Source organism: Streptomyces cellostaticus (assembly GCF_023630175.1).
GTDB lineage: Bacteria > Actinomycetota > Actinomycetes > Streptomycetales > Streptomycetaceae > Streptomyces > Streptomyces cellostaticus_A.
In genome coordinates, this window is record NZ_JALLIN010000041.1 from 1 (window position 1) to 56,192 (window position 56,192).

Genomic DNA, 56,192 nt, shown 5'->3' on the forward strand with positions numbered 1-56,192 from the left:
GGTCGAACCGGCCCTGACCGAGGGCGCGGAGGTCCCCGGCCTGGACGCCTCCACCCGGGCGCTCGTGGCCAAGTACCGGGAGCTGCGCGGCCGTAGCTGACGCGGGCGGCCCGCCGGGTCCGGAGGCGGGTGCTTCGGGGCCCGGCGCTCAGGCCACCGCGCTCAGCGTGTCAGCCTGCCGCCGCCGGGCCGCCCGGGTGGCGGGCAGCGCCGTCAGGGCGGCGGCACCCAGCACGGCGCCCGCGCCCAGCGCGAGCAGCGCACCGGGCGGGGGCGACTGGGCGATGCCGGCGCCGATACCGCTGGAGTCGCCCTGGGCGTCGATCAGCCGGTGTGCCAGGGGCAGCCCCAGCCCCGTGGCGGCGACCGCCGCCGCCAGCGCCGTACAGGTCGTCGCCGTGACCGTGATCGCGCCGATCTGCCGCGGTGACATGCCGATGGCCCGCAGGGCCAGCACGTCCCGCTCGCCCTCCCGGACGCTGCCGCCGATCGCGGTGAGCAGCTCGACGAGACCGATGAGGGCGAGCACCGCGACCAGCCCGGCGACGACCGCGCGCAGCGGTGACAGCCCGTCGGCCGGGTTCGGCACGGCATGCACGTCCAGGTGCCCGTGCCCGGCCGCGGCGAGCGCGGCCGCGACCCGCCGCGGATCGGCGCCGGGACGCAGCCGGAGCTGGTAGAACGCGGGGGACAGGGCGGGGTCGTTCTCGCGCAGGGTGTCCACGGAGGTCGTCACGACCCGGCCTGCGTTCTGCGGTTCGAGGCTGCGGCCCACGATGTGCAGGATCTGCGGTCGCTCGCCCACCGTCATCCGCACCCAGTCACCGACGTGTACGTGCAGCAGGTCGAGCAGGCCCTGTCCGGCCACCGCCTCGTCCGGCCCGCGCGCGGCCCGGCCCTCGGCGAGCGCGTACGGGTAGGGCCGGTCGCGGGTGCCGAGGCCGCGCAGCGCGATCGTCCCGGTCTGGCCGGGCACCAGCGCGGCCACCTCGACCCCGGGATAGGCGGCGTCGACCCGGCGGTCGGCCGCCAGCACCGCCCGCAGGCCCGCGTCGTCCAGGGCGCCGTCCGGACGGACCGCCAGCGCGGCGGGCAGACCCACCCGCTCCGGGCTGCTGTGGAAGCGGTCGATGGTCGTCCAGGCGCTGAGTGCCACCACGATCAGGGTCAGCGGCAGCGTCAGCCGGGCCACGCCGGCCAGCGACCGGCCGCGGCCCGCGAACGCCTTGTGGCAGCCGAGGACGAGCGCGGCCGGCAGCCGCAGCCCCAGGGCGCGGCGCGCCGGGCCGGTCAGCCGGCCGCCCGCCGGAGCGGACGGACGCGGTACCGGTACCGGCGGCACCCGGCCCGCCCGCCAGGCCGCGAGCCCCGTCGTCAGAGCGATGAACAGCACCGCGCCCACGGGTACGGCGGACAGCGCGACGGTGTGCCCGGGCAGTGTCTGCCACAGGCCCACCGCGTCGCCGAGCCGCCCCGGGACCCGGCGGCCGCATCCCTCGGTGAGTGCCGCCGCGGCCACCGCGCCGAACGCCGCGTACGCCAGGTGCTGCAGCAGGAAGACCCGCACCACCTGCCCGGGCGTGAAGCCGATCGCCTTGAGCACCGAGATGTCCCGCAGATGGCCGCGGATGCGGGTGCCGATCGCGCCGTGCACGGCGAATCCCGCGGCCACCAGGGCGCCCAGCCCGAACAGGCCGAGCACCTGGCCGAGCAGCCGGTTCTCGCCCTGCGCCGCGGCCCGGGCCTGCCGCCAGGTGGAGACCTCGCCGACCGCGCCCGCGCCCAGCACGGTGACGGCGCGCTGCACCGCGTAGTCCGTGTCGGCCGGGTCGCCCAGGCGCAGCCCGGTCACCTGGCCGCCGGGGGCGCGCACGGCGGACGGCAGGGCCCAGACCAGGCCGGGCCGGGATCCGGGGCTGTAGCCGGGTTCGGCGCTGTCCGCGATGCCGGCCACGGTGAGCGTCCGGGCGGTGCCGGGCAGTGTGAGGACGTCGCCGGGCTCGGCGAGCAGCGCCCGGGCCAGCCGGCTCTCCAGGACCACGCCGTCCGGCCGCCCCGGGGCCAGCCAGTGGCCCGCGGTGAGCACCGGGCGCCCGACCGAGGGCAGCCGCGGTGTGCCGCGCAGTTCCACGGCGGCCCGGGCACCGCGGTCGGCGACGGTGGCGGACTCGGTGGGGTAGGGGCCGGCGACGGACTCGACACCGTCCAGCCGGGCGAGCTCGCGGGCGTCCGCCGAGGCGGCGGTGTGGATCCACACATGGGCCCCGCGGGCCTGGGTGAAGGTCCGCTGCCAGGGGTTGGTGGCGTAGCCGAACAGGGCGGCGGCCAGCAGCAGGGAGGCCACGATGCCGGCGGTGGCGAGCGTGATGAACAGCGCCTCGCCGCGGTGCGTGCGCAGATCGGAGTGGGCCCAGCGCAGGGTGGCTCGCACGGCTCAGTCCCCGGTCCCGCGGCCGTGCGGCCGGTGGGCGGTCGGTCGGTGCGCCGCCGGGCCGTGAACCGTCGGTTCCCGCGTCATCGGTCCGTGCCCCGTCGGCCGGTGCGCCATCAGTCCCTCAGCTCCAGCACACCCGCGGTCCCCTGCTTCCGGGGCGGGGCACCGTCCAGGACCGCGTCGTCGGCGATCCGGCCGTCGAAGAAGCTGATCACGCGGTCGGCGGCGCTGGCCAGCCGGGCGTCGTGGGTGACCAGGACGATGCTCTGCCCGCGTCCGTGGAAGCGGGACAGCAGCCGCATCACCTCGCGGGTGCCCTTGCTGTCCAGGCTGCCGGCGGGCTCGTCGGCCAGCAGCAGCGGCGGATGGTTGACCAGGGCGCGGGCCAGCGCGACGCGCTGCTGCTCGCCGCCGGACAGCTCGCCCGGCATGCTGCGCTCCTTGCCCGCGAGGCCCAGCTCGGCGAGGAGTTCCTCGCGCTCGGCCCGGGCGCGCTTCGGGGGCACGCCGGCGAGCAGGGCGGGCAGCTCGACGTTGTCCGCGACCGACAGGTTCGAGACCAGGTTGAAGAACTGGAAGACGATCCCGATGGCCTTGCGGCGCTCCACCGCCCAGCGCGCCTCGCTGAAGGAGTCCGTGCACCGGCCGTCGAGCCGGATGCTCCCCCGGTCCGGCCGCTGCAGTCCGCCGAGCAGGTGCAGCAGCGTGGACTTGCCGGCTCCGGACGGCCCGGTGATCGCCACGAACTCGCCGCGCGCCACGCTCAGGTCGACCCCGCGCACGGCGTGCGCGGGCGCGCCCCCGCCGTGGTGGGTCTTCACCAGTCCCTCGGCGCGCAGCAGCGGAACGGAGCCGTCGTTCACTCCGGTTCCTCCAGTTCCTCCTGGCACCGCTCCAGCCAGTCGAGGTCGGCCTGCAGGTGCAGCATGGCGCCCTCGATGAGCAGCTGGGCGATTCGGTTGTCCCGGCTCTCGGCCGCGGCCAGTTTCGACAGATCGCGCATGGTGTTGAGGTACTGGCGCCGCTGTCTGTTGATGAGTGCGATCTGGTCGGCGAGACCGGTCTGCGGGGCCAGTGCGAGCTTCATGAAGAACTCGTCCCGTACCCGCGGCTCGTCCTCGGTCTCCTCGAACCAGGCGTGCAGCGCCTCCCGCCCGGCGTCGGTGAGGTGGTAGACCTTCTTGTTGGGCCGGCTCGACTGCTCGACGTCCTCGCCCTCGATCAGTCCCGACTTCTCGAGGCGGCCGAGGGTCACGTAGATCTGGCCGACGTTCGGCTGAGGGTACGCGGAGCCCAGCAGTTGCTCAAGGTCCTGTTTCAGCTCGTAACCGTGCGCCGGGCCACGCGCGAGGAGTGCCAGGAGAGGCAGCCGCACTCGTGCTCTCCTCCTGTCTCCGGCGATGTGCTCCAGGCCCACGGGGCCCGGTGTCGGCCTCACGCCTGCCCGGCGGCGACCGGCACGCACGCTCGCCGCGTCGCCGAACCGCCCGCGCGGCTTTCGCCACGAGGACGCTGCGGTACCTTGCGATCCTACGCGCCGGTCGCCGCCGGGCCCGCCAGCGGGCGGACGACGTGAGATTGACGCCAGGCCCTAGTATCGCCCATACCTAACAGGTATACATGGCCTCTGACTCCCGGGCGAGGGTGCCCGGAGCCTGGTGTACGTGTTCAGGGAGGAACCTATGCGGTGGATGCGCGCCGCCGGTAGGGGGCTCCTGGTTCTCGCCGTGGTCCTGTCCGGGTACGTGGCCTCCGGCGCCCGGGCCGGGGAAGCCGGCGACGGCGGGCGCGGACCGCTCACCCTGGCCACCGCCGGCGACCTGACCAGCTACCTGGGGCCGCTGCTGCAGGGCTGGAACCGCACCCATCCCGGCGAGGAGGTGACCCTGGTCGAGCTGCCGGACTCCGCCGACGAGACGTACGCGCAGATGACCACGGACCTGCGCGGCGGCGACCGGGGCCGGTTCGACGTCCTCAACATCGACGTGAACTGGACCGCAGAGTTCGCCGCGGCCGGCTGGATCCGCCCGCTGCCCGGTGACCGGTTCCCGCTCGGCGGTTTCCTGAAGCCGGTGGTGAGGACCGCCAGGTACGACGGGCGGCTGTACGCCGTCCCGTACGTCACCAACGCGGGGCTGCTGCTGTACCGCAAGGACGTCCTGGCCAGGGCCGGCGTGCCGGCGCCGCGCACCTGGGCCGAACTGGAGCGCGACGCGAAGACCATCGCGCCCCGATACGGGCTGGACGGATACGCGGGCCAGTTCCTGCCCTACGAGGGCCTCACGGTCAACGCGGCCGAGGCGGTCTACTCGGCGGGCGGCACCATCCTCGGTGACGAGGGAGCCCGCGTCACCGTGGACTCCGACGCGGCCCGCGAGGGCATCGGCTTCCTCGCCCGGGGCCTGCGCGAGGGCTGGATACCCAGGGCGGCGCTGACGTACAAGGAGGAGGAGTCCAAGGAGGCGTTCCTGGCCGGCCGGCTGCTCTTCCTGCGCAACTGGCCCTACGCCTACGCGGCCGCCTCGGCCCGGGGCTCCAGGGTCGCCGGCCGGATCGGCGCGGTACCGCTGCCCGGACCCGACGGGCCGGGCAAGAGCGTCCTCGGCGGATCCAACCTGGCCGTCAACACCCATGCCCGGCATCCGGACTCCGCCGCGCGTCTGATCGCCTACCTCACGAGCGAGCGCGTCCAGCGCCAGGTACTGACCCGGGGCGCGCTGCCTCCCGTGCGGGCCTCCCTCTACGACGACCCGGCCCTGATCGCGCGGTTCCCCTATCTGCCGACCCTGCGCGCCGCCGTCATGTCGGCCGAGCCGCGCCCCACGAGCCCGCGCTACGACCAGGTCAGCCTGGTCGTCCAGGCTGTCGTGCACGACGCGCTGACCGGGCGGCAGACGCCCTCGGCCGCGGTGCGCCGGCTGGCGCGGGAGCTCGACGCCGTCACCGGTCGCTGACTCCTCTGCTAGTTACTTGTTAAGTAACGCGGACATCTCAACTGCATTCGGAATGCCCGAATAGATCCGGATTTGCGAACCCAACTCTTCAGTAGTGTTCGTTCTCTTCATTGACACCTCTGCGACACGCCTACCTAACATGCATGCATAACTGCTGCCCTCCACAGAGACAGGCCACAGGGTTGAACAGGCATCATTGGTGGCGTGACGCGGTGATCTACCAGGTCTACGTCCGCAGCTTCCTCGACAGCACCGGCGACGGTGTCGGCGATCTGGCCGGCGTCCGCGCCGGACTGCCGTACCTCAAGAAGCTCGGCGTCGACGGGATCTGGCTGAGCCCGTTCTACCCCTCGCCCCAGCACGACCACGGCTACGACGTCGCCGACTACCGCGACGTCGACCCGCTCTTCGGCGACCTCGCCGAGTTCGACCTGCTGATGGCGGCCGCCCGCCGGCTGGGGATCAGGGTGCTGCTGGACATCGTCCCCAACCACTGCTCCAGCGAGCACCCGTGGTTCCGCGAGGCGCTGGCCTCCGCGCCCGGCAGCCCGGCCCGCGCCCGCTTCCACTTCGCCGACGGGCGCGGCCCCGCCGGCGGTGAACCCCCCAACAACTGGCACGCCATGTTCGGCGGCCCGGCCTGGACCCGGGTCACCGAGGCGGACGGCCGGCCCGGGCAGTGGTACCTGCACATGTTCACGCCCGAACAGCCCGACTGGAACTGGCGCGACCCCGAGATCCCCGAGGAGTTCGACCGCGTCCTGCGCTTCTGGCTGGACCGCGGCGTGGACGGCTTCCGCATCGACGTCGCCGCCGGACTGTTCAAGCACCCCGAACTGCCCGACTCGCCCGACCCGGAGGCCGATGCCCGCACCCGCGACTCGGTCAACCCGCTGGCCTGGAACCAGCCGGAGGTGCACGACGTGTGGCGGCGGTGGCGGGCCACCTGCGAGGAGTACACCGCCCGCGACGGCCGCGAGCGCCTGCTGGTCGGCGAGGTCTCCGTGCCCACCGCCCGTGAACACGCCCGGTACGTCCGCCCCGACGAACTCCACCAGGCCTTCTTCTTCGACCTGCTCGGCGCCCCCTGGGACGCCGACGCCTTCCGCAAGGTCGTCTCCGAGGCCATGCAGGACATCGCCGGCACCGGCTCGACCGTCACCTGGGTCCTCAACAACCACGACCAGGTGCGCACCGTCACCCGCTACGGCGAGCCCGCCACCGGGGGCAGCGGCCTCGGGCCCGCCCGCGCCCGCGCCGCCGCACTGCTGATGCTGGCCCTGCCCGGCGCCGCGTACATCTACCAGGGCGAGGAACTGGGCCTGCCCGAGGTCGTCGACCTGCCCGACGACGTGCTCACCGACCCCATCTTCCACCGCACCGGAAGCCGGGCCCGCATCCGTGACGGCTGCCGGGTGCCCCTGCCGTGGTCCGGACAGGCCTCCCCGTTCGGCTTCACCTCCGGCGCGGAGAGCGCCAAACCCTGGCTGCCGCAGCCGGAGTACTTCGCCGAGTACGCCACCGACCGGGCCCTCGCCGACACCCGCTCCTTCTGGCACCTGTACCGCGACGGGCTGCAACTGCGCTCCTCACTGCCCCAGTTGGGCGAGGGGACGCTGCGCTGGCTGGACACCCCGCCCGGCGTCCTCGGTTTCGTCCGCGGCGACGGCCTGGTCTGCGCCGTCAACTTCACCACCTCGCCGACCCCGGCACCGGCGTCCGGCACGCCCCTGCTGTCCAGCGGGCCCTGCCCGGCCGGGGTGCTGCCCGGCTCGACGGCCGCCTGGTGGCTCACCGACCTCTGACCTGCCCCCGCTCCACGTCAACTCCCACCCTCCCGAAGGGACATCAACGATGATGCGACGTACCACCCTGCTCACCGGCTGCACCGCCCTCGCCCTGGCGCTCGGCGCGACCGCCTGCGACGGCGACCCCGTCTCCGCCGGCGGCGGCGACAAGGCGCTCAGCGGCCAGACCGTCACCGTGGCCGGTGTCTGGTCCGGCAGCGAACAGAAGAACTTCCAGAAGGTGCTGGACGCCTTCACCGCGAAGACCGGCGCCAGGACCCGGTTCGTCTCCACCGGCGACAACGTCTCCACGGTCGTCGGCAGCAAGATCGAGGGCGGCAACGCACCCGACGTGGTGATGGTCCCCCAGGTCGGCGTGCTCCAGCAGTTCGCGAAGAAGGGCTGGCTCCAGCCGCTGTCCGCCACCACGGGCAAGTCCGTGGACGCGGGCTACGCGCCCGTGTGGAAGAAGTACGGCAGCGTCGACGGCACCCTCTACGGCCTCTACTTCAAGGCCGCCCACAAGTCGACCGTCTGGTACAGCCCCGACGCGCTCGCCCAGGCGGGGGTCGAGCCGCCGAAGACCTACGACGAGATGCTCAAGGCCGGGCACACCGTCTCCGACTCCGGGCTCGCCGCCTTCGCCGTCGCCGGGCAGGACGGCTGGACCCTCACCGACTGGTTCGAGAACATCTACCTCTCCCAGGCCGGTCCCGAGAAGTACGACGCCCTCGCCGCGCACAGGCTGAAGTGGACGGACGCCTCCGTCGTCCGGTCGCTCGGCACCCTGGGCAAGCTGTTCAAGGACAAGCAGCTGGTCGCGGGCGGCCGGAAGGGCGCCCTCAACACCGACTTCCCGGGCTCGGTGGAGAAGGTGTTCGGGCCGAAGCCGCAGGCCGGCCTGGTCTACGAGGGCGACTTCGTCGCCGGTGTCGCCCACGACCAGTTCCAGCGGAGCATCGGCGAGGACGCGGACTTCTTCCCGTTCCCGGCCGTGGGCGGCGGCAAGGCCCCGGTGGTCAGCGGCGGCGACGCGGCCGTCGTCCTCAAGGACGGCAAGAACGCGAAGGCGGGCATGAAGCTCCTGGAGTACCTGGCGACCCCCGAGGCCGCGGCCGTCTGGGCGAAGGCGGGCGGCTTCCTGTCCCCGAACAGGAAGCTCGACCTCTCCTCCTACGGCGACGACGTCACCCGCGCCACCGCCAAGTCCCTCGTCGGCGCCGGTGACTCGGTCCGCTTCGACATGTCCGACCAGGCACCGGCCGCCTTCGGCGGCACCAAGGGCGCCGGCGAGTGGAAGCTCCTGCAGGACTTCCTGCGCGACCCGTCCGACCCGGCGGGGACCGCGGCGAAGCTCGAGGCCGCCGCGACCAAGGCCTACCAGGACTGACCGGACCGATGACCGCCACCACACTCGTGTCCAAGGAGGCGGCCCCGCGCGCCGCCGGCACGGCCCGGGGGCGCCGCGGCCGGCGGCGCGCCCGGACCGTCGCCCTGCTCTTCGTCCTCCCCGCCCTGCTCCTGCTCGGCGCGCTCGTCGTCTACCCGGTGCTGTTCTCGGTCGGACGCAGCTTCTTCGACGCCTCCGGCACCCGGTTCGTGGGCGGCGGCAACTACGCCGAGATGTTCCGCGACCCGGCGACGCTGAAGGCCATCCGCAACACCACCATCTGGGTGGTCGTGGCCCCGGCCCTGCTCACCGGCCTCGGCCTGATCCTGGCCGTCCTGGTGGAGAAGGTCCGCTGGGCCACGGCCTTCAAACTGCTGCTGTTCATGCCGATGGCGGTCTCCTTCCTCGCCGCCGGCATCATCTTCCGCCTCGCCTACGACGAGGACCCGGACAAGGGCGTCCTCGACGCCGCCGTGGTCGGCGTCCACGACGTGTTCAAGGGCACCTCGTCGTACCCGACGGCACGGGGCCGCGAGGGGCTGCTGGACCGGGGCGGCGACGGGTCCTACCTCAGCCACGCCGCCGCGTCCCCGGGCGAGTCGGTCACCCTGCCCATGGTCGGCGTGCTGCCGGGCGACCTGCCGCGGGACGCCTCGCCCGCCCGTCCGGCGGCGCGGCGCGCCGCCGCCGCCGGAGAACTGCGCGGTGTCGTCTACCTCGACTTCACCCCCGGCGGGGGAGGCGAGCAGGGCCGGGTCGACCCGAAGGAGAGCGGCCTGCCCGGCATGAAGGTCGAGGCGCTGCGCGACGGGAGGACCATCGCCGGCACCACGTCCTCCTCCGACGGCTCCTTCCGCTTCACCGGACTCCAGGAGGGCTCGTACACGGTGAAGCTGCCCGCGTCCAACTTCGCGCCGCCCTACCAGGGCGTCTCCTGGCTCGGCCCGACGCTGGTCACCCCGGCGATCATCGGCGCCTACCTGTGGATCTGGACGGGCTTCGCGATGGTGCTGATCGGCGCCGGTCTGTCGAGCCTGCCCCGGGACGCGCTGGAGGCGGCGCGGATGGACGGCGCGAACGAGTGGCAGATCTTCCGCCGCATCACCGTGCCGCTGCTCGCCCCCGTGCTGACGGTCGTCTTCGTCACCCTCGTGATCAACGTGATGAAGGTGTTCGACCTCGTCTACATCATCGCGCCGGGACCGGTGCAGGAGGACGCCACCGTGCTCGCGACCCAGATGTGGCTGGTGTCGTTCGGCGGCGGCAACAACCAGGGGCTCGGCAGCGCCCTCGGCGTGCTGCTGCTCCTGCTGGTCATCCCCGCGATGGTCTTCAACGTCCGCCGCTTCCGAAGGAGTCAGCGATGAACGTGGTCAGGCGCGGCCTGGGCAACGGCCTGGTCCAGGCGTTCCTCGTGGTGATCGGCCTGGTCTGGGCGACCCCGCTCGCGGGACTGTTCGTGTCCTCCCTGCGCTCGGCCCATGACACGGCGAAGGGCGGCTGGTGGACGGCGCTGTCCAGTCCGGGGCAGCTCTCCTTCGACAACTACTCGGCGCTGCTGAAGAACGCCGGCATCACCCAGGCCTTCTGGAACACCGTGCTGATCTCGGTGCCGACGACCGTCCTGGTCGTCGTCATCGCGGCCCTCGCCGGATACGCCTTCGCCTGGCTGGACTTCCCGCTGCGCGAACCGCTGTTCCTGCTGGTGGTGGCCCTGCTGGTGGTACCGGTGCAGATCGGTCTGCTGCCGGTGGCCAAACTCTTCGGCCAGTTGGGCCTGTTCGGCACGATCCCCGGCGTGGTCCTCTTCCACGTCGCCTACGGCCTGCCCTTCGCCGTGTTCCTCCTGCGCAACTACTTCGCGGAGATGCCCAAGGAGATGCTGGAGGCGGCGCGGATGGACGGCGGCGGCGAGTGGCGCATCTTCACCCGCCTGGTCCTTCCGGTGGGGCGTCCCGCCATCGCCTCGCTCGCCATCTTCCAGTTCCTCTGGGTCTGGAACGACATGCTGGTCGCGCTCCTCTTCGCGGACAGCTCCTCCCAGCCGCTGACCGTGCAGCTCCAGTCCCAGATACGCCAGTTCGGCAGCAACATCGACGTGCTGGCCCCGGGTGCCTTCATCTCCCTGACGGTCCCCGTGGTCGTCTTCTTCGCCTTCCAGCGCCACTTCGTGCAGGGCGTGATGGCCGGCTCGGTCAAGTGACCCCACCCTGACGGGGACGACGGAGGCGGCCGGTTCACCGGCCGCCTCCGTCGTCCTACGTCCGGCGCCGGGCGCTCCCGCCGCGGGAGCACCCGATCCGCGCAGCCGGTCGCCCGTCCTCGTGCGACGCGCCCTCAGCCGTGGAAGGTGATGTAGCCGTTGCCGTCGCGGTCGTTGGCGGACCTGGTGTAGGCGTGGGTGTCAGCGTGGGCGCCGGAGGGCTTGTAGAGGCGGATGGTGTCCTTGTCGTTGTTCCAGATGAAGTTGCAGTTCTGGCGGTACACGACGTTGCCGGCGTCCGAGTCGGTGCCGTGGCCCCCGCGCAGCTTCACGTAGTCGCCGGGCTGCAGGTAGTGGTTCTTGGTGAAGACGAACCGGTTGGTGCTGGTGGCGTCCCTGACCACGTAGCCCCTGAGGTTCACGGTCGCGGTGCGCGAGTAGTTCTTGATCGTCACGTACTCGCCCCTGGTGTTGCCGGAGGAGCAGCTGTTGGAGTCCCGCCCCGGAGCGTCGTACTGGACGCCCCTGACCTTCAGGGCGGAGGAGTACTCGGCGGCCTGGGCCGGGGCCGCGACGGTGACGGCGAGCGCTCCGGCCGAGACGGCCGCGGCCAGCGCGAAGCGTATACGCATGAGGTCCCCCCTCAATGGTGCGAGTGATACGGCCAGGAGCTTATCCAAAGGATGAAGGCGGCATGGACGTTTGGTGCGGGAAGTGTGAAGAGCCCGGCTGGGGGTGGCGGCGCGCAACGCGAAGGGGGCGGCAGGGAGTTGGATCCCTGCCGCCCCCGTCCGTCACGGAAGGGCGGGCCTCACGGTGACGCCGGTGGGTACAGCGACCGCGGCAACCGCGAGGCCGCCGCGGAGTCCAGGAGCCACAGGGTCCGCGAGCGTCCGCGGGCGCCCGCCGCCGGTGCCTGCACCTCGCCCGCGCCCGAGAGGGCGATGGCCACGGCCTGGGCCTTGTCCTCGCCGGCCGCGAGCAGCCAGACCTCGCGGGCCGAGCGGATCGCGGGGAGGGTCAGCGAGACCCGGGTCGGCGGCGGCTTCGGCGCCCCGTGCACGCCGACCACCGTGCGCTCCGTCTCGCGGACCGCGGGCAACTCCGGGAACAGCGACGCCACGTGGGTGTCCGGGCCGACGCCCAGCATCAGCACGTCGAAGGACGGCACCGGGCCGTGGTTCTCCGGCCCGGCCGCCTTGGCCAGTTCCGCCGCGTAGGCCTCCGCCGCCGCCTCCACGTCCGTACCGTGCGGACCGTCGGACGCGGGCATGGCGTGCACGCGCTCCGGGTCCAGCGGCACCGCGTCCAGCAGCGCCTCGCGGGCCTGCGTGACATTGCGCTCCGGATCGCCCTCGGGCAGGTAGCGCTCGTCGCCCCACCACAGGTCGAGGCGGCCCCAGTCGACGGCGTCCCGGGCGGGTGCCGCCGCCAGCGCGGCCAGCAGGCCGTTGCCGTTGCGGCCACCGGTCAGGACCACCGACGCGGTGCCCCGGGAGGCCTGCGCGTCCACGATCCGGGTGATCAGGCGGGCCGCGGCGGCCCGCGCCATCAGTTCCTTGTCGTGATGCACGACGAGCTGCGGGGTGCTCACTTCGCGGCCGCCTTCCTCACCGGGGCCTTCTTGGCGGCCGCCTTCTTCGCGGGAGCCTTCGCGGACTCCTCCTCCACCGGTTCGGCGACCGCGGCCGGCTCCGCCGCCGCGGGCTCCGGCACGGTGTTCAGCCGCTCCACGCCGAAGGCCAGCGCGGAGGCGTAGGTGTCGTCCGGGTCGAGCCGCCGCAGCTCCTCCGCGATCAGCTCGGCGGTTTCCCGCCGCTTCAGCGCCACCGCGCGGGCCGGCTGGCCCTCGATGGCCAGGGTGGCGAGCGAGCCGTCCGCCCGGTCCAGGGTGATGGGGCCCTCGCTGGTGTCCATCCGCACGGCCGTCAGCCCCGGCCCCGCGGACAGCGAACGCCGGACGGGGACGTCCAGCCGGTCCGCGAGCCACATCGCCAGCAGCTCACAGCTCGGGTTGAACTCCTCGCCCTCCACCTCGACGGCCTTCACCTCGCACACCACCTGGTCCAGGGCCGCCGCGAGCATCGAGCGCCACGGCGTGATCCGGGTCCAGGACAGATCGGTGTCGCCGGGTGCGTAGGTCTCGGCGCGGGCGGACAGCTCCCGCACCGGCTGCTCGGCGGCATAGGTGTCGGTCACCCGGCGCTGGGCCAGGGCGCCCAGCGGGTCGTTGGCCGGGTCCAGCGGCGCGTTCACCGGCCACCAGACGACCACCGGGGCGTCGGGCAGCAGCAGCGGCAGCACCACCGACTCGGCCTGCTCGGACACCTCGCCGTACAGCCGCAGGACGACCGTCTCGCCGGTGCCCGCCTCCGCGCCCACCCGCACCTCGGCGTCGAGCCGGGACGACGTGCGGTCGCGCGGGGAGCGGGAGACCCGCTTGATGACCACGAGCGTGCGCGAGGGGTGCTCGCGCGAGGCGTCGTTGGCGGCCTTGAGGGCGTCGTAGGCGTTCTCCTCGTCGGTGACGATGACGAGGGTCAGGACCATGCCGACGGCAGGGGTGCCGATCGCACGGCGGCCCCGGACGAGCGCCTTGTTGATCGCGCCGGCGGTGGTGCCGGTCAGGTCTATCTTCATGGCCGGCGCCAGCTCCGTCCGTCTCGTGCCAGCATCTCGTCCGCCTCGACGGGGCCCCAGGTGCCCGACTTGTACTGTGCGGGCCTGCCGTGCCGGTCCCAGTACTCCTCGATCGGGTCGAGGATCTTCCAGGACAGCTCGACCTCCTCCGTGCGCGGGAAGAGGTTGGCGTCGCCGAGCAGCACGTCCAGGATGAGCCGCTCGTACGCCTCCGGGCTGGACTCCGTGAACGACTCGCCGTAGGCGAAGTCCATGGACACGTCCCGGATCTCCATGGAGGTGCCCGGCACCTTGGAGCCGAAGCGGACCGTGATGCCCTCGTCCGGCTGGACGCGGATGACGACCGCGTTCGAGCCCAGCTCCTCCGTCGCCGTGTGGTCGAAGGGGGAGTGCGGGGCCCGCTGGAAGACCACCGCGATCTCGGTGACCCGGCGGCCCAGACGCTTGCCGGTGCGCAGGTAGAAGGGGACGCCCGCCCAGCGGCGGTTGTCGATGCCCAGCTTGATCGCGGCGAAGGTGTCGGTCTTCGACTTGGCGTCGATGCCGTCCTCGTCGAGGTACCCGATGACCTTCTCGCCGCCCTGCCAGCCCGCCGCGTACTGCCCGCGCACGGTGCTGCGGCCCAGGTCCTTCGGCAGCCGCACGGCACCGAGCACCTTGGTCTTCTCCGCCGCGAGCGCGTCCGCGTCGAAGGAGGCGGGCTCCTCCATGGCGGTGAGGGCCATGAGCTGCAGCAGGTGGTTCTGGATGACGTCGCGGGCGGCGCCGATGCCGTCGTAGTAGCCGGCGCGGCCGCCGACGCCGATGTCCTCGGCCATGGTGATCTGCACGTGGTCCACGAAGGACCGGTTCCAGATCGGCTCGAACATCGTGTTGGCGAAGCGCAGCGCCAGGATGTTCTGGACCGTCTCCTTGCCGAGGTAGTGGTCGATCCGGAACACCTGGTCCGGCTCGAACACCTCGTGCACGACCTGGTTCAGCTCCTCGGCGGACTCGAGGTCGTGGCCGAACGGCTTCTCGATGACCGCGCGCCGCCAGGAACCCGAGGACTGGTCGGTCAGGCCGTGCTTCTTGAGCTGCTGGATGACCACCGGGAAGGAACGCGGAGGCACCGAGAGGTAGAAGGCGAAGTTGCCGCCCGTCCCCTGGGCCTTGTCCAGCTCCTCGATGGTGCCGCGCAACCGCTCGAACGCGTCGTCGTCGTCGAAGGTGCCCTGGACGAAACGCATCCCCTGGATGAGCTGCTGCCAGACCTCCTCGCGGAAGGGGGTCCGGGAGTGCTCCTTGACGGCGTCGTGGACCTCGGCGGCGAAGTCCTCGTGCGCCCACTCGCGCCGGGCGAAGCCGACCAGCGAGAAGCCCGGCGGCAGCAGACCCCGGTTGGCGAGGTCGTACACCGCGGGCATCAGCTTCTTCCGGGACAGGTCGCCCGTGACGCCGAAGATCACCAGGCCCGACGGCCCCGCGATGCGCGGGAGCCGTCGGTCGGCGGGGTCACGAAGCGGGTTCGCTCCGGAACCGGTGAGGCGTGACAACTCAGCCCTCCGAAGGGGCGAGGCGCTCGAGCTCCGCCTGGGTCGACTTCAGCAGGTCGTTCCAGGACGCCTCGAACTTCTCGACGCCCTCGTCCTCCAGCACCCGGACGACGTCGTCGTACGAGATCCCGAGCCGCTCCAGCGCGTCCAGGTCGGCGCGTGCCTGCTCGTAGGTGCCGGTGACGGCGTCGCCACTGATCTCGCCGTGGTCCTCGACGGCCTCCAGCGTGGCCTCCGGCATGGTGTTGACCGTGTTCGGCGCGACCAGGTCGACGACGTACATCGTGTCCCGGTACGCCGGGTCCTTGACGCCGGTCGACGCCCACAGCGGACGCTGCCGGTTGGCGCCGGCGCGCTCCAGGGCGTTCCAGCGCTCGGAGCCGAAGACCTCCTCGTACGCCTCGTAGGCGAGCCGGGCGTTGGCGACGGCGGCCTTGCCGCGCAGCGCCTTCGCCTCGTCGGTGCCCAGGGCGTCCAGGCGCTTGTCGATCTCGGTGTCCACACGGGACACGAAGAACGACGCCACGGAGTGGATCTTCGACAGGTCCAGGCCGCGCTCCCGCGCCGTCTCCAGGCCGGAGAGGTACGCGTCCATGACCTTGCGGTAGCGCTCCAGCGAGAAGATCAGCGTGACGTTGACGCTGATGCCGTTGCCGATCGTCTCGGCGATCGCCGGCAGACCCGCCTCGGTGGCCGGGATCTTGATCAGTGTGTTGGGGCGGTCCACCAGCCAGGCGAGCTGCTTGGCCTCGGCGACGGTCGCCCTGGTCCTGTGCGCCAGGCGCGGGTCGACCTCGATGGAGACCCGGCCGTCCTGGCCGTTCGTGGCCTCGAAGACCGGGTGCAGGATGTCGGCGGCGTCGCGGACGTCCGCCGTGGTGATCATGCGGATGGCCTCTTCGACGGTGACCTTGCGGGCGGCGAGGTCCGAGAGCTGCTGGTCGTAGCCGTCGCCCTGCGAGATCGCCTTCTGGAAGATCGTCGGGTTGGTGGTGACGCCCACGACGTGCTGCTGGTCGATCAGCTCGGCGAGGTTGCCGGACGTGATCCGCTTGCGCGACAGGTCGTCCAGCCAGATCGCCACGCCCTCCTCGGAGAGGCGCTTCAGTGCGTCTGTCATGGAATTACATCTCCTACGTGTCGTATATGAGCGTCAGCGCTGGGCGGCGGCCAGGGATTCCCGGGCCTCGGCCGCCACGTTCTCGGCGGTGAAGCCGAACTCGCGGAAGAGCACCTTGCCGTCGGCGGAGGCACCGAAGTGCTCCAGTGAGACGATGCGGCCGGCGTCCCCGACGTACTTGTGCCAGGTCAGCCCGATGCCCGCCTCCACGGCGACACGGGCCTTCACGGACGGCGGCAGCACGGAGTCCCGGTACCCCTGGTCCTGCTCCTCGAACCACTCCACGCAGGGCATGGACACGACCCGCGTGGGCACGCCCTCGGCCTGCAGCCGCTCCCGGGCCTCGACGGCCACGTGCACCTCGGAACCGGTGGCGATCAGGACGACCTGCGGCTCGCCGCCCTCGGCCTCCGCCAGGACGTAACCGCCGCGCGCCGCGGCGTCGTCGGGCTCGTAGATCGGCACGCCCTGCCGGGTCAGCACCAGACCGTGCGGCTGTCCCTTGCCGAACTCCTTGGTGTAGCGCTTGAGGATCTCGCGCCAGGCGATCGCGGTCTCGTTGGCGTCCGCCGGGCGGACGACGTTCAGGCCGGGGATCGCGCGCAGCGAGGCCAGGTGCTCGACCGGCTGGTGGGTCGGGCCGTCCTCGCCGAGGCCGATGGAGTCGTGCGTCCACACGTACGTCACCGGCAGGTGCATCAGGGCCGACAGGCGCACCGCGTTGCGCATGTAGTCGGAGAACACCAGGAAGGTGCCGCCGTAGACGCGGGTGTTGCCGTGCAGGGTGATGCCGTTCATCTCCGCGGCCATGGAGTGCTCGCGGATGCCGAAGTGGATCGTGCGGCCGTACGGGTTCGCCTCGGGCAGCGGGTTGCCGGCGGGCAGGAAGGAGCTGTTCTTGTCGATGGTGGTGTTGTTCGACCCGGCGAGGTCGGCGGAACCGCCCCACAGCTCCGGGATCACCGCGCCGAGGGCCTGGAGCACCTTGCCGGACGCGGCGCGCGTCGCGATGCCCTTGCCCGGCTCGAAGACCGGGAGCTTCTCCTCCCAGCCGGCCGGCAGCTCGCCCTTGGCGATGCGGTCGAAGTCGGCGGCGCGCTCGGCGTTGCCGTCCCGCCAGAGCTGCAGCGACTTCTCCCACTCGGCCTTCGCCTGGGCGCCCCGCTCCAGCGCCCCGCGGGTGTGCGCGAGGACCTCGTCCGCGACCTCGAAGCTCCGCTCCGGGTCGAAGCCGAGGACCCGCTTGGTGGCCGCGACCTCGTCGTCGCCGAGCGCCGAGCCGTGCGCGGCCTCGGTGTTCTGCGCGTTCGGGGCCGGCCAGGCGATGATCGAGCGCATCGCGATGAAGGACGGCCGGTCCGTGACCTGCTTCGCGGCCTCGACGGCGTCGTAGATCGCGTGCGGGTCGAGGTCGCCGTCCGGCTTCGGGGCGACCCGCTGCACGTGCCAGCCGTAGGCCTCGTACCGCTTGACGGTGTCCTCGGAGACGGCGGTCTCGGTGTCGCCCTCGATCGAGATGTGGTTGTCGTCCCACAGCAGGATCAGGTTGCCGAGCTTCTGGTGACCGGCCAGCGAGGACGCCTCGGCGGAGATGCCCTCCTGGAGGCAGCCGTCGCCGGCGACGCAGTAGACGAAGTGGTCGAAGGGCGACTCGCCCTGCGCGGCCTCCGGGTCGAACAGACCGCGCTCGTAGCGGGCGGCCATCGCCATGCCCACCGCGTTGGCCACGCCCTGGCCCAGCGGGCCGGTCGTGGTCTCCACACCCTTGGTGTGCCCGTACTCCGGGTGGCCCGGGGTCTTCGAGCCCCAGGTGCGGAAGGACTCCAGGTCCGCCAGCTCCAGGCCGAAACCGGCCAGGTAGAGCTGCGTGTAGAGGGTCAGGGACGAGTGGCCGGCGGACAGCACGAAGCGGTCGCGGCCGACCCACTCCGGGTCGGCCGGGTCGTGCCGCATCACCTTCTGGAAGAGGGTGTACGCGGCCGGGGCCAGGCTCATCGCCGTACCGGGATGGCCGTTGCCGACCTTCTGTACGGCGTCGGCGGCCAGGACCCGGGCGGTGTCCACGGCCCGCTGGTCCAGCTCGGTCCATTCAAGGTCTGTGGTGGTCGGCTTGGTGCTCACCCTGGGTCAGGGCTCCTCTCCACATGTCGGTCGCCGGCCCTGGGGGCGTGCCCCCTCCCGGCCGCCGGTGTGCACTGCCCGCCCACCGGCCGTCACGAGCCTACCCCCGTGAGGACGTGCGTTTTTTCGAGTTCATTACAGACTGCCGGGACTCTCGGGCATCCGCCTCCCGACCGGCCGACAGCGCATTTGGCAGATGAATACGGAGCCGCTCATCCGTCTGCTCAATCGAGCTCCACCGCACCTCGGACGGGCGCTCCGCCAACACGACCCCACCCCCGCGAAGGACGGGGTATGGGCAACGTCTAAAGTGGCGTGGTACGCGCGAGCCCTCACCCGGCCTTCATGAGGGAGGCTCGCTGGGATGTCTCTGTCAGGGGTGTGCGTGACGGCCGTCGAATCCCGTCCTGGGGGCACCTCCCAGGCCCTTCAGGCGCTCGGGGAGGGTGTGGTTCGTGAGGAGAGCCAGAGCCCGGTTCACCGGCCGTTCGGGGCCCGTGTCAAGGCGTTCGTGGCGCTGACCAAGCCGCGGATCATCGAGCTGCTGCTCATCACCACCGTTCCGGTGATGTTCCTCGCCCAGCAGGGCGTGCCCGACCTGAAGCTGGTGCTGCTCACCTGCGTCGGCGGCTACCTCTCGGCGGGCGGCGCCAACGCGCTGAACATGTACATCGACCGGGACATCGACGCCCTGATGGACCGCACCGCGCAGCGGCCGCTGGTGACGGGCATGGTCAGCCCGCTCGAGTGCCTGGTCTTCGGCATCACCCTGGCCGTCGTCTCGACGCTGCTGTTCGGGCTGACCGTCAACTGGCTGTCCGCCTGGCTGTCACTCGGGGCGCTCCTCTTCTACGTCGTCGTCTACACGATGATCCTCAAGCGGCGCACCTCGCAGAACATCGTCTGGGGCGGCATCGCCGGCTGCCTGCCGGTGCTGATCGGCTGGTCCTCGGTGACCGACTCGATGTCCTGGGCGCCCGTCGTCCTCTTCCTCGTCATGTTCTTCTGGACGCCGCCGCACTACTGGCCGCTGTCCATGAAGGTCAAGGAGGACTACGCGCGCGTGGGCGTGCCGATGCTCCCGGTCATCGCCTCCAACAAGGTGGTCGCCCGGCAGATCGTCATCTACAGCTGGGTGATGGTCGCCGTCTCCCTGCTGCTCACCCCCCTCGGTTACACCGGCTGGTTCTACACGGCGGTCGCCCTCGCGGCCGGCGGCTTCTGGCTGTGGGAGGCGCACGGTCTGCAGAACCGGGCGAAGGCCGAGGTGACGGGTGTGAAGCTCAAGGAGATGCGGCTGTTCCACTGGTCCATCACCTATGTCTCCATCCTCTTCGTCGCGGTCGCCGTCGACCCCTTCCTGCGCTGACCCGCGCCGGGCGCACGTCACAGCGCCCTGCTCTCGCCAGTCGATCTACCCGTGAGTAGCATCCTGTTCATGGCAGACACGCAGCAGGTTGACCCCAAGGACGAGCGCAGGGCGGCGAAGCTGGCCCGGCACATCGGCGCCTTCGCCAAGGCCCACGGCGGAGCCGAGGGCCAGGTGGCCCACATCGGCGAGCGCGGAGCCCGCATCGTGCTCGTCGGCGAGGACGGCGGCTGGGGCGACCTGGTGGCGCCCAGCACCGCCGTCGCCGAGCAGGCCGTCGAGCGGGCCGGCATCACCGTCCACGAGTCCTTCGACGGCGAGTTCGCGGCGAAGGTGACCACCGGCCGCTACGAGTGGAGCCGGATGGCGGGCCTCCAGCTCGGCGGCCCGGCCAACGGCTGACGCCGGGCCCGGTTCGCGGGACCCGGGGCGACACCGGATCACGGGTTCACCCGTTAGGCCCTGCAAGAAGCGCAGCGCCTCCACGGGGAGCCCGCATGATCGAAACGCCGTCCCTCGTGGACCAGTACTGCCACGGCGTGCTGCGCACCGAGCTGGGCCTCGGCACCTTCGAGACCCGGCTCGCGCGGACCGAGGGACCGCCCGCGCCGGGCACCACCCTCTTCGACACCCAGACCGGCTTCGCCGTACGCCGCTGGTGCCCGCCCCTGCTCGGCCTGGAACCGCACTGCCCGCCCGCCCGGTACCTGGCCCGGCGCCGGGAACTGGGCGTGCTGGAGGCGGGCCGCCGGCTGCTGCGGGGCAGCGGGATCAGCACCTACCTCGTCGACACGGGCCTGCCCGGCGACCTGACGGGCCCGGCGGAGCTGGCGTCCGCCGGTGACGCCGAGGCCCACGAGATCGTCCGCCTGGAACTCCTCGCCGAACAGGTCGCGGACACCTCGGGCACCGTCGAGGGCTTCCTCGCCAACCTCGCCGAGTCGGTGCACGGGGCCGCCGCCGAGGCGGTCGCCTTCACCTCCGTCGCCGGCCTCCGGCACGGCCTGGCCCTCGCCCCCGAGCCGCCGGGCCCGGGCGAGGTGCGGGGCGCGGCCGGCCGCTGGCTCGCCGGGCGGCGGGTGGGCGGGGCGCTGACCGACCCGGTGCTGCTGCGGCACCTGCTGTGGATCGCGGTCGCCTCGGGGCGGCCCCTCCAGATCCACGCCGGGCTGGGCGAGCCCGGCTCCCGCATCGACCGCACCGATCCGGTGCTGCTCACCGACTTCGTGCGCGCCACGGCCGGGCTCGGCACCGACCTGATCCTGCTGCACGGCTACCCGTACCACCGCCACGCCGCGCACCTCGCCGGAGTCTTCCCGCACGTCTACACCGACTCCGGCGCGGCCCTCGTGCGCACCGGCGCCCGCGCGGTCACCGTCCTCGCCGAGATCCTCGAACTGGCACCGTTCGGCAAGGTCCTCTTCTCCAGCGGCGCCCACGGCCTGCCCGAGCTGCATGTCGTGGCCGCGCTGCTGTTCCGGGAGGCCCTGGGACGGGTGCTGGGCACCTGGGTCGCCGAGGACGCGTGGTCCCCGGACGACGCCCGGCGGGTGGCCCGGATGGTCGCGGCGGACAACGCCCGGCGGGTCTACGCCCTGGGCTGAGGGCTGAGGGCTGAGGGCTGAGGGCTGTGCGGCGGCGCGTGGGCCGGCGACCGAGGCGCCGGCCACCGCGTGCGGATGGCTCAGGCGGGCGTGCCCACCGCCACCTCGGCCGACGGTCCGGGCAGGCCGGGGGCGGCGCCGGGGCGCTCCCGGAGCGACAGCAGCACCCGCAGCACGCCGATCCACACCAGGCACGAGCCGAGCATGTGCAGACCGACGAGGACCTCGGGCAGGTGGGTGAAGTACTGCACGTAGCCGATGACGCCCTGCCCGAGCAGGATCAGAAACAGCTCCCGGGTGCGTGCCAGGGGCCCGCCGGGCGCGTCCACCGCCTTGAGCACGAACCACAGCGCGAACGTCAGCGTCACCACGATCCACGCGAGCACGGCGTGCAGCTTGGAGACGCTCTCCCAGTCGATCGGGATCCGCTCGACCTGCGAGGAGTCGCCCGCGTGCGGCCCGGCCCCGGTCACCACCGTGCCGACCGCGATGAGCAGCACCGACGCCGCCACCAGGAACCACACGAGCTGCTGCACCGCCTTGCCGACCAGCGGACGCGGCGTCCCGTCGCCCTCACGGGTGCGCTGCCACAGCACCGTGGCGACCGCGATCAGCGCCGAGGAGAGCAGGAAGTGCGCGGCGACCGTGTACGGGTTCAGGCCGACCAGGACGACGACGCCGCCGAGCACCGCGTTGCCCATGACCACCCAGAACTGCGCCCAGCCCAGCCGGGTCAGGCTGCGCCGGCGCGGCTTCTCGGCACGCGCGGCGACGATCGCCCAGCCGACGGCCGCGCACAGCACGTACGTCAGCATCCGGTTGCCGAACTCGACGACCCCGTGGAAGCCCATGGCCCGGGTGGTGGTCAGCGAGTCGTCGGTGCAGGTCGGCCAGGTCGGGCAGCCGAGGCCCGAACCGGTGAGGCGGACCGCGCCGCCGGTGACCACGATGACCACCGACATGACGAGCGCGGCGAGCGCCGCCCGCCGGACGGTCCGGGGATCCGGTGTCCAGCGGTCGGCGATGAGGGCGAGCGGGTTGCGCAGCGCCGCGATGGCGGCGGCGCGGGTCAGCTTTGGCACGTGCACCATGGTAGGCCGCCGCTTGTGCACGCGTTCACGAGGGTCCGCCGCGGCCTCACTCCCAGCGGAAGGACTTCCCCGCCGCGGCCAGTCCCAGGACCGCCCACACCGCGAGGATCCCCAGGTCGCCCCAGGGCACCGCGGCCCCGTGCTGGAGGACGTCCCGCAGGCCGCCGGAGAGCGCCGAGATCGGCAGCAGGCCGAGCACGTGCTGACCGGCCGGGCCGAACTTCTCCAGTGGGACGACGACCCCGCCGCCGACGAGCAGCAGCAGGAAGACCAGGTTGGCCGCGGCCAGTGTGGCCTCGGCCTTCAGCGTGCCCGCCATCAGCAGGCCGAGCCCGGAGAAGGCTGCCGTGCCGAGGACCAGCAGGAGCACGACGGCGAAGGGGCTGCCGTGCGGGGACCAGCCGAGGGCGAACGCGATCACGGTCAGCAGGATCACCTGAAGGATCTCGGTGACCAGCACCGACGCCGTCTTGGCGGCCATCAGTCCCCAGCGGGGCAGCGGGGAGGAGGCCAGCCGCTTGAGCACGCCGTAGCGGCGCTCGAAGCCGGTCGCGATGGCCTGCCCGGTGAACGCCGTGGACATCACGGCGAGGGCCAGGACGCCGGGCGCGAGGAAGTCCACGGCCTTGCCCTCGCCGGTGTCCACGACGTCCACGGAGCTGAAGAGCACCAGCAGCAGCGTCGGGATCACGACCGTCAGCAGCAGTTGCTCGCCGTTGCGCAGCAGCATCCGGGTCTCCAGCGCCGCCTGTGCCGCGATCATGCGGGGGAGGGGCGCCGCGCCCGGCTTGGGGGTGTAGGTACCCGGCCCGGCGGTCATGAACGCAGCTCCTTGCCCGTGATCTCCAGGCTGTGGCCTCCCGGGGGGCGACCCCCGGACCCCCGGCCGGTCTCCGTGCGGGACGCGGTCATGAACGCAGCTCCTTGCCCGTGATCTCCAGGCTGTGCCCTCCCGGGGGGCGACCCCCGGACCCCCGGCCGGTCTCCGTGCGGGACGCGGTCATGAACGCAGCTCCTTGCCCGTGATCTCCAGAAAGACGTCCTCCAGGGTGTGCCGCTCCACCGAGATGCGGTCCGGCATCACCCCGTGCTGGGCGCACCACGAGGTCACCGTGGCCAGCAGTTGCGGGTTCACCTTGCCGACGACCCGGTAGGCGCCGGGCGTCAGCTCCGCGGCCGTGCAGTCGGCGGGCAGCGCCTTCAGCAGCGAGGCCACGTCGAGGCCGGGACGGCCGGTGAAGCGCAGGGTGTTCTCGGCGCCGCCCTTGCACAGCTCCTCCGGGGAGCCCTGGGTGATGACACGGCCGCCGTCGATGATCGCCACGTCGTCGGCGAGCTGCTCGGCCTCTTCCATGTAGTGCGTGGTGAGGATCACCGAGACGCCGTCGGCGCGCAGGTCCCGCACCAGGTCCCAGGTGGCCCGGCGGGCCTGCGGGTCGAGGCCCGCCGTCGGCTCGTCCAGGAACACCAGCTCAGGGCGCCCGACCACGGCCATGGCGAGCGCGAGCCGCTGCTGCTGGCCGCCGGACAGCCGCCGGTAGGAGGTCCGGCCGCAGGAGCCGAGCCCGAGGCGCTCCATCAGCGCGTCCACGTCCAGCGGGTGCGCGTGCAGTGCGGCGATGTGCCGCAGCATCTCGTCGGCCCGGGCGCCGGAGTACACGCCGCCGGACTGCAGCATCACGCCGATCCGGGGGCGCAGCTCGGCGGACTGCCGTACCGGGTCGAGGCCCAGGACGCGCACCGTGCCGGAATCCGGCTTCCGGTACCCCTCGCAGGTCTCGACCGTGGTGGTCTTCCCCGCCCCGTTGGGGCCGAGTACGGCGGTCACACCCGCCCGGGCCACCAGGTCCAGCCCGTCCACCGCGGTCTTGTCGCCGTACCGCTTCACCAAGGCCTGGACCTGGACCACGGGCTCGCTTCGCATGAACCCAGAGTCTAGGGACGCGGCCGGGCGTTCGGGCGTGGGGGTACCGGAACTCCCGCCCGCGGGGCCGGCGCGGCGGGAGCACCACTGCGCGGGCCACCCGCCGCGCCGCCGTCCGCCACCGGCCGGGCCGAGCACGTCGAGCAGCGCCTGGACGGCGGCGACGGCGCCCGCGTTCACCCGGCCGAGGGAACTCGGCGAGGAATGCGCGGGACGCCCTCGCCGCACCCGGCACCGAGCCGGCCCGGCTGCTCGGCCATGCCGTCCCGGGGGGCAAGAGGGCCGGTCGGAGAGGGGTGGACACGGCCCCGGAGTCCGCCCGGCCGGCGTGCGCGGCGCCGGCGAATCGCCTGGCCGGGGCGGCCGGAATGATCGATCAGAAGATCGTTTCCGCAGGTCGGATTAGGTATGCCTAAGTGACGCAGGGCACCGGGGGGTGATCCGGACGGCGCTTGTCAGCCTCCGAGGAATTACGCAACAATGGCGTTGTGAAAAACGTCGGCGAGGCTCGGGAGACCCCGGTGGGGACCCCCCAGGAGGAGCTCGCGACCGGGGAGCGCTCGACGCGCAACCGGGTCGCGCGGTCCATCCTGGACCACGGCCCGTCGACCGTCGCCGAGCTGGCCGGGCGGCTGGGCCTCACCCAGGCCGCCGTTCGCCGTCACCTGGACGCGCTCGTCGCCGACGACGTCGTGGAGGCCCGTGAGCAGCGCGTGTACGGCGCGCGCACGCGCGGCCGGCCCGCCAAGGTGTTCGCGCTCACCGACTGCGGCCGGGACGCCTTCGACCAGTCGTACGACAAGCTCGCCGCGGACGCGCTCCGCTGGATCGCCGAGCGGGAGGGCGGCCCGGGGGCGGTCGCCGCCTTCGCCCGGGCCCGGTTCGCCGCGCAGGCGAGGGCCTACCGCGAGGCGATCGAGAGCGTCGGCCCCGAACTGCGCGCCGAGGCGCTGGCCAAGGCCCTGAGCGCGGACGGGTACGCTGCTGCGGCGCGCAGCGCGCCCCTCCCGCAGCAGGGTGAGCAGCTCTGCCAGCACCACTGCCCGGTCGCCCATGTGGCGGAGCAGTACCCGCAGCTCTGCGAGGCGGAGACGGAGATCTTCGCCGAGCTGCTGGGTACCCATGTGCAGCGGCTGGCGACCATCGCGCACGGCGACGGCGTCTGCACGACGTTCATCCCCAAGATTTCGAAGTCCGATCAGAGCCACCAAGCATCCGCAAGCACGGCCGGGAGGAACCCCGCATGACTCTCCCCACGGAGACTGCCCACCCCGAACTCGAGGGCCTGGGCAAGTACGAATACGGCTGGGCCGACTCCGACGTCGCCGGTGCCTCTGCCAGGCGCGGTCTCAACGACGACGTCGTCCGCGACATCTCGGACAAGAAGTCCGAGCCGGAGTGGATGACGAAGCTGCGCCTCAAGGGTCTGAAGCTCTTCGAGAAGAAGCCCATGCCGAACTGGGGCTCGGACCTGTCGGGCATCGACTTCGACAACATCAAGTACTTCGTGCGCTCCACGGAGAAGCAGGCGGAGTCCTGGGAGGACCTGCCCGAGGACATCAAGAACACCTACGACAAGCTGGGCATCCCGGAGGCCGAGAAGCAGCGCCTCGTCGCCGGTGTCGCCGCCCAGTACGAGTCGGAGGTCGTCTACCACCAGATCCGCGAGGACCTGGAGGAGCAGGGCGTCATCTTCCTGGACACCGACACCGCCCTGAAGGAGCACCCGGAGCTCTTCAAGGAGTACTTCGGCACGGTCATCCCGGCCGGCGACAACAAGTTCGCCGCGCTCAACACCGCCGTCTGGTCCGGCGGCTCCTTCATCTACGTGCCGAAGGGCGTGCACGTCGAGATCCCGCTCCAGGCCTACTTCCGTATCAACACGGAGAACATGGGCCAGTTCGAGCGGACCCTGATCATCGTCGACGAGGGTGCCTACGTGCACTACGTCGAGGGCTGCACCGCCCCGATCTACAAGTCGGACTCGCTGCACAGCGCGGTCGTCGAGATCATCGTCAAGAAGAACGCCCGCTGCCGTTACACGACCATCCAGAACTGGTCGAACAACGTCTACAACCTGGTCACCAAGCGCGCCGTCGCCTACGAGGGCGCGACCATGGAGTGGATCGACGGCAACATCGGCTCCAAGGTGACGATGAAGTACCCGGCCGTCTACCTGATGGGCGAGCACGCCAAGGGCGAGACGCTGTCCATCGCCTTCGCGGGCGAGGGCCAGCACCAGGACGCCGGTTCCAAGATGGTCCACATGGCGCCGAACACCTCGTCCAACATCGTCTCCAAGTCGGTGGCGCGCGGTGGCGGCCGCACCTCGTACCGCGGCCTGGTCGAGATCGGCGAGGGCGCCGCGGGCTCCAAGTCCAACGTGCTCTGCGACGCGCTGCTGGTCGACACCATCTCCCGCTCCGACACCTACCCCTACGTGGACGTCCGCGAGGACGACGTCTCCATGGGCCACGAGGCGACCGTCTCCAAGGTGTCCGAGGACCAGCTCTTCTACCTGATGAGCCGCGGTCTGTCCGAGTTCGAGGCGATGGCGATGATCGTGCGCGGCTTCGTCGAGCCGATCGCCAAGGAACTCCCCATGGAGTACGCGCTCGAGCTCAACCGGCTGATCGAGCTCCAGATGGAGGGCGCGGTCGGCTGACGCCGCCGCCGCTCCCGTCAAGCCACTCACGCAAGAAAGCGAGCAGACCGACAGCCATGGCTGAGGCTCAGAACATCCCCGTGGGCTCGACCACCGCGGGCCAGATCGCGGTGGCCGCCGAGTCGACCGTCGCCACGCGCATGAGCGTGCCCCCGTCCTTCGACGTGGCGGACTTCCCGGTCCCGCACGGCCGCGAGGAGGAGTGGCGCTTCACGCCGCTGGAGCGCCTGCGCGGCCTGCACGACGGCAGCGCCGTCGCGACCGGCGCCGGCGTGAAGGTCGCCGTCGAGGCCCCCGAGGGCGTGACCGTCGAGACCGTCGGCCGCGACGACGCGCGGATCGGCCGGGCCGGCACCCCGGTGGACCGCGTCGCCGCCCAGGCCTACTCGGCGTTCGAGCAGGCCGGAGTGGTCACCGTCCCCAAGGAGACGGTGCTCACCGAGCCGATCCGCGTCGCCGTGCACGGCGAGGGCGGGGTCGCCTTCGGGCACCAGGTCATCGAGCTGGGCGCCTTCGCCGAGGCCGTCGTGGTCATCGACCACACCGGTGACGCGGTGCTCGCCGCGAACGTCGAGTACGTCCTGGGCGACGGCGCCAGGCTGACCGTCGTCTCCGTCCAGGACTGGGACGAGAAGGCCGTCCACGTGGCCCAGCACAACGCGCTGGTCGGCCGGGACGCCTCCTTCAAGTCCGTGGTCGTCACCTTCGGCGGCGACGTGGTCCGGCTGCACCCGCGCGTGGAGTACGCCGGTCCCGGTGGCGAGGCCGAGCTGTTCGGCCTGTACTTCACCGACTCCGGGCAGCACCAGGAGCACCGCCTGCTGGTCACCCACAACACCCCGCACTGCAAGTCCAACGTCGTCTACAAGGGCGCGCTCCAGGGCGACGACGCGCACGCGGTCTGGATCGGCGACGTGCTCATCGAGGCCGCCGCCGAGGGCACGGACACCTACGAGATGAACCGCAACCTCGTCCTCACGGACGGCGCGCGCGTCGACTCGGTGCCGAACCTGGAGATCGAGACCGGCGAGATCGTCGGCGCCGGTCACGCCTCCGCCACCGGCCGCTTCGACGACGAGCAGCTCTTCTACCTGATGGCCCGAGGCATCCCCGAGCAGGACGCCCGCCGCCTGGTGGTCCGCGGCTTCTTCGCCGAGCTGGTCCAGCAGATCGGTGTCGCCGACATCGAGGAGCGCCTGCTCGCCAAGATCGAGGAGGAGCTGGAGGCCTCGGTCGCATGACGTCCTTCGTACGCGCCTGCGGGCTGAGCGAGCTGGAGGAGGACACCCCGAAGCGGGTGGAACTCGACGGCACGCCGGTCTCGGTCGTCCGGACCGAGGGCGAGGTGTTCGCGATCCACGACATCTGCTCGCACGCGAACGTCTCCCTGTCCGAGGGCGAGGTGGAAGACTGCCAGATCGAGTGCTGGCTGCACGGATCCGCCTTCGACCTGCGCACCGGCAAGCCGTCCGGCCTCCCCGCCACGCGCCCCGTCCCCGTATACCCCGTAAAGATCGAAGGGGACGACGTTCTCGTCTCCCTCACCCAGGAGTCCTGAGGCACCCATGGCAACGCTTGAAATCCGAGACCTGCACGTCACCGTCGAGGCCGACAACGCCACGAAGGAGATCCTCAAGGGCGTCGACCTGACCGTGAAGCAGGGCGAGACGCACGCCATCATGGGCCCCAACGGCTCCGGCAAGTCGACCCTCGCCTACTCGCTCGCGGGTCACCCGAAGTACACCATCACCAGCGGCACCGTGCTCCTCGACGGCGAGGACGTCCTGGAGATGTCCGTCGACGAGCGCGCCCGCGCGGGCCTGTTCCTGGCGATGCAGTACCCGGTCGAGGTCCCCGGCGTCTCGGTCTCCAACTTCCTGCGCACCTCCGCCACCGCCGTCCGCGGCGAGTCCCCGAAGCTGCGCACCTGGGTGAAGGAGGTCAAGGAGGCCATGGAGCGCCTCAACATGGACCCGTCCTTCGCCGAGCGCAACGTCAACGAGGGCTTCTCCGGCGGTGAGAAGAAGCGGCACGAGATCCTCCAGCTCGAACTGCTCAAGCCGAAGGTCGCGATCCTCGACGAGACGGACTCCGGTCTGGACGTCGACGCCCTTCGCATCGTCTCCGAGGGCGTCAACCGCGTCCGCGAGACCGGCGAGGTCGGCACCCTGCTGATCACGCACTACACGCGCATCCTGCGCTACATCAAGCCCGACTTCGTCCACGTCTTCTCCGCCGGCCGGATCGTGGAGTCCGGCGGCGCCGAGCTCGCCGACAAGCTGGAGGAAGAGGGCTACGAGGCTTACACGAAGGGTGGCGCATCCGCGTGACACAACTGCCGGGCCTCCTCGACACAGAGGCGATCCGCAAGGACTTCCCCATCCTGGACCGAGTCGTCCACGACGGCCGGAAGCTCGTGTACCTGGACAACGCCGCGACCTCGCAGAAGCCGCGCCAGGTGCTGGACGCCCTGAGCGAGTACTACGAGCGCTACAACGCCAACGTCCACCGCGGTGTGCATGTGCTCGCCGAGGAGGCCACGGCGCTGTACGAGGGCGCGCGCGACAAGGTCGCCGCGTTCGTCAACGCGCCCAGCCGCGACGAGGTGATCTTCACCAAGAACGCCTCGGAGTCGCTGAACCTCGTGGCCAACATGCTGGGCTGGGCCGACGAGCCCTACCGCGTGGACCACGAGACCGAGATCGTCATCACGGAGATGGAGCACCACTCCAACATCGTGCCGTGGCAGCTGCTGGCGCAGCGCACGGGCGCGAAGCTGAAGTGGTTCGGACTCACCGACGACGGCCGGCTCGACCTGTCCAACATCGACGAGGTCATCACCGAGAAGACGAAGATCGTCTCCTTCGTGCTGGTGTCCAACATCCTCGGCACGGTCAACCCGGTCGAGGCGATAGTCCGCCGCGCGCAGGAGGTGGGCGCGCTGGTGTGCGTCGACGCCTCGCAGGCGGCGCCGCACATGCCGCTGGACGTCCAGGCCCTCCAGGCCGACTTCGTGGCCTTCACCGGCCACAAGATGTGCGCCCCGACCGGCATCGGTGTGCTGTGGGGCCGCCAGGAGCTGCTGGAGGACCTGCCCCCGTTCCTCGGCGGCGGCGAGATGATCGAGACGGTGTCGATGCACTCCTCGACGTACGCCCCGGCGCCGCACAAGTTCGAGGCGGGCACGCCGCCGGTCGCCCAGGCGGTCGGGCTCGGCGCGGCGATCGACTACCTGGGCTCCATCGGCATGGACAGGATCCTCGCGCACGAGCACGCGCTCACCGAGTACGCGGTGGAGCGGCTCACCCAGGTGCCGGACCTGCGGATCATCGGCCCGGCCACGGCCGAGGACCGGGGGGCCGCGATCTCGTTCACGCTGGGCGACATCCACCCGCACGACGTGGGCCAGGTCCTCGACGAGCAGGGCATCGCGGTCCGCGTCGGACACCACTGCGCCCGACCCGTCTGCCTGCGCTACGGAATTCCCGCGACCACGCGAGCGTCGTTCTATCTGTACTCCACGCCGGCGGAGATCGACGCTCTGGTCGACGGCCTGGAGCACGTACGGAACTTCTTCGGCTGACAGGGACGAGCGATCGCATGAAGCTGGACTCGATGTACCAGGAAGTCATCCTGGACCACTACAAGAACCCGCACGGGCGGGGCTTGCGGGACGGCGACGCCGAGGTGCACCACGTGAACCCGACGTGCGGCGACGAGATCACCCTCCGAGTGAAGTACGACGGCACGACGATCGAGGACGTCAGTTACGAGGGCCAGGGCTGTTCCATCAGCCAGGCCTCCGCCTCGGTGCTGAACGAGCTGCTGGTCGGCAAGGACCTGGCCGACGCGCAGAAGATCCAGGAGACCTTCCTGGAGCTGATGCAGTCGAAGGGCAGGATCGAGCCGGACGACGCCATGGAGGAGGTGCTGGAGGACGCGGTCGCGTTCGCCGGCGTCTCCAAGTACCCCGCCCGGGTCAAGTGCGCCCTCCTGAGCTGGATGGCGTGGAAGGACGCGACGGCCCAGGCGCTGGACGGCGCCGACGCCGAAAGGAACACCGCATGAGCGACACCGTGGAGATGAAGCCCGCCTCGGAGGAGGAGCTTCGCGAGGCCCTGATGGACGTCGTCGACCCCGAGCTGGGCATCGACGTCGTCAACCTGGGCCTGATCTACGGCATCCACGTCGACGACGCGAACATCGCGACCGTCGACATGACCCTGACGTCCGCGGCCTGCCCGCTGACGGACGTCATCGAGGACCAGGCCAAGTCCGCCACGGACGGCCTGGTCAACGAGTTGCGCATCAACTGGGTCTGGATGCCGCCGTGGGGCCCCGACAAGATCACGGACGACGGCCGCGAGCAGCTCCGCGCGCTCGGGTTCAACGTCTGACACAGTGCCCGACGAAAGGGGGCCGCGGTCGTGTGCCGCGGCCCCCTTTCGTGTGCGCACCACCCGGAGCGGCGTCGATGTGTACGCTCGTACACATGGGATATCTGTGGCTCGCCGGCGCCATCGCCGCCGAGGTCGCCGCGACGACGGCGATGAAGTACAGCGACGGCTTCAGCAGGCTCGTGCCCTCCCTCGTGACGGCCCTGGGCTACGTCGTCGCCTTCGCACTGCTCGCCCGGACCCTGCGGACCGTGTCCATCGGCACGGCGTACGCGATCTGGTCCGGCGCCGGGACGGCGACGATCGCCGTCATCGGCCTGACGCTGTTCGGCGAGGGGCTGAGCGTCGCCAAGGCGGCCGGGATACTCCTGATCGTCGGGGGCGTCGTGGTCCTGAACCTGGGCGGTGCGCACTGATGCCCCGCCGGCACGACCCCGGCCGCCGGCAGCGGATCATCGACGCGGCGCTCCGGGTGGTGGGGGAGAAGGGCATCGCCGGGCTCAGTCATCGCTCGGTGGCCGCCGAGGCGGACGTCCCGCTCGGCTCCACGACGTACCACTTCGCCACCCTGGACGATCTGCTGGTGGCCGCGCTGGAGCAGGCCAGCGAGGGGTTCGGCGACGTGCTCGACGCCGACGGGTTCCTCGCGGACCCGGACGCCGACCTCGCGGCGGGCCTCGCCCGTGTCCTCGGCGAGTGGCTGGGCGGCGACCGGCCGGGGGCGGAGCTGGAGTACGAGCTGTACCTCGCCGCGCTGCGGCGCCCCGCCCTGCGTCCCGTCGCCGCACGCTGGACGCGCCGGACGGCCGCGCGGCTGGCCGGGCGCACCGGTCCGCGGACGGCCCGGGCGCTGCTGGCGCTGATGGACGGCATCTGCCTCCAGGTCCTGCTCACCGGCGGTTCCTACGACGAGGAGTACGCGCGCAGCGCGCTGGCCCGGCAGATCCGCTGACCCGGCGCCCGGCACGTGAGACGCGGTTCGCTCCGGTGCCCCCGCCCACGTTAGGTTTTCCCACATGACCGACACGACTGCTTCCCGCACCACCGGTGCCGTGGCCGCCGGCCTCGCCACCCTCGCCTCCGACGGCACCGTTCTCGACACCTGGTTCCCGGCCCCCGAGCTGGTCGCGGACCCCGGCCCGGCCGGCACCGAGCGGCTGTCCGCCGAGCGCGCCGTGGAGCTGCTCGGCGACGGGGCCACCGCGGCGACCGGCCCGGACGCCCGCCGGGGCGTCGAGGTGGTCGCGGTCCGTACGGTCATCGCCTCGCTCGACGAGAAGCCGATCGACGCGCACGACGTCTACCTGCGCCTGCACCTGCTGTCGCACCGCCTGGTCAAGCCGCACGGCCAGAGCCTGGACGGCATCTTCGGCCACCTCGCCAACGTCGCCTGGACCTCGCTCGGCCCGGTCGCCGTGGACGACATCGAGAAGGTGCGGCTGAACGCCCGCGCCGAGGGCCTGCACCTCCAGGTCACCTCGATCGACAAGTTCCCGCGCATGACGGACTACGTCGCCCCGAAGGGCGTGCGCATCGCCGACGCCGACCGGGTCCGCCTCGGCGCCCACCTCTCCGAGGGCACCACGGTGATGCACGAGGGCTTCGTCAACTTCAACGCCGGCACGCTCGGCACCTCCATGGTCGAGGGCCGCATCTCCGCGGGCGTCGTGGTCGGCGACGGCTCCGACATCGGCGGCGGCGCGTCCACCATGGGCACGCTGTCCGGCGGCGGCAACGTGATCATCTCCATCGGCGAGCGCTGCCTGGTCGGCGCCGAGGCGGGCGTGGGCATCGCGCTCGGCGACGAGTGCGTGGTGGAGGCCGGCCTGTACGTCACCGCGGGCACCCGCGTCACCATGCCCGACGGCCAGATCGTCAAGGCCCGCGAGCTCAACGGCGCCTCCAACATCCTCTTCCGCCGCAACTCGGTCACCGGCGCGGTCGAGGCCCGCCCCAACAACGCGGTCTGGGGCGGTCTGAACGACATCCTGCACAGCCACAACTGAGCGACGGCGGCCGTGAACTGCGGCCGGACGCCTCGCCTGTCAACGTCCCGACCCGCCGCCGAGTCTCCGGCGGCGGGTCGGCGCCGGTCATGGCTGAGCGCCCTTCCACGGCCCCTGGACGGCCCGGGAGGGCGCTCTTGCGTGAGCGCCCTCGCCCGGAGAACTCCCGGGCCCGCGTCCGAGAGGGGCGGGAGGGGGCACGGGTCGCCCCTGGCCCGCGGCGGGGTCCTCGGCCGCGTCGCGTGTCTCCTCGGCGGTGATGTCGATGTACCGCTCCCGGCCGGTGGGGCCGAGGGCCTGCGGGGGTGTCCCGGTCGGCACGGACAGCGCGCCCGCGCCCTTGCTCCATCTATCGAATCTCGATAGATTCTCATCGTGACTCGATGGAAGGACGGCTCGTGGGAAAGCTGACTGTGCGCGTACTGCGCGCCGTGCTCGCGGTGGTGCTCGCCGGCACCGTGTTCGTGCAGGCGGGGATGGTGTGGATGCTGGCCGCCGGGAACGACCCCGAGGACGGGTCGCTCCCGCTGACCGCGCTGCGCGTGATCACGGTCCTGGGCATGGTGTCCGTCCAGGTCGCCCTGGTCTGCGTATGGCGGCTGGTGACGATGGTGCGACGCGGAACGGTGTTCTCCCACGCCGCCTTCCGGTACGTGGACGGAGTGATCGGCGCCATCGTGGCGGCCGCCCTCCTGTGGTTCGCCGTCACGGCGCTCAACGCGCCGGGCCAGCGGGAGGACCCGGGCGTCACCGTCATCATGGCCGGGGTCGGCGTGGCCGTTCTCGGGGTCGCGCTCATCGTGCTCGTCCTGCGGACGCTGCTCGCCCAGGCCGTCGCGCGCGACGTCGAAGCGACGCGGATGCGGGCCGAGTTGGACGAGGTGATCTGATGCCGATCGTCGTCGACATCGACGTGATGCTGGCCCGCCGGAAGATGTCCGTGGGCGAGCTCGCGGACCGCGTGGGGATCACGCCCGCCAACCTCGCCGTACTCAAGAACGGCCGCGCCAAGGCGGTGCGCTTCGTGACCCTCGCCGCGCTCTGCGAGGTGCTCGCCTGCCAGCCGGGCGATCTGCTGCGCTGGGAGGCGGAGGACGCGGCGGACGGCTGACGCGCCCCGGGGTCCCGCGCGGCCGGGACCCCGGGTGCGGTGCGGTGGCCGCCCGCGGATTCGTGGCCGGGGGTGCACGACGGCGTACCGGGTTCCCCGGTGCCGACGCCGGCGCACGGCCTCGCCGGGCCTCCCGCTCCGTGGCCCCGGTGCCCGTTCCCGCCGGGATCGGTCAGGCCGCGACGACCTCCTCGTACAGTGCCCGCAGTCCCTGTGCCGTCTCCCGGGTGGCGGGCAGCAGGGGTGGGCGTACCGGGCCGGCGGGCAGGCCGAGCCGGCCGAGCAGGGCCTTGGCGGTGACCGCGCCGGGAAGGCCCGCGGCCATCATCGCCCCGATCAGCGGCGTCACGCCGGACTGCAGTGCGGTGGCGCGGGCGGTGTCACCGGCGTCGAACGCGTCCAGGACGGCGGCGATCCGGCCCGGCACCGCGTTCGCGACGGTGCTCACGCAGCCCGCCGCGCCCACCGCGTACAGCGCGAGGATGTGCTCGTCGCAGCCCGCGTAGTACGCCAGTTCCGTCCGGGCCAGCACCTTCTGGGTGCCGAGGAAGTCGTACGAGCAGTCCTTGACTGCGACGATCCGGGGGTGCTCGGCGAGCCGGATCATCGTCTCCGGCTCGATCCGGGTGCCGGTGCGGTCCGGGATGTCGTACAGCATCACCGGCAGGCCGCTCGCGTCGGCGACCCGCCGGAAGTGCTCCTCCAGCGCCTCCTGGGGCGGCCTGCTGTAGTACGGCGTCACGACCAGCACCCCGTCGGCGCCCGCCTTCTCCGCCGCCCGGGCCCCCTCGGCCGTGTGCCGGGTGTCCGCCGTGCCGACGCCCGCCACCAGCGCGGCCCGGTCGCCGACCGCCTCCCGGACGGCCGCGATCAGCTCCGCCTTCTCCGTGTCCGTGGTGGTCGGCGACTCGCCCGTGGTGCCGTTCAGCACCAGTCCGTCGCAGCCCTCGGCCACCAGCCGGTCCGCCAGTCGCCCGGCTCCCTCCGGATCGAGCGCACCCGCCTCGGTGAAGGGGGTGATCATCGCGCACAGGGTGCGGCCGAAGGGCCCGCGTCGGATCGTCATGCAGGTAGTCTCGGCGTTCCCATGGTGAAGCTCTACTTAAATTCACTACGAGATATCCATAAGGGATGCTGACAGGTTCGGGTGGTGGCCGAAGGCCGTGTGTCCAAGTCGGCCGACATGGGTCACTATGAGTCGGGACGGTCGTTGACGTCGGTCATGGGAGGCACCATGAAGCTCGGCAAGGCACTGGCCACCGGAGTCGCCGAGGAGCGGCCCCTCGTCCACCAGCAGGAGCCGGATCTCCCCGAGGAGAGCGCCCGCACCGTACCGGCCGAACCGGCCCGCGAAGAGGTTCCGGCGGCCCGATGAGGCTGCGGCTCCCGGTGGAACGCCCGACGGAGCCGCCGACCGGATACAAGATCGCCCACCCGGTGCTGTCGCAGGACGGCACCCGGGCCGGGTTCACCGGTGTGTCCCTGGGCGGCGCGCTGCCGTACGGCGTGCTCGACGACGCCTCCTGCGTCTACGGGCGCCGGCATCGCGCGCCCGCGCGCCTGTGCGACTGCGGATTCCACTGCGTGCACGACCGCACGGCCGTCGAGGCCCTGCTGTGTACGGCCGAGCACCGGTCCGCCGTCCTGCTCGAAGTCTCCGTGCTCGGCGCCTACATCCGTTTCGAGCGCGGCTTCCGGTACGCCCGGCAGCGGGTGCGCACCGCGACCGTCGGCCCCTGCGCCTGCGGGGCCGGCCCGGTGGCGCTCGCCGACGCCGGCTGGGGCAGACCCGGCTGGCGGGCCCTGTCGCCCGCGTGCGCGGGCTGCGTGCGGGCACGTAGGTCCGTCCCGCTCGCGGGCTTCGCCCGGTTGGCCGGAGAGGGTCTGCGGGTGGTGCCGGCCGCCACCGCGCCGTCGGCCGGGCCGACGGCCGACGGGGACCCGGGCGTGCCCGAACTCGTGGCCGAGGCGGCCCTGTTGCAGGCGCGGCTGGACTGGTTCCAGACGCAACTCGCCCGGCTGGGTCCACCCGGGGCGGGGGGAGAGGGAAGAGGGTGACGGACCCGGGCCGCTGGGTACTCGGGGGGTTCCGTACGGAGGAGGAGGCGGAACACGTGACCGTGACCTCGCAGACACGGCCCCCTGTCGACGGGCACCCGTCCACGGGTGAACTCGTCAGCCGGGCCACCGAACAGCTCTCCCGGCTCCTGCGGCAGGAGGTCGCCCTCGCCAAGGAGGAGCTGTCCGAGAAGGGGCGCCACGCCGGACGGGGCGGCGGACTGCTCGGTGCCGCGGGCGCCGTCGGTTACGTCGGCCTGATCACCCTGGCCGGCGCCGCCACCGCCGCGATCGCCCTCGCGCTGCCGGTGTGGGCGTCCGCGCTGATCGTCGCCGCGGTGTTCTTCGCCGTGGCCGGCCTGCTGGCCGTGGCCGGACGGGCGCAACTGCGCCGTGCGACCCCGCCCAGGCCCGAGGCGACGCTCGACAGCGTCAAGGCGGACGTCGACGTGATCAGGGAAAGGGCACACCGATGAGCCACAAGAACCCGCACGGCTCGGGAGCCAAGGGCCCCGACGAACTGCGCCACCAGATAGAGCGGACCCGCAGCCAGCTCGGCGACACCGTCGAGCAGCTCGTCGGCAGGGCCGACATGAAGGGCCGGGCCAAGGCCCGCGCCGCCGACCTGAAGGACAAGGCCGGCGCCATGAGCGTGCAGCTCCGCTCCAGCGCCGCGCAGGCCGGCCACACCGTGCAGGGCCGGTCCGGCCACGCCCGGCACGCGCTGCAGGACCGCTCGGCCCCGGCCCGGCACGCCCTGCAGGAACGCGCCGCGACCGCCGGGCACGCGCTGCAGGAACAGGCCACCAGCGCCGGGCACGCCCTGCGGGAACGGCGCACGCGGCACGCCGGCGACGGCCTGCCGGAGCTGCGCGGCGCGCTGGAGGCGGGCAGGCGGCACCGGGGGCCGGTCCTGGCCGCCGGTGCCCTCACGGCCGCCGCCGTCGTGGCGGTCGTCGCCTGGCGCCGGCAGCGCGGCCGCTGCTCCTGAACCGCTCCCGCCCGTCCGCCCCTGCGGCGGACCGGTACCGCCGACCGCCCCCGCGCCGAAGCCTCCGTCCTCCCGGACCATGGGGAAGCCATCGGTGCGGGGGCGGTCGCAGGTGACCGGGTCCGTGATCGAGGACGGCCGCGACCCCCGGATCGCCGTCGCCCTCCGTCCCGCGGTCCGGGGCCGGCCCGCCCCGAAAGCCGAGCAGGAACCCGGCGGGCGGACCCTGGACGCCGTACTCGACTACCGCAACCCGTACTTCATCGGGCTGCGCACCGACCGCGCCCTCATCCGCTTCTGCGGGCGCGGCCACTGGGGCGCCCCGCTCGGCATCAGCGTCCACGACTTCGCGCCCGACGCGGACGGCCGGGCCGGCGAGGCGGCCTGGCAGGACTGGCTGAACGGCGTGTTCGGCCAGTCCTGAGCCGGACGGCGGTTACGGACGGAACCTCAGCACCTGCGGGTCGTGGTCGCTGATCTGGTCGTGGAACTCCGAGTTGATGTGCACGCTGTCGTACTCGAGGCCGCAGTGGCGGCGGATCGCCGGGCTCACCAGGATCTGGTCCAGGACCTGCTGGTTGCCCTGGTAGTCGTAGGTGTAACGCTCCCTCTTCGGCAGCGACTTGATCGCCGACCACAGCGCGCCGTCGCCCTCGAGGATCCGGGTGGTGCCGGAGAACTCGAAGTCGTTGATGTCGCCGAGCGCGATGACGTTCGCGTTCTTCTGCACCGACAGGATGTCCTTGACGAAGCCGTTCACCACGGTCGCCTGCGCGTGACGCTGGATCTCCGAGCTGCGCACCGGCGGCTGGTACTGCGACGTCAGGGCCTGGTCGCCGCCCTTGGAGTTCAGGTGGTTGGCGATCACGAACACCGTCTTGCCGCGGAAGACGAACTCGCCGGCCAGCGGCTTGCGGCTGTTCTCCCAGGCCGCGTCGGCCGGGGCGATCCGGCCCGGGGAGGCCGTCAGCCGCGCCTTGCCCCGCTCCTTGGTGACGCCGATCGCGGTGGTGGAGTCGCCGCCGGCGCGGTCCACGAAGGACACCCGCTCCGGGTTGAACAGGAAGACCTGGCGGATGTTGCCGCCGGGCTGGCCGCCGTCCTGGTCGTTGACCGGGTCGATCGACCGCCAGTCGTACTCCGGGCCGCCCGCGGCGACGATCGCGTCGATCAGCTTGTTCACGGTCTCGCTCGCGTCGACGGTGCCGTCGTCCTGGGCGCCGTTGTTGTCCTGGATCTCCTCCAGGGACACGATGTCGGGCGATCGCAGGTTGTGCACGATCGCCGCGGCGTGCTCGCCGAAGGTGGCGTCCGACGGGTCGAGGTTCTCGACGTTGTACGTCGCCACCGCGAGCTCGCGGCGGGACTGCTTCTGCGTGGTCTCGCGCTGCAGGCCGCCGCTCCTCAGCGAGCCCAGCTCGCTCGCGACCAGGGTGTAGCCGCCGTACTGGTTGAAGTCCAGCGGGCCGGTGGTGGTGCCCTCCAGGGTGTCGCCGACGTCCGCCTTCGGGAAGTCGGCGGTCGAGCCCAGCGACTGGATCTGCAGCCGGCCGGTGTTCTGGGAGTCATAGGAGCCGTAGACCGTGCCACCGCGGCGGCCGGCGTGCTCGTGCGGCTTCACCGTGACCCACAGCTCGCTGTACGGGTCGGTCGCGGTGACCACTCGCGCGTCGGCGACCTGGACGTTCATGCCCTCCAGGGACTCGTAGTAGTCCAGGGCGTACGCCGACGGGTCGAGGGTGAGGCCGTTGACCGAGCCGGCCGCGGCGGTGTCGCCGGCGGGGGCGTAGGCGTCCGGCACCGCGTCCTCGTCCACGACGACCGGGGCCGGGACGGCGTTGCCGGTGGAGACCGTGGTGATCGTGGGCTTGGTGATCTCCGTCACCGACTGGTTGCCGGAGGAGGTGCCGCCCGGGACGTACTCGGAGACCGTGCCGGTCACCGTGGCCGAGTCGCCGACCGCGACCTTCGGCGTGGAACCGGTGTAGACGAAGACGCCCTCGCTGGTGGCCGGGTTGTCGTCCGGCGCGGTGTCCTGCAGCCAGAAGCCCTTGGAGGAGCCGTAGGTGCGGGTGGCCGTGACGATGCCGGGGACGTCCGTGACCTTCTGCCCCGCGAACGGGGATATCCGGGTGGTGCCCTGGATGTCGTGGATGCGCACCGAGTCGGCGTGCGCGGGAGTGGTGAGGACGACGGCGGACGCCGCGCTGCAGACGGCGGCGACGGTGAGCGCGGCGAGGCGCGCGGAAGACCTGCTCGGCAAGGGATCCCTCCGGGGACGTGACTGGGCGCCGGGACGAGGGCGAAACGGCAGCGTGTGGGACTCGTGGCCCTCTGTGACACGCGTAGAGCCGAGTGAACAGTTGTCCCCCCAACTTCTACGCGCGTCAATCTCCTGCCTGGGGAGGGGAGTTGTCAAGGTTTCGGCCATGTACGGTGCCCGTCGGGGAGATGAACCGGGCGGCATGGGTGGAAATCCGTCTAGGCTGAGCGGCTGAGCCCTTTCACGGTCCTAGGAGATTCAGTCGATGTCAGACAGCTCCCCCCTGCCGCCCGTGCGGCTGCGTCCCGAAGCGGAGCTGGCGCGCGCCGCGCTGTCCACGCCGTTGCTCTCCCGCGCGGCCCGACTCGCCCGCTGGGCCGGGCCCGACACCCAGGTCGACGCCGGTGGCGGACTGGTCGAGGAGCGGCTGCCGGCCGCGGCCGAACTGCTCGGGCTGGGCGGCGACGACGCCGCCGCCCACGCGAGCGAGGCCTGGCGGGTCGCCGTGGACGCCGGGCTGGTCGCGGTCACCGACGAGGAGGCCGGGACCGTCACGGCCGGGGAGGAACTGGCGCTGCTCACCGCCGGTTCCCCGCACGACGTGCTCACCGTGTGGCTCAGCGCCCTGGAGACGGTCGTCGCGGACGCGAGCGTGCCCGACCTGGACGGTCTGCTCGACGCCGTCGACGCGGGCGGCGAGATCGATTTCGAGTCTCTCGACTGGGACCCGGAGGCCGAGGCCGAGTTCCTCGACGGCGTCCTCGGCACCCTCTACGCGCTGACCGTCAGTGAGGACGGCCCGGGTGACGCCCCGGTACCGCTGCCCGCCCTCGCCGCCTCGGTGATCGTCCCCAGCGACATGGGCGAACCCACCAACGACGTCCTGGAGCAGGTCTCCGACGCGATGATGCGCCTCGACGACCAGTTCCGGATGCTGGAGCCGGTCGGTCTCGTCGAGTACCAGCCGGTGGACGAGGCACTGATGGCGGACGCCGACGAGGAGCCCGCGGCGCCCGTGGACGACACCGACGTCTCCCGCTACGGCATGGTGCGGCTGACCCCGCTCGGTGCGTACGGGCTGCGGGCGCGGCTGCTGGAGGCCGGCTTCGAGGCGCCCGCGGTCGGCGAACTCGCCGACAAGGGCGCGGACGCGCTGCTCGACGGCACCTCCCGCTTCGGCCAGTCCGCCGCCCGCGCCGAGACCGAGCAGTGGCTGGCCCGGCGCGAACCGCTCGCCTCGGCACGGGAGTTGCTGACGGCGGCACGCGGCGCCGACACCGGGGCACCGCTGCGCCGGCTGCGCTGCCAGCAGGCGCTGTCCCTGCTCGGCGCGGAGGCCGAACCGGCACTGCGGGACGTGCTCGACGACCCCGAGCTGGGCGGACTCGCCCGGGTCTGGCTCAGCGAACACGGCGCCTCGGGCGTGCCCGCGCCCTCCCAGGAACTGGTGTTCTGGCTGACCGTCGACACCCTGGCCGCCCAACTCCAGGCCGAGGGCAACTCCGAGGAGTTGCAGGCCCTGGTGGAGGGCCTGGCCGAGCAGCACAGCGGGTTCTTCGCGGCGGCCTGGCGGGTGGACCACCCCGCGACCGCCGACGTGCTGGAGGCGATGGGGCGGCTGCATCCGGACAAGAAGGTGGCCAAGGAGGCGCGCAAGGCCGCCTTCAAGGCCCGCTCGCAGCAGGGCGGCTGAGGGCACGGGCCGCGGCCGGTGCTCCCACCGGCCGTCGGGCGGTCCGTACGGCTTCGCGACGCGTGCGGCTTCCCGGTGTGCACGACCTCGCGGTGCGTACGGATTCATGGAAGAGGCACCCCTGAAGCAGCCCGGCGTTCAACCCCCGTTCAGCACCGGACGGGAGCGTGAGCGCCGGCCCCAGGACGCCACCCTCCACGGCACGCCCACGTCACAGGAGACACCATGTCGCTCAGTCGCAGGGACTTCGCCAGGAAATCCGCGATCACCGGTGCCGGAGTCGCCCTCGCGGGCAGCGTCGGCGCTCTCGCCACCGCTCCGGGAGCCCTCGCCGCCACGGACACCGCGGGCGCGGACGGCGGGTCCGCGCACGGGCACGGGCACGGGCACCACGGCGTCGGCTACGGCCCCCTGCTCCCCGACCCCGACGGCATCCTCGCGCTGCCCGCCGGATTCACGTACCGGGTCATCACCCACAGTGGGAAGACCAGGCTGGAGTCGGGCGAGTTCACGCCGTCCAACCACGACGGCACCGCCGCCTTCGACGGCCCGCGCGGCACCACGCTCCTCGTCAACAACCACGAGCTCGCCGGGGCCCGCGCCCAGTGGCCGCACCCGGTGCCGCTCACCGAGGGCCTCGTCTACGACCCGGCCGCGGCCGGCGGCTGCACCGTCGTCGAGGTCCGTCGCGGCGGCGAGGTCGCCGAATGGGTGGGCATCGCCGGCACCGCCACCAACTGCGCGGGCGGCAGCACCCCGTGGGGCACCTGGCTCACCTGCGAGGAGACCGAGGACAAGGCCGGCAAGAACGGTTTCACCAAGGACCACGGCTACGTCTTCGAGGTCGACCCCGAGGACTGCCGGGCCAACCGCGACCCCAAGCCGGTCAAGGCCCTCGGCCGGTACGCCCACGAGGCCGTCGTCGTCGACCCCAGGCGCGGTCACCTCTACCTCACCGAGGACGCCTCCGGCCCCAACGGCCTGCTCTACCGCTGGACCCCGCCGGAGGGCTTCCGCCACGGCCGCGGCAGGCTGCGCACCCTCGCCGACGACGCCGGCGTCCTGCAGGCCTTCAGGTGCTTCGACTCCGGCGGCCGGTTCGTCGACGACCTCTCCCGCGCCACGGCGGCCGGCACGGTGTACGGCGTCGACTGGGTCACCGTCCCGGACCGCGACGCCAAGCAGCTCTCCACCCGCAAGCAGTTCGACGACGGCCGGGTCACCCGCGCCCGGAAGCTCGAGGGCATGTGGTGGGGCGACGGCGGAGCCTACGTCGTCTCCTCGTTCGCCCGTGCGGAGAGCCCCGTCCAGCACGACGGCCAGGTCTGGTTCTACGACCCCGGGCGCCGCACCCTGACGCTGAAGGTCCTCATCGGCGTCAACCCGGACCCGTCCGTCGACGGCGACTTCGACGGCCCGGACAACATCACCGTCTCCCCGTACGGCGGCCTGGTCATCGCCGAGGACGGTGAGGGCGTGCAGCACCTGTTCGGCGCGACGGAGAGCGGCCGCACCTACCCCATCGCCCGCAACGAGCTGAACCTGGGCACCGCCGAGGAGCCCGAGTACAGCGAGTTCACCGGCGTCACCTTCTCGCCCGACGGCAGGACCCTGTACGCCAACATCCAGACACCCGGCATCATGCTGGCCATCACGGGCCCCTGGAAGCGGCAGCGGCGCTGAGCCGGCCCGCCTCCGGCTGAGCGGTGTGCCGGGGAGCGGCGGGCCGCGGCGGGCGGGGCCATGATGGAGGTGTGCCCCGCCCCCCCGACACCCGGTCCGGCCGGGCGGCCCGGCCCGGCCGCCGTCCCCGGGCGCCTCGCGTCGGCGCCGACACCCCGGACCGCCGTCGCCTGGCTGCCCCCGGGCGCGCTGTGGCCCGCCGTCCAGCGGATCCGGGCCGAGCACGACCCGCAGATCCACCGGTGGCCACCCCATGTGAACCTGCTCTTCGGCTTCGTGCCGGAGGAGGACCTCCCGGCGGCGCTCCCCCTGCTGGCCGCCGCGGCCGCGGACCCGGAGCCCTTCGACATCCGGCTCGACGGCGTCCGCTTCTTCCGGCATCGCGGCTTCGCGACCGTGTGGCTCGACCCCGCGGCGGCCGGCCTCGCCCCCTGGACGCGGCTGCGGGACGCGCTGGCGGAGCCCTTCCCGCAGTGCGTGGACCGCTTCCCGCGCTTCACCCCGCACCTCTCGCTCGGCCGCACCCGTGCCCCGCGGGAGCTGGCGGCCGGGTGCGCCGCCCGGCTCGGCGTACTGCACGCGCGCGTGGCCGGGGTCTGTGTGCTGTCCCGTCGCGGTGACGGTCCCATGCGCATCCGCGCCACGATCGCCCTGGGCACCGGCGTGATCCGCCGCCGGCCCGGCCCGGACCCGGTGGGCGCCCGCCCCGAGCCGCCGGACCGCCGCTGACCGCCCGGCCCGAAGCACGCCCGGTACTGTTCGGGAACGGCCCACGGTTCGCGAGGAGTTCCCGGATGACGCAGGCCAGACCCATGCGCGCGGACGCCCGGCGCAACTACGAGCGGCTGCTGGAGGTGGCGGCGGAGGTCTTCGCCGAGCACGGGGAGCACGCCTCCCTCGACGACATCGCCAAGCGCGCCGGTGTCGGTTCCGGCACGCTGTACCGGCACTTCCCCACCCGCCGGGCGCTGCTGGAGGCCGCCTACACCGACCGGATGGCGGCGCTCGCCGCGCGCGCCGACGAACTGGCGGAGGGCCTGCCACCGGGACCGGCGCTGGAGGAGTGGCTGACCGAGCTGTGCGCCGGAACGATCCGGGTGCGCGGGCTGAAGGCGCTGCTGGGTTCGGCCGTCATGGACGGCGGGGCGGCGCCCGTCCCGGTCTGCTGCACCCCGGTCCGGGACGCCGCGGCCCGGCTGGTGGCGGCGGCGCGGGCCGAGGGCACCCTGCGGGCCGACGTCGAGCCCGTCGAACTGCTGCGGCTGGCGCACGGCGTGGCGACGGCCTCGGAGTTCGCCGACGGGCAGGGCGGCCAGATCCGCCGGTATCTGTCCCTGCTGATGGAAGGCCTGCACCGCCGGCCGCCCGGCGGGCGCCCCGCGCGGGAGCGCCCCTGAGCGTCGTACGGGCGGCGGCTACAGCGCCCGCGCCCCCGGGTCGACCATGTTCCGCACCGTGCGGGCCTTCACGAACTCGCCCATCGCCGTCATCTCCCACTCGCCGGAGTACTGCCGGATGAGCTTGGCCATCATCACGCCGGTCTGCGGCTCCGCGCTGGTCAGGTCGAAGCGGACCAGCTCCTCCTCCGAGGCCGCGTCCACCAGGCGGCAGTAGGCCTTGGCGACCTCGGTGAACTTCTGGCCGGAGAAGGAGTTGACCGTGAAGACCAGACCGGTGACCTCCTGCGGGATCCTGCCGAGGTCGACGACGATCACCTCGTCGTCGCCGCCGCCCTCGCCGGTGAGGTTGTCGCCGGAGTGCTTGATGGCGCCGTTCAGGATCGACAGCTTGCCGAAGTAGCAGCTGTCGACCGGGTTGCGCTGCGGGCCGTAGGCGATGACCGAGGCGTCCAGGTCGATGTCCTTGCCGCGGAACGCGGGCTCCCAGCCCAGGCCCATCCGGACCAGGGAGAGCAGCGGACGGCCGCCCTTGACCAGGGACACGGTCTGGTTCTTCCGGAGGCTGACCCGGCCCTTGTCCAGGTTGACCTTCCCGCTGCCGGGCGCCGGAGCCGCGGGCGCGGCGGACGCCGGCGGCGGGGCGGCCGGGGCCGCGGCGGGCATCGGCGGGGCGGTCGGCGGCTGCGGCGCGGCCACGGGTGCCGCGACCGGCGGCGCGGCGGGCGCGGCGGCGGGCTCCTCCACCGTCACACCGAAGTCGGTGGCGATTCCCGCCAGCCCGTCGGCGTACCCCTGGCCGACGGCACGGGCCTTCCACTGGCCGTTGCGTCGGTAGATCTCCATGACCACCAGTGCCGTCTCGGAGCCGAGCCGCGGGGGCGTGAAGGTGGCCAGGACCGAGCCGCCGGCGGCGTCCCGGACAGTGGCCGTCGGCTCGATGCCCTGGAAGGTCTGGCCCGCCGCGTCGGGGCTTGCGGTGACCACGATCTTCTCGATCTCCGGCGGTACGGCGGCGGTGTCGACCTCGATCGCGTCGGGCGCCGCACCACCGCCGGACCGGTACGTCACACCGGGGCCGCCGGGCTGGTTGTAGAAGATGAAGTCGTCGTCGGAGCGCACCTTGCCGTCGGCGGTGAGCAGCAGGCCCGATACGTCGAGCCGCACCGGGGCGGCGACGTCCACCGTCACGCGGGCGGCGGACAGAGGGATGTTCGAGCCGGGGGTCATAGCTGTCATGCCGGGTGAACGATCGGCGCCGTTTTACCGTTCCCTTACCGACGGCCCTACCCCCGTTCGGCTCAGGGCACCACGACGATCTTCCGGCCGACGCCCGCCGCGAACTGCTCCAGTGCCTCGGGGTAGCGCTCCAGCGGGACGCGGTCGCTGATGAACACCTCCGGGTCCAGCACGCCGTTCCCGAACAGCTCCGCCGCCCGCTCGAAGCTGTGCAGCACCGCCATGGAGCCGGTGATGGTGATCTCCTGGTTGTAGATCCGGTACGGGTCGACGGTCACCCGGGTCGCGTGGTCGGCCACCCCGAACTGCAGGAAGGTGCCCGCCTCCGCCACCCGGCCCAGACCGTTGTGAGCCCGATCCTGCCCGGTTGTGCCCGTTTCGCAGGGTGCGGTGCCTGCCGCGGACCTGCGGGACCGTCCACGGCGGGGTGGGGCCGGACGGCGCGGCTGCCCGCGAGCGGCGGCGGGCGGGCCCGTTCGGCGCCCGCTCGCCGGGGCGAGCGGCCCGTCCCGGCCTCGGCGGCCGGCCGGGTCCGCCGACGGCCGGCCGGGTCAGTACGGCCAGATCGGCGGGTCGTTCACGAAATGGCCGCCGAGGTGGCTGTGCGCGGGATTCGCCGGGTCGAGCTCGCCCTGCTCCGCGATGAGCCGTGGCGCGTACGGCTCGGAGTCGTCCCGGGGTTCGTAGCCGAGCGCCCGCGCGCTCGTGAGGTCCCACCACAGGCGGGTGTTGGCCGAGGAACCGTGGACCACGGTGTGGCCGACCTCCTCGGCGGTCAGTGCCGCGTGGAAGAGCCGGGCGCCGTCGTCCGGGCTCATCCACACCGAGAGCATGCGCACGCTGGTCGGCTCCGGGAAGCAGGAACCGATGCGTACGGAGACGGTCTCCAGGCCGTGCCTGTCCCAGTAGAGCTGGGCGAGGTCCTCGCCGAAGGACTTGGACAGGCCGTAGAAGGTGTCCGGGCGGCGCGGGGTGTCGACGGGAATCGGCGGCTCGCCCGGGCGCGGGGCCGGGGTGAAGCCGACGGCGTGGTTGGAGGAGGCGAAGACGACCCGGGGCACGCCTTCGAGGCGGGCGGCCTCGTACAGGTGGTAGGTGCCCTCGATGTTCGACCGCAGGATCTTCTCGAACGGCGCCTCGAGGGAGATGCCCGCGAGGTGGATGATCGCGTCCACGCCCCGTACCGCCGCGCGCAGCGCGCCGGTGTCGCCGAGGTCCGCGGTGACGGCGTCCGGTTCGCCCTCGACGGGCCGCGCGTCGAACAGGCGCAGCGTGTAGCCGTACTCCGGCAGCCGGGACCGCATCAGGGTGCCGAGGGCGCCGGCGGCGCCGGTGAGCAGAACGGTGCGGGGAGCGGGCATCCTCGGACTCCTTGGTCGCCTCTGACGCGTGGTGGACGGCCGTGCGCGGACATCATGGCCCATGCGCGCGAGGCGCCGCGGCCGCTGCCGCCGCCGTGTTCGCCGTGGTGGCGCGACGGCGGGACACCGATGAGTTCGCGTCCTCGCGCCGGTCAACCCCTCGTAGAGCCGGTGCGACCCCGAAGGAGCAGGACATGAGCATGGTCGACCTGGGCCCGCAGGCCCGCATCGTGGCGGAACTCGCGGAGGCGGTCGGCGACGAGCGGCCGGCGGACCCCACCCCGTGCCCCGGCTGCGCGGTGCGCAACCTGCTGGGCCATCTGCTGACCCTGTCCGTCGCCTTCCGCGACGCGGCCCGCAAGGACCTCGGCCCGACGACCGACACCAGCCCGGGTGCCGTCATGCCGGACCTCGGCCCCGGCGTGCTCGCGGAGCTGCCGGAGGCGCTGGACGAACTGGCCGAGGCATGGCGCGACCCGGCCGCCTGGACCGGCTTCACCCGGGCCGGCGGTGTGGACCTGCCCGGCGCGGTCGCGGGCGCGGTGGCCGCCGACGAACTCGTCGTCCACGGCTGGGACCTGGCCCGCTCGACGGGCCGGTCCTACCGTCCGGACCCGGGTGCCCTCGAGGCGGCCCACACTTCCTCCTGGCCGCCGCCGAGGCCCCGTCCCGGGGCGACGCCCCCTTCGGCGCGGTCGTCCCGGTCCCGTCCACCGCGTCCCTGCTGGACCGCACGATCGGCCTGAGCGGCCGCGATCCGGACTGGCGGCCGTGACGCCCCGGCCCCGGTGGGGAAGCGGCTCCGGCGGTCGGGGCGGCACCCGACCACGCGCGGCGCTCGGGTGCCGCCGCTGACGCGCCGCCTCCGGCCCGGTGCGGTGCCCGCCCGAACCGGGCCGAACCGGCCGGATCCCGCCCGCGCACCCCGTACTCTCCGTGCTATGCCGCTCACCCTCACCGTTCTCGGCGCCGCCTCCCCGCACCCCGGGCCCGACCGGCCGTGCTCCGGGTACCTGCTGGCCGGCGGCGGCGCCGAGGTGTGGGTGGACGCGGGGCCCGGGACGTTCGCGGCCCTGCAGCGGCACACGGACCCCGCCCGGCTCACCGCGATCTGGATCTCGCACCTGCACGCCGACCACAGCGCCGACCTGCTCGCCGCCGCCTACGCCTTCGCGTACGGCGGGATGACCCCGGCCGCGCCCGTACCGGTGTACGCGCCGCAGGACTGCGCGCGCCGGCTGGCGGGCTTCCTCGGGCGTCCGGACGTCGAGTTCCTGAAGGGCGTCCTCGACTTCCGGTCCCTGTACGACGGCCACGACGTCCGGCACTGGAACCTTCGGCTGGCCACCCGTGCCGTCACCCACGACACCGAGGCGTACGGGCTGCGCGCCGAATGCCAGGGGAGCGTGTTCGCCTACTCCGGGGACAGCGGCCCCTGCGCCGCGCTCACCGGGCTCGCCGCCGGCGCCGACCTCTTCCTGTGCGAGGCGGACGTCGACGGGCACCGCGGAGGCGAACACCTCCCACGGGTCCACCTCACCCCCGAGGACGCCGGCCGGGCGGCCCGGGAGGCGCGGGTGCGCGAACTGCTCGTGACACACGTCGGCCCCACCCTCACCAGGGCCGCGGCCACCGCCCGCGCCGGCGAGGTCTTCGGCCGCCCCACCCGCGCCGCGATGGAGGGCGACGTCCACGCCTTCTGAAGGCGCCGCGCCGGGCCCTCCCGCCAGATGGCTTGATATCGATCGGGCAAAGGTCCTCGCGCTACCCCTGGTGACGCGCGTAGAAAACCTGTCATGCATAAATCACTGCGGATCGCGGCGGCAACCGCCGCCTGTGCCCTCGCCGGTGGCGTCCTGTACGGCGCCGGTGCGGCCACCGCCGGTCAGTCGACGGCGAACTCCACCCACGAGCCCTACAACATCGGGCTCCTGGTGAAGGACATCGACACCTACTACGGCACCACCGCCGACAGCGACGGCGTCTACCAGGCCTCCCCGGCCAGCCCGTACGCCAAGGACCTGGCGCGCATCGACGCCGCCGCCAGGCGCTACATAGCCAAGGCGGCCCGCAAGGCCCACCACCACGGCGAGAAGCCGGCCGTCGTCTTCGACATCGACGACACCCTGCTGCTCAGCCTCGACTACGAGAAGCGCTACAACTACACGTACAACCCCACCACGTGGAGCGACTACGTGAACCGCGCCGACCGCCCGGCCGTCTTCGGCAGCCCCGAACTGGTGCGCTACGCCGAGTCCAAGGGCGTCGAGGTCTTCTACAACTCCGGCCTCAGCGAGGCGCAGCGGGCCGGCGCGGTGGAGAACCTGAAGAAGGTCGGCGTCGACATCAACCTCGACACCGGCCACATGTTCCTCAAGGACAAGGCCAACCCCCCGGCCTACCTGAGCGACTGCGCCGCCCCGGGTGCCTGGAACTGCACGACCGTGCAGTACAAGGCCGGTACCCGCGAGCACATCGAGGACGACCTCGGGTACGACGTCATCGCCAACTTCGGTGACCAGTACTCGGACCTGGACGGCGGTCACGCCGACCGCACGTACAAGCTCCCCAACCCGACGTACTTCGTGTCCTGACGCGTTGCGGACCGCCGCGCACCGCGCGGCGGTCACCGCCCGGCCCCCGTCCCGGCAGCACGCCGCCGGGACGGTGGGCGGGCTGTTTCCGGCCACATGTGCCCACCGCTTCCCGGGGCGTTGAATTCCGTTACCATCGGCCTTGCTTGCGGCACATGCACCGGGGGAGGCGACGTATGCGGATCCGCGTTCAAGGGGACGGTGACGAACGGGCCCTGACGGACCTGCGGAAGTGGCTCGCCGGTGACCCCGGGGCCCAGCGGCTCACCGTCGTCCCCGTCAGCACCCCGGGCCCGACGATGTCGGTGCTCGACGCCCTCGACATCGTCCTCGGCAATGTGACGGACATCGCCGACTTCGCCGTGGCGTACGCCAGTTGGCGGCTCGCCAAGGGATCGGGCGGCAACACGGGCGGACGTACCCTGACCCACGGCGGCACGACCGTCGACATCGGACACCTGAACCCCGAGGAACTCGCGGACCTGCTGCGCCGCCTGGAGGACACGGACGCCGGCACGCACGGGTCATGACCGCCCCGCGGCCGGGCGGCTCCCGTGCGGTGCTCTTCGGAGCCCATGAGTTCGACGGCTTCCCGGCGCTCCTCGGCGTCGAGCGGAACATCCCCGCGCTGCTCGCCCTGCTGACCGCCCCCGACGTGGGCGGCCTGGCCGAGGGCGACTGCCGGGTACTGGCCGCCGACAGCCGGGCGGACGACGTCCTCGACGCCGTGGCGGACGCGGCGGGCGAGGCGGACGACCTCCTGCTCGTCTACTACGCCGGGCACGGCCACCACAGCGACGAGGGGCTGCTGCTCGCCACCAGGAAGGCGGACCTCGACCGGCCCCACCACTTCGTCCCCTACGCGCGCGTGCGCGACTTCGTGGCCGGGTCCCGGGCCCGGCACAAGGCCGTGATCGTGGACTGCTGCTACGCCGGCGGCGCCCTCCACATGGGGGAGGAGGCGCCCCCGATCCCGGAGCGGGCGCTGGCCTTCGACGGCGGCTGCGTGCTCACCTCGGCGGCGGTCACCGAGCGCTCCCTGTGCCGCCCGGACGGCAGCGTGTTCACCATGGAGCTGGTCCGCCTGCTGCGCGACGGCCTCACCGGGCCGCTGCGCGGAGGCCGGCGCGGCGAGGAGCAGCGCCACCTCCTCGCCGCCGACCTGTTCGACGCCCTCCGGCAGGGGCTGAGCGGCCTGAAGGTGGACGGCTGGCCCGTCCCCCGGCCCCGGATGGCCACCCTCGACGGCGGCCACGACATCCCGCTCGCCCTCAACCGGGCCTTCAAACGGGAGCAGGGCCCGCCCGCCGCACCGCCGCGGCAGCCGCAGCCCGCCCCCGACCCGCTGGCCGCCGTGGTCGGACAGCAGGCCTTCGTCGACGGGCTCGGCGGTTTCCGCCGGAACCTCACCCCCGAGCAACTGCCGTTCGTCTCACCGGGCAGCGCCCATCCGGCCGCGCCCGAGACGCTGTTCCGGCGGCTGCGCGACACCGACGAGCGGGGTGTGCTGCTCGTCGGCGCGGCCGGCACCGGCAAGACGCGCACCGGACTCGAAGTGGGCCGTGTCGCCCTCGACGAGGGCTGGCGGGTGCTGCACGTCCGGCCCGGCCGGGAGTCGTCCATCACCGGGCAGATCAGCAACCGCGTCCTGGCGGAGGACAGCCCGGTCCTCGTGGTGATCGACTACCTCAACGAGTACCTCAAGGACGACGACGACAACGACGCCCAGCTCGACCTGACCGCCCTGCGGCACCGGCTGCTGCCGGAGGCCCGCCGCCGGGACGTCAAGGTCGCCTTCCTCGCCTCGGTGCGCCCGGGCTGGCTGCAGAAAGCGGCCCACATACCGCTGCACGACCTGTTCGACGAGGTCGAGCTGCGCCAGGACGAGGAGTTCCAGCGGGTCGTCGCCGAGCACGCCCTGGCCAACCTGGCCCCCACGGCCATCGGCAGCCTCGGCATGGAGCGGATGCGGGCCATCTGCGGCCACCGCCCCATCATCGCCCTGCTGCTCGCCCGGGAGCTGGAACGCCGGGCCGCCGCCGGCCTGCTCGACTCAGGGAACGCCGGGCTGCGGGCCGGCGGCGACCTCGCGCGCTGGCTGCGCGACCGGCTCATGGAGGACGACCTCGCCGTCGGGCGTCTGCCCGACGAGCGCCGGCGCACCGCCTTCGACCAGGTCACCGCCTCCGACGACCTGGTGGCGGCGGCCGCCGCTGCCGCCGCCTGCCCCCAGCAGCACGCCGAGGTGATCGCGGCGGCCGCCGCCGCGCTGTCCGCCACCCCGGGCGGCGGGCCGCACGCCGAGGTCGTCGTCGACACCCTGATCGACCTCGGCTGGCTGGAACGCGACGGGGACGGCGACGTCCTGTCCACCGCCCACGACATCGTCTGCGACCAGCTCGTCGAGTCCGTGATCCTGCCCGGCCACGGCCGCAAACCGGACCGCGCCCGTACCCGGGTGCTCCTCGACGGAAGCCTCACCGGCCCGCGCACGGTCGGCCGCTACGCCACCCACCTCGCCCGGCTGATGAACGACCTGGCGCTCACCCAGCGCGCGGAGGCGGTGTCCGCCGTCCTGGACACCTGGTTCGCCGACAACGCCACGGCCATCGGCGAGGTCATGCGCGCCGACGCCGACATCGGCGGCTACGCGCTCGGCGCGCTCTGCTCGGGACCGCCCTGGGCCCACTCCGTGGTCCGGAACTGGCAGCGGCTGGTCGGCCCCTGGCTCGAGGAGTTCGGCGACGGCGTCAACGCCCGGCACGTGCTCTACCGCGGCCTGTGGAACCTGCCGACCGACGGCGGTGCCCTGCTGCTCGTCCCGGCGGCGCTGCGCTGGCTGGAGTCGCACGGTCGGCGGCGCGAGGCCAGCTTCGTCCTCGGCCCCCTGCTCAGCCGTACGGACATCCCCGCCGAGCAGCAGAATCCGGCCCTGCGCGACGCGATCACCTGGCTGCGCCGTCACGGCGAGGTGCTGGAGGCGCACTTCGTGCTGCGTGCGCTGGTCGGCCGCGCCGACCTCACACCCCAGCAGGTCCGTCAGGTCGTGGCCGTGGCACTGCGGTGGTCCGAACGCGACACCACACTGCGCCAGGTCGCCCAGATCCTCACCCCGCTCCTCGCCCGCACCGACCTCACCGCCGAGGAGCTGCGGCGGATCGTCCTGCTCGCGCAGGAATGGCTGCGGCACCACAACGGCCTGTGGGAGCCGCACAACGTGCTGCGCTCCCTGCTGACCCGCAAGGACCTCACCGAGAACGAGGCCCGGCAGGCCGCCTCGTTCAGCTTCCGCTGGCTCAAGCAGCACGCCGCCGTGCCGCCCGCCACCTTCGTGCTGCGTCCGCTGCTCGCCCGGACCGAGCTGGCCAGGAGCCAGGTGCGGCGGGCGGTGGAGTTCGCCGCCCAGTGGCTGGAGGAGCACGCCGTCCGGCCCGAGGCCGACTTCCTCGTCCGGCAGGTGCTGGGGCGTTCCGACCTCACCGAGGGCGAGAGCCGCCGGGCGGCCGGGTTCGCGGTGCGGTGGCTGGAGCAGCACGCCACCACGCCCGAGGCCGACTTCCTCATCCGGCAGATGCTCGCCCGCCCCGACCTCACGGCGGACGAGAGCCGGCGGGCGGCCGGGTTCGCCGTGCAGTGGCTCGCCCTGCACGCCGGGGCTCCCGAGGCCAGCTTCGCGCTGGGCGCGCTGCTCGCCCGCTCCGACCTCACCGACGAGCAGGCCGAACAGGCGGTCACGGCGGCGATGACCTGGCTGGAGCGCCATGCCGGCACCGACGCCGCGGGATACGTCCTCAGCGGTGTGCTGGGCCGCGGCGACCTGCCGGAGCACGAGGCGGGCGGCGTCCACGCCCTCGCCTGCGGCTGGCTGGCCCCCCGCACCGGTTCCCTCGAGGCCAACTTCACCCTCAACAAACTGCTGTCCCGCACCGATCTCGCCGAGGAGCACGCCCGGCAGGCCGTCGGCTCGGCGGACCGGTGGCTGGACCGGCACGGCGACAGCGACGCGGCGGAGTACGTCCTGCGCGCGCTGCTCACCCGCCCCGACCTCACCGGCGGCCAGGCCCAGGACGCCGTCGCCCGCGCCCTGCGCTGGCTGCCGCGGTACGGCACCGCGCGGAACGCCGGATACGTCCTCGGGCCGCTGCTCGGCCACGGCGCCCTCACCGCCGGTCAGGCCCGCGAGGCGGTCACCGCGGCGCTGGCCTGGCTCGCCCACCACGGCCATGTGCCCGAGGCGGAACCCGTGCTGGTCGCCCTGCTGGGTCGCGGCGACCTGTCCCAGGGCGAACGCGAGCGGGCCGCCGCCGTCGCCACACAGCGGGGACAGCACAGCGGTACCACGTACCGGGAGGCGAAGGAGCTCTCTCGCCTGCTGATCGCCCGGCACGGCCAGGGCGACGAACAGGGGCGCGAGGACCTCGCCACGGCCCTGGCCTGGCTCGAGCGGCACCCGGACCTTCCCGAGGCGGCGCAGGTGTTCCGGGCGGTCTTCGTCCACCACGAGCCGACCGGGGACGAACTGCGCCGGACGGTCACCGCCGCGCGGACCTGGCTGGGGCAGCACGCCACCCGGCCGGCCGCCTCCTACCTCCTGCAGCCGCTGCTGGAGCTGCGCCGGCTCCCCGACGACGACACCGGCCCGGTGGCCGCCCACGCCCTGGAGTGGCTGGCGCACCACTGGGAGAGCGCCCAGGCCAGCTACACCCTGGGAGCGCTGATCGCCAACAGGAGGATCACGGCGGAGACGCTGGACCGCGGGATCTCCCTCGCCGCGAACTGGCTCCAGCACAGCGTGACCTCGCCCGGCGCGAGCTTCGTGCTGGACAAGCTGCTGACGCGCGGGGAGATCACGGGGGACCGGGCCAGGGCCGCGGTGGCCTTCACCCAGGTGTGGCTGGACCGCCATGTCACCCTGCGCGCGGCCCGCTTCGTGCTCGAACCGCTGCTCGCCCGCCGCGACCTCACCCCCGACGAGACCCGGCTCGCCCTGGCTCACGCGACGCGCTGGCTGCGGGAGTTCGGTTCCCTGCACGAGGCTCGGCACGTGCTGGTGGCGGTGAGCGCGCACGCCGGGCTCGGCCCGGAGGAGATCGACCTCGCCTTCGACGACACCGTCGTCTGGCTGGAGCGCCACGACGGCCCGGCCAACGCGCAGACCGTGCTGGCGCCGCTCCTCGCCCGCGTCGACCTCGGCCCCGAACAGCTCCGCGCCTTCGCCGGGTTCACCCTGGGACGGCTGTCGGACTACGCGGCCCCGGACTCCTGGCGGGTGCTGGGCCTGCTCGTGGCGCGCACCGACCTGGCGCCGGACCAGGCCCGCGAGGTCGTCTCCCGGGTCGTCGCCGCGCTCCAGCCGGACCCCGCCGCCTACGACGCCAGCTTCCTGGTGGTCCCGTTCCTCGGCCGCCCGGACCTGACGGCGGCCCGGCGCGCGACGGCGGTCTCCTGGGCGCTGTCCTGGCTGGAGCAGTACATGCCCGTCTGGCGGTCCCGGTTCGTCCTGGCGGCCCTGCTGTCGCTGACCGGCCTGCCCCCGGGCGAGGTCCGCCGGGTCGCCGCGTGGGCGCTGAACTGGCTCGAGCAGCACACCGACGGGACCGCCGACGGTTTCGGCGACGTCGGCGCCGAGGCGGTCCTGGAACCGCTCCTCGCGCGCCCGGACCTCGACGGGGACGAGACCCGGCGGGCCCGGTCCTTCCTCCCCGGGCAGGCCCCGCCGCAGACGCCCGGCCGGGCCTGACGTCACCGCTGTGCGGACCCGCTGCCTCGTCCGGACGGTGCGGGGCGTCCCGAATCCATCGCCACGATGCCGTTCACCTACTCCATCACCGACGGCATCGGCGCGGGCTTCCTGTCCTACGTGCTCGTCAAGACCGTCCTCGGCAAGGCCCGGGAGGTCAACTGGCTGCTGTGGGGGGTCTCGGCGCTGTTCCTGGTGTACTTCGCCATCGACCCGGTGGAGCAGGCCCTGGGCGTCAGGTGAGGCGCAGGGGGGGCGCTCCGGCCGGACGCCCCCTCCCCGGCCCCCGGGGGCTCTCAGCCGAGGGCCGCCCGCATCATCGCCCGGGCCACCGGGGCCGCCAGCCCGTTGCCGCTGACCTCCGAGCGGGCCGCGTCCGACTGCTCGACCATCACCGCCACGGCGACCTCCTTGCCGGTGCCGCCGGACCTGCCGTACGAGGTGAACCAGGCGTACGGCGTCCTGCTGTTGTTCTCGCCGTGCTGGGCGGTGCCCGTCTTGCCGCCGACCGTCACCCCGTCGATCCGGGCGTTCGTGCCCGTACCGTCCCGGACCACCGTCTCCATCGCCGAGCGCAGTTGCGCGGCGGTGTCCGAGGCGACGATCCGCTCGCTGTCCGCGTCGTCGTAGTCCCGCAGCACGTCGCCGTCGGCGTCCGTGATCCGCGACACCATGTGCGGCGAGACCAGCTTGCCGTCGTTCGCCATCACCGCGGACACCATGGCCATCTGCAGAGGGGTGGCGGTGACGTCGAACTGCCCGATGCCGGACAGCGCGGTCTGCGCCTCGTCCATACCGGAGGGGTAGACGCTGGAGTACGCC

The 56,192-nt window shown here is 72.7% G+C and carries 51 protein-coding genes and 3 pseudogenes (1 of these 54 running past the window's edge); 36 read left to right on the forward strand and 18 right to left on the reverse strand.

The genetic code is table 11. The features are described from left to right. Positions 1–148: 148 nt before the first annotated feature. The 3 genes from MXD57_RS23770 to MXD57_RS23780 all read right to left on the reverse strand — a co-directional run bounded on the left by MXD57_RS23770 (position 149) and on the right by MXD57_RS23780 (position 3,809). A complete protein-coding gene (locus MXD57_RS23770) occupies positions 149–2,431 on the reverse strand; it encodes an FtsX-like permease family protein (RefSeq protein WP_250403797.1) in 2,283 nt (760 codons plus the stop codon). Between the two features lie 116 nt (positions 2,432–2,547). After that, complete coding sequence (locus MXD57_RS23775) at positions 2,548–3,336, reverse strand: ABC transporter ATP-binding protein (RefSeq protein WP_284506006.1); 789 nt, start codon at positions 3,334–3,336, stop codon at positions 2,548–2,550. Next, positions 3,294–3,809 (reverse strand): PadR family transcriptional regulator, encoded by a 516-nt coding sequence (locus tag MXD57_RS23780; RefSeq protein WP_250403799.1) that lies wholly within the window; start codon positions 3,807–3,809, stop codon positions 3,294–3,296. The genes MXD57_RS23775 and MXD57_RS23780 overlap by 43 nt, the downstream gene beginning before the upstream one ends. Before the next feature lie 307 nt (positions 3,810–4,116). On the opposite strand from MXD57_RS23780, the gene MXD57_RS23785 reads away from it, so the two are divergent. The 5 genes from MXD57_RS23785 to MXD57_RS23805 all read left to right on the forward strand — a co-directional run bounded on the left by MXD57_RS23785 (position 4,117) and on the right by MXD57_RS23805 (position 10,768). Continuing rightward, positions 4,117–5,388 carry an ABC transporter substrate-binding protein gene (locus MXD57_RS23785; protein ID WP_250403801.1) on the forward strand — a complete coding sequence of 424 codons (1,272 nt, stop codon included), beginning with the start codon at positions 4,117–4,119 and terminating at the stop codon, positions 5,386–5,388. 143 nt (positions 5,389–5,531) lie between these two features. Next, entirely contained in the window at positions 5,532–7,193 is a 1,662-nt protein-coding gene (locus MXD57_RS23790) for a glycoside hydrolase family 13 protein (protein ID WP_250403803.1), read from the forward strand. A 49-nt stretch (positions 7,194–7,242) separates the two neighbouring features. Then, positions 7,243–8,565, forward strand: a complete 1,323-nt coding sequence (locus tag MXD57_RS23795; RefSeq protein WP_250403804.1) for an ABC transporter substrate-binding protein — start codon at positions 7,243–7,245, stop codon at positions 8,563–8,565. Positions 8,566–8,573: 8 nt separating this feature from the next. Further along, positions 8,574–9,932, forward strand: a complete 1,359-nt coding sequence (locus MXD57_RS23800; protein WP_250403806.1) for an ABC transporter permease — start codon at positions 8,574–8,576, stop codon at positions 9,930–9,932. Then, positions 9,929–10,768 (forward strand): carbohydrate ABC transporter permease, encoded by an 840-nt coding sequence (locus tag MXD57_RS23805; RefSeq protein ID WP_250403808.1) that lies wholly within the window; start codon positions 9,929–9,931, stop codon positions 10,766–10,768. The genes MXD57_RS23800 and MXD57_RS23805 overlap by 4 nt, the downstream gene beginning before the upstream one ends. 134 nt (positions 10,769–10,902) lie before the next feature. Here the strand turns inward: MXD57_RS23805 and MXD57_RS23810 are convergent, their stop codons facing one another. From MXD57_RS23810 to tkt, 6 genes are all read right to left on the reverse strand, one after another. Beyond that, positions 10,903–11,400, reverse strand: a complete 498-nt coding sequence (locus MXD57_RS23810; RefSeq protein ID WP_250403810.1) for a lamin tail domain-containing protein — start codon at positions 11,398–11,400, stop codon at positions 10,903–10,905. Positions 11,401–11,579: 179 nt separating this feature from the next. Next, on the reverse strand, positions 11,580–12,362 hold the full coding sequence (pgl, locus tag MXD57_RS23815; protein WP_250403812.1) for a 6-phosphogluconolactonase: 783 nt from the start codon (positions 12,360–12,362) through the stop codon (positions 11,580–11,582). Continuing rightward, a complete protein-coding gene (gene opcA / locus MXD57_RS23820) occupies positions 12,359–13,408 on the reverse strand; it encodes a glucose-6-phosphate dehydrogenase assembly protein OpcA (RefSeq protein WP_250403814.1) in 1,050 nt (349 codons plus the stop codon). Before opcA ends, pgl begins: the two co-directional genes overlap by 4 nt. Beyond that, positions 13,405–14,943 carry a glucose-6-phosphate dehydrogenase gene (gene zwf / locus MXD57_RS23825; RefSeq protein ID WP_250403816.1) on the reverse strand — a complete coding sequence of 513 codons (1,539 nt, stop codon included), beginning with the start codon at positions 14,941–14,943 and terminating at the stop codon, positions 13,405–13,407. The genes opcA and zwf overlap by 4 nt, the downstream gene beginning before the upstream one ends. A gap of 1 nt (position 14,944) precedes the next feature. Then, positions 14,945–16,063, reverse strand: coding sequence for a transaldolase (gene tal, locus MXD57_RS23830; protein ID WP_250403817.1), 1,119 nt, complete (start codon positions 16,061–16,063; stop codon positions 14,945–14,947). Positions 16,064–16,096: 33 nt separating this feature from the next. Then, complete coding sequence (tkt, locus tag MXD57_RS23835) at positions 16,097–18,184, reverse strand: transketolase (RefSeq protein WP_250403819.1); 2,088 nt, start codon at positions 18,182–18,184, stop codon at positions 16,097–16,099. Between the two features lie 379 nt (positions 18,185–18,563). Between tkt and MXD57_RS23840 the strand changes: the two genes are divergently transcribed. The 3 genes from MXD57_RS23840 to MXD57_RS23850 all read left to right on the forward strand — a co-directional run bounded on the left by MXD57_RS23840 (position 18,564) and on the right by MXD57_RS23850 (position 21,157). Then, positions 18,564–19,553 (forward strand): heme o synthase, encoded by a 990-nt coding sequence (locus tag MXD57_RS23840; RefSeq protein WP_374114744.1) that lies wholly within the window; start codon positions 18,564–18,566, stop codon positions 19,551–19,553. A 69-nt stretch (positions 19,554–19,622) separates the two neighbouring features. Then, positions 19,623–19,955: a hypothetical protein gene (locus MXD57_RS23845; RefSeq protein WP_250403824.1), complete on the forward strand. Its 333-nt coding sequence runs from the start codon at positions 19,623–19,625 to the stop codon at positions 19,953–19,955. A 95-nt stretch (positions 19,956–20,050) separates the two neighbouring features. Beyond that, positions 20,051–21,157 (forward strand): amidohydrolase family protein, encoded by a 1,107-nt coding sequence (locus MXD57_RS23850; protein WP_250403826.1) that lies wholly within the window; start codon positions 20,051–20,053, stop codon positions 21,155–21,157. 80 nt (positions 21,158–21,237) lie between these two features. Here the strand turns inward: MXD57_RS23850 and MXD57_RS23855 are convergent, their stop codons facing one another. The 3 genes from MXD57_RS23855 to MXD57_RS23865 form a co-directional block, all read right to left on the reverse strand. After that, positions 21,238–22,248, reverse strand: a complete 1,011-nt coding sequence (locus MXD57_RS23855; RefSeq protein ID WP_250403827.1) for a COX15/CtaA family protein — start codon at positions 22,246–22,248, stop codon at positions 21,238–21,240. 46 nt (positions 22,249–22,294) lie between these two features. After that, entirely contained in the window at positions 22,295–23,068 is a 774-nt protein-coding gene (locus tag MXD57_RS23860; RefSeq protein WP_250403829.1) for an ABC transporter permease, read from the reverse strand. 180 nt (positions 23,069–23,248) lie between these two features. Then, positions 23,249–24,172, reverse strand: coding sequence for an ABC transporter ATP-binding protein (locus MXD57_RS23865; RefSeq protein WP_250403831.1), 924 nt, complete (start codon positions 24,170–24,172; stop codon positions 23,249–23,251). A gap of 488 nt (positions 24,173–24,660) precedes the next feature. Here MXD57_RS23865 and MXD57_RS23870 point away from each other — a divergent pair, with 488 nt between their 5' ends. From MXD57_RS23870 to MXD57_RS23930, 13 genes are all read left to right on the forward strand, one after another. Then, positions 24,661–25,419 (forward strand): helix-turn-helix transcriptional regulator, encoded by a 759-nt coding sequence (locus MXD57_RS23870; RefSeq protein WP_250403833.1) that lies wholly within the window; start codon positions 24,661–24,663, stop codon positions 25,417–25,419. Further along, a complete protein-coding gene (sufB, locus tag MXD57_RS23875) occupies positions 25,416–26,837 on the forward strand; it encodes a Fe-S cluster assembly protein SufB (RefSeq protein WP_250403835.1) in 1,422 nt (473 codons plus the stop codon). Before MXD57_RS23870 ends, sufB begins: the two co-directional genes overlap by 4 nt. Positions 26,838–26,893: 56 nt before the next feature. Further along, complete coding sequence (gene sufD / locus MXD57_RS23880; protein WP_250403838.1) at positions 26,894–28,078, forward strand: Fe-S cluster assembly protein SufD; 1,185 nt, start codon at positions 26,894–26,896, stop codon at positions 28,076–28,078. Continuing rightward, the gene (locus MXD57_RS23885; RefSeq protein WP_250403840.1) at positions 28,075–28,395 is read left to right on the forward strand and encodes a non-heme iron oxygenase ferredoxin subunit; all 321 of its coding nucleotides are present in this window, start codon (positions 28,075–28,077) and stop codon (positions 28,393–28,395) included. The genes sufD and MXD57_RS23885 overlap by 4 nt, the downstream gene beginning before the upstream one ends. Positions 28,396–28,402: 7 nt before the next feature. After that, positions 28,403–29,167: a Fe-S cluster assembly ATPase SufC gene (gene sufC, locus MXD57_RS23890; RefSeq protein ID WP_250403842.1), complete on the forward strand. Its 765-nt coding sequence runs from the start codon at positions 28,403–28,405 to the stop codon at positions 29,165–29,167. Further along, a complete protein-coding gene (locus MXD57_RS23895) occupies positions 29,164–30,420 on the forward strand; it encodes a cysteine desulfurase (protein ID WP_250403844.1) in 1,257 nt (418 codons plus the stop codon). Before sufC ends, MXD57_RS23895 begins: the two co-directional genes overlap by 4 nt. A 17-nt stretch (positions 30,421–30,437) precedes the next feature. After that, entirely contained in the window at positions 30,438–30,905 is a 468-nt protein-coding gene (gene sufU, locus MXD57_RS23900; protein ID WP_250403846.1) for a Fe-S cluster assembly sulfur transfer protein SufU, read from the forward strand. Continuing rightward, positions 30,902–31,234 carry a metal-sulfur cluster assembly factor gene (locus MXD57_RS23905; RefSeq protein WP_030745090.1) on the forward strand — a complete coding sequence of 111 codons (333 nt, stop codon included), beginning with the start codon at positions 30,902–30,904 and terminating at the stop codon, positions 31,232–31,234. Before sufU ends, MXD57_RS23905 begins: the two co-directional genes overlap by 4 nt. A gap of 95 nt (positions 31,235–31,329) precedes the next feature. Further along, a complete protein-coding gene (locus tag MXD57_RS23910) occupies positions 31,330–31,650 on the forward strand; it encodes a DMT family transporter (RefSeq protein ID WP_250403848.1) in 321 nt (106 codons plus the stop codon). Further along, on the forward strand, positions 31,650–32,186 hold the full coding sequence (locus MXD57_RS23915; protein WP_250403850.1) for a TetR/AcrR family transcriptional regulator: 537 nt from the start codon (positions 31,650–31,652) through the stop codon (positions 32,184–32,186). The genes MXD57_RS23910 and MXD57_RS23915 overlap by 1 nt, the downstream gene beginning before the upstream one ends. Before the next feature lie 64 nt (positions 32,187–32,250). Continuing rightward, positions 32,251–33,240 carry a 2,3,4,5-tetrahydropyridine-2,6-dicarboxylate N-succinyltransferase gene (gene dapD, locus MXD57_RS23920; RefSeq protein ID WP_250403852.1) on the forward strand — a complete coding sequence of 330 codons (990 nt, stop codon included), beginning with the start codon at positions 32,251–32,253 and terminating at the stop codon, positions 33,238–33,240. Between the two features lie 398 nt (positions 33,241–33,638). After that, positions 33,639–34,130 carry a DUF2975 domain-containing protein gene (locus tag MXD57_RS23925; protein ID WP_250403854.1) on the forward strand — a complete coding sequence of 164 codons (492 nt, stop codon included), beginning with the start codon at positions 33,639–33,641 and terminating at the stop codon, positions 34,128–34,130. Next, on the forward strand, positions 34,130–34,351 hold the full coding sequence (locus MXD57_RS23930; protein WP_250403856.1) for a helix-turn-helix domain-containing protein: 222 nt from the start codon (positions 34,130–34,132) through the stop codon (positions 34,349–34,351). The genes MXD57_RS23925 and MXD57_RS23930 overlap by 1 nt, the downstream gene beginning before the upstream one ends. Positions 34,352–34,523: 172 nt before the next feature. Here the strand turns inward: MXD57_RS23930 and dapA are convergent, their stop codons facing one another. Beyond that, positions 34,524–35,417, reverse strand: coding sequence for a 4-hydroxy-tetrahydrodipicolinate synthase (dapA, locus tag MXD57_RS23935; RefSeq protein WP_250403858.1), 894 nt, complete (start codon positions 35,415–35,417; stop codon positions 34,524–34,526). 156 nt (positions 35,418–35,573) lie between these two features. On the opposite strand from dapA, the gene MXD57_RS23940 reads away from it, so the two are divergent. From MXD57_RS23940 to MXD57_RS23960, 5 genes and pseudogenes are all read left to right on the forward strand, one after another. Continuing rightward, complete coding sequence (locus MXD57_RS23940; protein ID WP_250403911.1) at positions 35,574–35,726, forward strand: hypothetical protein; 153 nt, start codon at positions 35,574–35,576, stop codon at positions 35,724–35,726. Then, a complete protein-coding gene (locus MXD57_RS23945) occupies positions 35,723–36,409 on the forward strand; it encodes a hypothetical protein (protein WP_250403860.1) in 687 nt (228 codons plus the stop codon). Before MXD57_RS23940 ends, MXD57_RS23945 begins: the two co-directional genes overlap by 4 nt. A 56-nt stretch (positions 36,410–36,465) precedes the next feature. Continuing rightward, positions 36,466–36,885, forward strand: a complete 420-nt coding sequence (locus MXD57_RS23950) for a phage holin family protein (protein WP_250403863.1) — start codon at positions 36,466–36,468, stop codon at positions 36,883–36,885. Continuing rightward, positions 36,882–37,400: a DUF3618 domain-containing protein gene (locus tag MXD57_RS23955; RefSeq protein ID WP_250403865.1), complete on the forward strand. Its 519-nt coding sequence runs from the start codon at positions 36,882–36,884 to the stop codon at positions 37,398–37,400. The genes MXD57_RS23950 and MXD57_RS23955 overlap by 4 nt, the downstream gene beginning before the upstream one ends. A 211-nt stretch (positions 37,401–37,611) precedes the next feature. After that, positions 37,612–37,824 (forward strand): annotated as a pseudogene (locus MXD57_RS23960) (SRPBCC domain-containing protein); the annotation flags it as partial. 12 nt (positions 37,825–37,836) lie between these two features. Here the strand turns inward: MXD57_RS23960 and MXD57_RS23965 are convergent. Then, on the reverse strand, positions 37,837–39,663 hold the full coding sequence (locus tag MXD57_RS23965; protein ID WP_250403867.1) for an endonuclease/exonuclease/phosphatase family protein: 1,827 nt from the start codon (positions 39,661–39,663) through the stop codon (positions 37,837–37,839). Between the two features lie 265 nt (positions 39,664–39,928). Between MXD57_RS23965 and MXD57_RS23970 the strand changes: the two genes are divergently transcribed. From MXD57_RS23970 to MXD57_RS23985, 4 genes are all read left to right on the forward strand, one after another. Continuing rightward, on the forward strand, positions 39,929–41,356 hold the full coding sequence (locus MXD57_RS23970) for a hypothetical protein (protein ID WP_250403868.1): 1,428 nt from the start codon (positions 39,929–39,931) through the stop codon (positions 41,354–41,356). A gap of 225 nt (positions 41,357–41,581) precedes the next feature. After that, a complete protein-coding gene (locus MXD57_RS23975) occupies positions 41,582–43,039 on the forward strand; it encodes an alkaline phosphatase PhoX (RefSeq protein WP_250403870.1) in 1,458 nt (485 codons plus the stop codon). 60 nt (positions 43,040–43,099) lie between these two features. Further along, entirely contained in the window at positions 43,100–43,768 is a 669-nt protein-coding gene (locus MXD57_RS23980) for a 2'-5' RNA ligase family protein (protein ID WP_250403872.1), read from the forward strand. A 65-nt stretch (positions 43,769–43,833) separates the two neighbouring features. Beyond that, entirely contained in the window at positions 43,834–44,436 is a 603-nt protein-coding gene (locus tag MXD57_RS23985) for a TetR/AcrR family transcriptional regulator (protein ID WP_250403874.1), read from the forward strand. 18 nt (positions 44,437–44,454) lie between these two features. On the opposite strand, the gene MXD57_RS23990 is transcribed toward MXD57_RS23985, so the two are convergent. The 3 genes and pseudogenes from MXD57_RS23990 to MXD57_RS24000 all read right to left on the reverse strand — a co-directional run bounded on the left by MXD57_RS23990 (position 44,455) and on the right by MXD57_RS24000 (position 47,036). Continuing rightward, entirely contained in the window at positions 44,455–45,666 is a 1,212-nt protein-coding gene (locus tag MXD57_RS23990) for a TerD family protein (RefSeq protein ID WP_250403907.1), read from the reverse strand. A gap of 71 nt (positions 45,667–45,737) precedes the next feature. Next, a pseudogene (locus MXD57_RS23995) lies at positions 45,738–46,022 on the reverse strand (alcohol dehydrogenase); the annotation flags it as partial. Positions 46,023–46,226: 204 nt separating this feature from the next. Then, positions 46,227–47,036: an NAD-dependent epimerase/dehydratase family protein gene (locus MXD57_RS24000; RefSeq protein WP_250403876.1), complete on the reverse strand. Its 810-nt coding sequence runs from the start codon at positions 47,034–47,036 to the stop codon at positions 46,227–46,229. A gap of 194 nt (positions 47,037–47,230) precedes the next feature. On the opposite strand from MXD57_RS24000, the gene MXD57_RS24005 reads away from it, so the two are divergent. From MXD57_RS24005 to MXD57_RS24030, 6 genes and pseudogenes are all read left to right on the forward strand, one after another. Continuing rightward, positions 47,231–47,782 (forward strand): TIGR03086 family metal-binding protein, encoded by a 552-nt coding sequence (locus MXD57_RS24005; RefSeq protein WP_250403878.1) that lies wholly within the window; start codon positions 47,231–47,233, stop codon positions 47,780–47,782. 195 nt (positions 47,783–47,977) lie between these two features. Then, positions 47,978–48,739: an MBL fold metallo-hydrolase gene (locus MXD57_RS24010; RefSeq protein WP_250403880.1), complete on the forward strand. Its 762-nt coding sequence runs from the start codon at positions 47,978–47,980 to the stop codon at positions 48,737–48,739. 93 nt (positions 48,740–48,832) lie between these two features. After that, positions 48,833–49,630: an HAD family acid phosphatase gene (locus tag MXD57_RS24015; protein ID WP_250403881.1), complete on the forward strand. Its 798-nt coding sequence runs from the start codon at positions 48,833–48,835 to the stop codon at positions 49,628–49,630. Positions 49,631–49,806: 176 nt separating this feature from the next. Beyond that, entirely contained in the window at positions 49,807–50,160 is a 354-nt protein-coding gene (locus tag MXD57_RS24020; RefSeq protein ID WP_250403883.1) for an effector-associated constant component EACC1, read from the forward strand. Then, positions 50,157–55,370, forward strand: a complete 5,214-nt coding sequence (locus tag MXD57_RS24025; RefSeq protein ID WP_250403885.1) for a caspase, EACC1-associated type — start codon at positions 50,157–50,159, stop codon at positions 55,368–55,370. Before MXD57_RS24020 ends, MXD57_RS24025 begins: the two co-directional genes overlap by 4 nt. A 54-nt stretch (positions 55,371–55,424) precedes the next feature. After that, positions 55,425–55,613, forward strand: a pseudogene (locus tag MXD57_RS24030) (NCS2 family permease); the annotation flags it as partial. A 53-nt stretch (positions 55,614–55,666) separates the two neighbouring features. Here the strand turns inward: MXD57_RS24030 and MXD57_RS24035 are convergent. After that, on the reverse strand, positions 55,667–56,192 hold the final stretch of the coding sequence (locus tag MXD57_RS24035; RefSeq protein ID WP_250403888.1) for a peptidoglycan D,D-transpeptidase FtsI family protein. 926 nt of this gene lie beyond the right edge of the window; 526 of the gene's 1,452 nt are visible here — the last part of the coding sequence; the start codon falls outside the window, past its right edge — the gene reads right to left on this strand; its stop codon occupies positions 55,667–55,669.

Excerpts from the sequence above, each read along its gene's own strand:
- MXD57_RS23805 (WP_250403808.1), top strand. The coding sequence starts at position 9,929 with ATGAACGTGGTCAGGCGCGGCCTGGGCAACGGCCTGGTCCAGGCGTTC.
- MXD57_RS23910 (WP_250403848.1), top strand. The coding sequence starts at position 31,330 with ATGGGATATCTGTGGCTCGCCGGCGCCATCGCCGCCGAGGTCGCCGCG.
- MXD57_RS23990 (WP_250403907.1), bottom strand. The coding sequence starts at position 45,666 with ATGACCCCCGGCTCGAACATCCCTCTGTCCGCCGCCCGCGTGACGGTG.
- MXD57_RS23885 (WP_250403840.1), top strand. The coding sequence starts at position 28,075 with ATGACGTCCTTCGTACGCGCCTGCGGGCTGAGCGAGCTGGAGGAGGAC.
- MXD57_RS24010 (WP_250403880.1), top strand. The coding sequence starts at position 47,978 with ATGCCGCTCACCCTCACCGTTCTCGGCGCCGCCTCCCCGCACCCCGGG.
- MXD57_RS23985 (WP_250403874.1), top strand. The coding sequence starts at position 43,834 with ATGACGCAGGCCAGACCCATGCGCGCGGACGCCCGGCGCAACTACGAG.
- opcA (WP_250403814.1), bottom strand. The coding sequence starts at position 13,408 with ATGAAGATAGACCTGACCGGCACCACCGCCGGCGCGATCAACAAGGCG.
- MXD57_RS24020 (WP_250403883.1), top strand. The coding sequence starts at position 49,807 with ATGCGGATCCGCGTTCAAGGGGACGGTGACGAACGGGCCCTGACGGAC.
- MXD57_RS23795 (WP_250403804.1), top strand. The coding sequence starts at position 7,243 with ATGATGCGACGTACCACCCTGCTCACCGGCTGCACCGCCCTCGCCCTG.
- MXD57_RS24015 (WP_250403881.1), top strand. The coding sequence starts at position 48,833 with ATGCATAAATCACTGCGGATCGCGGCGGCAACCGCCGCCTGTGCCCTC.
- MXD57_RS23865 (WP_250403831.1), bottom strand. The coding sequence starts at position 24,172 with ATGCGAAGCGAGCCCGTGGTCCAGGTCCAGGCCTTGGTGAAGCGGTAC.
- MXD57_RS23785 (WP_250403801.1), top strand. The coding sequence starts at position 4,117 with ATGCGGTGGATGCGCGCCGCCGGTAGGGGGCTCCTGGTTCTCGCCGTG.
- MXD57_RS24000 (WP_250403876.1), bottom strand. The coding sequence starts at position 47,036 with ATGCCCGCTCCCCGCACCGTTCTGCTCACCGGCGCCGCCGGCGCCCTC.
- MXD57_RS23980 (WP_250403872.1), top strand. The coding sequence starts at position 43,100 with ATGATGGAGGTGTGCCCCGCCCCCCCGACACCCGGTCCGGCCGGGCGG.
- MXD57_RS24005 (WP_250403878.1), top strand. The coding sequence starts at position 47,231 with ATGAGCATGGTCGACCTGGGCCCGCAGGCCCGCATCGTGGCGGAACTC.
- MXD57_RS23940 (WP_250403911.1), top strand. The coding sequence starts at position 35,574 with ATGGGAGGCACCATGAAGCTCGGCAAGGCACTGGCCACCGGAGTCGCC.
- sufD (WP_250403838.1), top strand. The coding sequence starts at position 26,894 with ATGGCTGAGGCTCAGAACATCCCCGTGGGCTCGACCACCGCGGGCCAG.
- MXD57_RS23845 (WP_250403824.1), top strand. The coding sequence starts at position 19,623 with ATGGCAGACACGCAGCAGGTTGACCCCAAGGACGAGCGCAGGGCGGCG.
- MXD57_RS24025 (WP_250403885.1), top strand. The coding sequence starts at position 50,157 with ATGACCGCCCCGCGGCCGGGCGGCTCCCGTGCGGTGCTCTTCGGAGCC.
- sufB (WP_250403835.1), top strand. The coding sequence starts at position 25,416 with ATGACTCTCCCCACGGAGACTGCCCACCCCGAACTCGAGGGCCTGGGC.
- MXD57_RS23800 (WP_250403806.1), top strand. The coding sequence starts at position 8,574 with ATGACCGCCACCACACTCGTGTCCAAGGAGGCGGCCCCGCGCGCCGCC.
- MXD57_RS23810 (WP_250403810.1), bottom strand. The coding sequence starts at position 11,400 with ATGCGTATACGCTTCGCGCTGGCCGCGGCCGTCTCGGCCGGAGCGCTC.
- dapD (WP_250403852.1), top strand. The coding sequence starts at position 32,251 with ATGACCGACACGACTGCTTCCCGCACCACCGGTGCCGTGGCCGCCGGC.
- dapA (WP_250403858.1), bottom strand. The coding sequence starts at position 35,417 with ATGACGATCCGACGCGGGCCCTTCGGCCGCACCCTGTGCGCGATGATC.
- MXD57_RS23955 (WP_250403865.1), top strand. The coding sequence starts at position 36,882 with ATGAGCCACAAGAACCCGCACGGCTCGGGAGCCAAGGGCCCCGACGAA.
- MXD57_RS23915 (WP_250403850.1), top strand. The coding sequence starts at position 31,650 with ATGCCCCGCCGGCACGACCCCGGCCGCCGGCAGCGGATCATCGACGCG.
- MXD57_RS23790 (WP_250403803.1), top strand. The coding sequence starts at position 5,532 with ATGCATAACTGCTGCCCTCCACAGAGACAGGCCACAGGGTTGAACAGG.
- MXD57_RS23850 (WP_250403826.1), top strand. The coding sequence starts at position 20,051 with ATGATCGAAACGCCGTCCCTCGTGGACCAGTACTGCCACGGCGTGCTG.
- MXD57_RS23905 (WP_030745090.1), top strand. The coding sequence starts at position 30,902 with ATGAGCGACACCGTGGAGATGAAGCCCGCCTCGGAGGAGGAGCTTCGC.
- MXD57_RS23860 (WP_250403829.1), bottom strand. The coding sequence starts at position 23,068 with ATGACCGCCGGGCCGGGTACCTACACCCCCAAGCCGGGCGCGGCGCCC.
- MXD57_RS23975 (WP_250403870.1), top strand. The coding sequence starts at position 41,582 with ATGTCGCTCAGTCGCAGGGACTTCGCCAGGAAATCCGCGATCACCGGT.
- MXD57_RS23970 (WP_250403868.1), top strand. The coding sequence starts at position 39,929 with ATGTCAGACAGCTCCCCCCTGCCGCCCGTGCGGCTGCGTCCCGAAGCG.
- MXD57_RS23945 (WP_250403860.1), top strand. The coding sequence starts at position 35,723 with ATGAGGCTGCGGCTCCCGGTGGAACGCCCGACGGAGCCGCCGACCGGA.
- sufU (WP_250403846.1), top strand. The coding sequence starts at position 30,438 with ATGAAGCTGGACTCGATGTACCAGGAAGTCATCCTGGACCACTACAAG.
- sufC (WP_250403842.1), top strand. The coding sequence starts at position 28,403 with ATGGCAACGCTTGAAATCCGAGACCTGCACGTCACCGTCGAGGCCGAC.
- MXD57_RS23930 (WP_250403856.1), top strand. The coding sequence starts at position 34,130 with ATGCCGATCGTCGTCGACATCGACGTGATGCTGGCCCGCCGGAAGATG.
- MXD57_RS23855 (WP_250403827.1), bottom strand. The coding sequence starts at position 22,248 with ATGGTGCACGTGCCAAAGCTGACCCGCGCCGCCGCCATCGCGGCGCTG.
- tal (WP_250403817.1), bottom strand. The coding sequence starts at position 16,063 with ATGACAGACGCACTGAAGCGCCTCTCCGAGGAGGGCGTGGCGATCTGG.